50 protein-coding genes and 1 tRNA gene (1 of these 51 running past the window's edge) are annotated in these 57671 nt (G+C 45.7%); 48 read left to right on the plus strand and 3 right to left on the minus strand.

Annotated elements, in window-relative coordinates; translation table 11 throughout:
* Positions 1-276: 276 nt before the first annotated feature.
* The 10 genes from OCV96_RS16225 (at position 277) to OCV96_RS16270 (ending at position 11101) form a co-directional block, all read left to right on the plus strand.
* Positions 277-1188, plus strand: a complete 912-nt coding sequence (locus tag OCV96_RS16225; RefSeq protein ID WP_022312258.1) for a chemotaxis protein — start codon at positions 277-279, stop codon at positions 1186-1188.
* Between the two features lie 65 nt (positions 1189-1253).
* Complete coding sequence (locus OCV96_RS16230; RefSeq protein ID WP_262594949.1) at positions 1254-2021, plus strand: hypothetical protein; 768 nt, start codon at positions 1254-1256, stop codon at positions 2019-2021.
* 43 nt (positions 2022-2064) lie between these two features.
* Positions 2065-3900, plus strand: a complete 1836-nt coding sequence (locus tag OCV96_RS16235) for a hypothetical protein (RefSeq protein ID WP_262594950.1) — start codon at positions 2065-2067, stop codon at positions 3898-3900.
* Positions 3897-4541, plus strand: coding sequence for an imidazole glycerol phosphate synthase subunit HisH (gene hisH, locus OCV96_RS16240; protein ID WP_118731465.1), 645 nt, complete (start codon positions 3897-3899; stop codon positions 4539-4541). Before OCV96_RS16235 ends, hisH begins: the two co-directional genes overlap by 4 nt.
* 1 nt (position 4542) lies before the next feature.
* Positions 4543-5304: an imidazole glycerol phosphate synthase subunit HisF gene (gene hisF, locus OCV96_RS16245; RefSeq protein WP_118539962.1), complete on the plus strand. Its 762-nt coding sequence runs from the start codon at positions 4543-4545 to the stop codon at positions 5302-5304.
* A gap of 22 nt (positions 5305-5326) precedes the next feature.
* Positions 5327-6001 carry a uracil-DNA glycosylase gene (locus tag OCV96_RS16250; RefSeq protein WP_022312253.1) on the plus strand — a complete coding sequence of 225 codons (675 nt, stop codon included), beginning with the start codon at positions 5327-5329 and terminating at the stop codon, positions 5999-6001.
* A gap of 691 nt (positions 6002-6692) precedes the next feature.
* Positions 6693-7454: a TrmB family transcriptional regulator gene (locus tag OCV96_RS16255; RefSeq protein ID WP_262594951.1), complete on the plus strand. Its 762-nt coding sequence runs from the start codon at positions 6693-6695 to the stop codon at positions 7452-7454.
* A 79-nt stretch (positions 7455-7533) separates the two neighbouring features.
* Positions 7534-8517, plus strand: coding sequence for a diaminopimelate dehydrogenase (locus OCV96_RS16260; protein ID WP_118731463.1), 984 nt, complete (start codon positions 7534-7536; stop codon positions 8515-8517).
* Positions 8518-8543: 26 nt separating this feature from the next.
* Positions 8544-9821, plus strand: a complete 1278-nt coding sequence (locus tag OCV96_RS16265) for a diaminopimelate decarboxylase (protein WP_117467367.1) — start codon at positions 8544-8546, stop codon at positions 9819-9821.
* 236 nt (positions 9822-10057) lie between these two features.
* Positions 10058-11101 carry a S66 family peptidase gene (locus OCV96_RS16270; RefSeq protein WP_262594952.1) on the plus strand — a complete coding sequence of 348 codons (1044 nt, stop codon included), beginning with the start codon at positions 10058-10060 and terminating at the stop codon, positions 11099-11101.
* A 368-nt stretch (positions 11102-11469) separates the two neighbouring features.
* On the opposite strand, the gene OCV96_RS16275 is transcribed toward OCV96_RS16270, so the two are convergent.
* Positions 11470-11552: transfer RNA gene (locus OCV96_RS16275), tRNA-Leu, on the minus strand.
* Between the two features lie 175 nt (positions 11553-11727).
* On the opposite strand from OCV96_RS16275, the gene OCV96_RS16280 reads away from it, so the two are divergent.
* The 7 genes from OCV96_RS16280 (at position 11728) to OCV96_RS16310 (ending at position 20469) form a co-directional block, all read left to right on the plus strand.
* Positions 11728-12048: an anti-sigma factor family protein gene (locus OCV96_RS16280; protein ID WP_022311862.1), complete on the plus strand. Its 321-nt coding sequence runs from the start codon at positions 11728-11730 to the stop codon at positions 12046-12048.
* A 50-nt stretch (positions 12049-12098) separates the two neighbouring features.
* Entirely contained in the window at positions 12099-14816 is a 2718-nt protein-coding gene (gene polA / locus OCV96_RS16285; RefSeq protein WP_262594953.1) for a DNA polymerase I, read from the plus strand.
* The gene (coaE, locus tag OCV96_RS16290) at positions 14817-15422 is read left to right on the plus strand and encodes a dephospho-CoA kinase (RefSeq protein ID WP_227064550.1); all 606 of its coding nucleotides are present in this window, start codon (positions 14817-14819) and stop codon (positions 15420-15422) included.
* Complete coding sequence (locus tag OCV96_RS16295) at positions 15410-17650, plus strand: cell division protein FtsA (RefSeq protein WP_227064551.1); 2241 nt, start codon at positions 15410-15412, stop codon at positions 17648-17650. Before coaE ends, OCV96_RS16295 begins: the two co-directional genes overlap by 13 nt.
* A gap of 73 nt (positions 17651-17723) precedes the next feature.
* The gene (locus tag OCV96_RS16300) at positions 17724-18524 is read left to right on the plus strand and encodes an MBL fold metallo-hydrolase (protein WP_022311866.1); all 801 of its coding nucleotides are present in this window, start codon (positions 17724-17726) and stop codon (positions 18522-18524) included.
* A gap of 253 nt (positions 18525-18777) precedes the next feature.
* A complete protein-coding gene (locus tag OCV96_RS16305) occupies positions 18778-19050 on the plus strand; it encodes an ACT domain-containing protein (protein WP_022311867.1) in 273 nt (90 codons plus the stop codon).
* Positions 19051-19104: 54 nt separating this feature from the next.
* Positions 19105-20469 carry a PFL family protein gene (locus tag OCV96_RS16310; RefSeq protein ID WP_117467355.1) on the plus strand — a complete coding sequence of 455 codons (1365 nt, stop codon included), beginning with the start codon at positions 19105-19107 and terminating at the stop codon, positions 20467-20469.
* Positions 20470-21122: 653 nt separating this feature from the next.
* On the opposite strand, the gene OCV96_RS16315 is transcribed toward OCV96_RS16310, so the two are convergent.
* Both OCV96_RS16315 and OCV96_RS16320 read right to left on the minus strand, forming a co-directional pair.
* Entirely contained in the window at positions 21123-22361 is a 1239-nt protein-coding gene (locus OCV96_RS16315) for a hypothetical protein (protein ID WP_262594954.1), read from the minus strand.
* A gap of 155 nt (positions 22362-22516) precedes the next feature.
* Positions 22517-23752, minus strand: a complete 1236-nt coding sequence (locus OCV96_RS16320; RefSeq protein ID WP_022313151.1) for a nucleotidyltransferase — start codon at positions 23750-23752, stop codon at positions 22517-22519.
* Positions 23753-24049: 297 nt separating this feature from the next.
* Between OCV96_RS16320 and pta the strand changes: the two genes are divergently transcribed.
* From pta to ftsY, 31 genes are all read left to right on the plus strand, one after another.
* A complete protein-coding gene (gene pta / locus OCV96_RS16325; protein ID WP_117467447.1) occupies positions 24050-25051 on the plus strand; it encodes a phosphate acetyltransferase in 1002 nt (333 codons plus the stop codon).
* 116 nt (positions 25052-25167) lie between these two features.
* Positions 25168-26364, plus strand: a complete 1197-nt coding sequence (locus OCV96_RS16330) for an acetate kinase (RefSeq protein ID WP_117467445.1) — start codon at positions 25168-25170, stop codon at positions 26362-26364.
* A 132-nt stretch (positions 26365-26496) separates the two neighbouring features.
* Positions 26497-27726 (plus strand): 6-phosphofructokinase, encoded by a 1230-nt coding sequence (locus OCV96_RS16335; RefSeq protein WP_022312761.1) that lies wholly within the window; start codon positions 26497-26499, stop codon positions 27724-27726.
* Between the two features lie 53 nt (positions 27727-27779).
* Positions 27780-28928: an FG-GAP repeat protein gene (locus OCV96_RS16340; protein ID WP_022312760.1), complete on the plus strand. Its 1149-nt coding sequence runs from the start codon at positions 27780-27782 to the stop codon at positions 28926-28928.
* Complete coding sequence (locus tag OCV96_RS16345; protein ID WP_022312759.1) at positions 28928-29584, plus strand: response regulator transcription factor; 657 nt, start codon at positions 28928-28930, stop codon at positions 29582-29584. The genes OCV96_RS16340 and OCV96_RS16345 overlap by 1 nt, the downstream gene beginning before the upstream one ends.
* 43 nt (positions 29585-29627) lie before the next feature.
* Positions 29628-31058, plus strand: coding sequence for a sensor histidine kinase (locus OCV96_RS16350; RefSeq protein WP_262594955.1), 1431 nt, complete (start codon positions 29628-29630; stop codon positions 31056-31058).
* Positions 31051-31878, plus strand: coding sequence for a hypothetical protein (locus OCV96_RS16355; RefSeq protein ID WP_227733335.1), 828 nt, complete (start codon positions 31051-31053; stop codon positions 31876-31878). The genes OCV96_RS16350 and OCV96_RS16355 overlap by 8 nt, the downstream gene beginning before the upstream one ends.
* A 515-nt stretch (positions 31879-32393) precedes the next feature.
* Positions 32394-33872 (plus strand): anthranilate synthase component I, encoded by a 1479-nt coding sequence (gene trpE / locus OCV96_RS16360; protein ID WP_262594956.1) that lies wholly within the window; start codon positions 32394-32396, stop codon positions 33870-33872.
* Positions 33869-35461, plus strand: coding sequence for an anthranilate phosphoribosyltransferase (trpD, locus tag OCV96_RS16365; protein ID WP_227733337.1), 1593 nt, complete (start codon positions 33869-33871; stop codon positions 35459-35461). The genes trpE and trpD overlap by 4 nt, the downstream gene beginning before the upstream one ends.
* Positions 35462-35533: 72 nt before the next feature.
* Positions 35534-36322, plus strand: a complete 789-nt coding sequence (trpC, locus tag OCV96_RS16370) for an indole-3-glycerol phosphate synthase TrpC (protein ID WP_227733338.1) — start codon at positions 35534-35536, stop codon at positions 36320-36322.
* 66 nt (positions 36323-36388) lie between these two features.
* Positions 36389-37021, plus strand: a complete 633-nt coding sequence (locus OCV96_RS16375; RefSeq protein ID WP_227064560.1) for a phosphoribosylanthranilate isomerase — start codon at positions 36389-36391, stop codon at positions 37019-37021.
* A 104-nt stretch (positions 37022-37125) separates the two neighbouring features.
* A complete protein-coding gene (gene trpB, locus OCV96_RS16380; RefSeq protein WP_119623648.1) occupies positions 37126-38310 on the plus strand; it encodes a tryptophan synthase subunit beta in 1185 nt (394 codons plus the stop codon).
* 126 nt (positions 38311-38436) lie between these two features.
* Entirely contained in the window at positions 38437-39216 is a 780-nt protein-coding gene (trpA, locus tag OCV96_RS16385) for a tryptophan synthase subunit alpha (RefSeq protein WP_227733339.1), read from the plus strand.
* A gap of 232 nt (positions 39217-39448) precedes the next feature.
* Entirely contained in the window at positions 39449-40120 is a 672-nt protein-coding gene (locus OCV96_RS16390) for a helix-turn-helix domain-containing protein (RefSeq protein WP_118539988.1), read from the plus strand.
* A 16-nt stretch (positions 40121-40136) separates the two neighbouring features.
* Entirely contained in the window at positions 40137-40490 is a 354-nt protein-coding gene (locus tag OCV96_RS16395) for a hypothetical protein (RefSeq protein ID WP_262594957.1), read from the plus strand.
* Positions 40491-40977: 487 nt separating this feature from the next.
* Positions 40978-42273 (plus strand): hypothetical protein, encoded by a 1296-nt coding sequence (locus tag OCV96_RS16400; protein WP_262594958.1) that lies wholly within the window; start codon positions 40978-40980, stop codon positions 42271-42273.
* A gap of 13 nt (positions 42274-42286) precedes the next feature.
* A complete protein-coding gene (locus tag OCV96_RS16405) occupies positions 42287-44353 on the plus strand; it encodes a hypothetical protein (protein ID WP_262594959.1) in 2067 nt (688 codons plus the stop codon).
* A gap of 10 nt (positions 44354-44363) precedes the next feature.
* Positions 44364-45239, plus strand: coding sequence for an ATP-binding cassette domain-containing protein (locus OCV96_RS16410; RefSeq protein ID WP_227733341.1), 876 nt, complete (start codon positions 44364-44366; stop codon positions 45237-45239).
* 502 nt (positions 45240-45741) lie between these two features.
* On the plus strand, positions 45742-46584 hold the full coding sequence (locus OCV96_RS16415; RefSeq protein ID WP_262594960.1) for a hypothetical protein: 843 nt from the start codon (positions 45742-45744) through the stop codon (positions 46582-46584).
* 1 nt (position 46585) lies between these two features.
* The gene (locus OCV96_RS16420) at positions 46586-47410 is read left to right on the plus strand and encodes a hypothetical protein (protein ID WP_262594961.1); all 825 of its coding nucleotides are present in this window, start codon (positions 46586-46588) and stop codon (positions 47408-47410) included.
* Between the two features lies 1 nt (position 47411).
* Positions 47412-48056 (plus strand): ATP-binding cassette domain-containing protein, encoded by a 645-nt coding sequence (locus OCV96_RS16425; RefSeq protein WP_262594962.1) that lies wholly within the window; start codon positions 47412-47414, stop codon positions 48054-48056.
* Positions 48053-48718 carry a hypothetical protein gene (locus tag OCV96_RS16430; protein ID WP_262594963.1) on the plus strand — a complete coding sequence of 222 codons (666 nt, stop codon included), beginning with the start codon at positions 48053-48055 and terminating at the stop codon, positions 48716-48718. Before OCV96_RS16425 ends, OCV96_RS16430 begins: the two co-directional genes overlap by 4 nt.
* Entirely contained in the window at positions 48708-48992 is a 285-nt protein-coding gene (locus tag OCV96_RS16435) for a type II toxin-antitoxin system antitoxin SocA domain-containing protein (protein WP_118539885.1), read from the plus strand. Before OCV96_RS16430 ends, OCV96_RS16435 begins: the two co-directional genes overlap by 11 nt.
* A 73-nt stretch (positions 48993-49065) precedes the next feature.
* The gene (locus OCV96_RS16440) at positions 49066-50085 is read left to right on the plus strand and encodes a hypothetical protein (protein ID WP_262594964.1); all 1020 of its coding nucleotides are present in this window, start codon (positions 49066-49068) and stop codon (positions 50083-50085) included.
* Positions 50086-50231: 146 nt separating this feature from the next.
* Positions 50232-50756 (plus strand): YceD family protein, encoded by a 525-nt coding sequence (locus OCV96_RS16445; RefSeq protein WP_262594965.1) that lies wholly within the window; start codon positions 50232-50234, stop codon positions 50754-50756.
* A 2-nt stretch (positions 50757-50758) separates the two neighbouring features.
* Positions 50759-50938: a 50S ribosomal protein L32 gene (gene rpmF / locus OCV96_RS16450; RefSeq protein ID WP_022154380.1), complete on the plus strand. Its 180-nt coding sequence runs from the start codon at positions 50759-50761 to the stop codon at positions 50936-50938.
* A 208-nt stretch (positions 50939-51146) separates the two neighbouring features.
* Positions 51147-52175 (plus strand): phosphate acyltransferase PlsX, encoded by a 1029-nt coding sequence (gene plsX, locus OCV96_RS16455; protein ID WP_118539887.1) that lies wholly within the window; start codon positions 51147-51149, stop codon positions 52173-52175.
* A 34-nt stretch (positions 52176-52209) separates the two neighbouring features.
* Positions 52210-52440, plus strand: coding sequence for an acyl carrier protein (acpP, locus tag OCV96_RS16460; protein WP_022154378.1), 231 nt, complete (start codon positions 52210-52212; stop codon positions 52438-52440).
* A 308-nt stretch (positions 52441-52748) separates the two neighbouring features.
* Positions 52749-53444 (plus strand): ribonuclease III, encoded by a 696-nt coding sequence (rnc, locus tag OCV96_RS16465; protein WP_117466995.1) that lies wholly within the window; start codon positions 52749-52751, stop codon positions 53442-53444.
* Positions 53425-56985 (plus strand): chromosome segregation protein SMC, encoded by a 3561-nt coding sequence (gene smc, locus OCV96_RS16470; protein ID WP_118539888.1) that lies wholly within the window; start codon positions 53425-53427, stop codon positions 56983-56985. The genes rnc and smc overlap by 20 nt, the downstream gene beginning before the upstream one ends.
* Positions 56986-57103: 118 nt before the next feature.
* Positions 57104-57671, plus strand: the 5' portion of a protein-coding gene (gene ftsY / locus OCV96_RS16475; protein WP_118505322.1) for a signal recognition particle-docking protein FtsY. 425 nt of this gene lie beyond the right edge of the window; 568 of the gene's 993 nt are visible here — the first part of the coding sequence; it begins with the start codon at positions 57104-57106; the stop codon falls past the right edge of the window.

The raw sequence follows: 57671 nt of genomic DNA on the forward strand, positions 1-57671 counted from the left end.
GAGGGCTTGACCAAAGGTTTTGGATAGGAAAAGGATGTAAGTTAGGGTATAGAGATTAGATTTCAGTGTTCGGTTTTGAAGGAATAAATTAAAAACGATAGCTTTCTGCTATCGTTTTTTTATGCATTAATTTCAGATAATTGTTTCTTTTTTTAAAATATATGTTATAATTAATTGAGAAAGTAGTTAAAGGCTGCATTGCAGGCTTCTTAAAATATATGGCATAAAGAATATGGCATAAAGAACAAAAGCAGCGGGAAGGGCACAGGAGTAAGTATGGATACTAAGATATTACTTGAAAACGGAACAAATGAATTGGAGATTCTGGAGTTTACCCTGGCAGGTAATTCCTACGGAATTAATGTTGCCAAGATCAAAGAGATCATCACCTATCAGCCAGTAACACCGGTTCCGAATTCACATCCCAGTATTGAAGGTATTTTCATGCCGAGAGATACTATGATCACCGCCATTGATCTGAAGAATTGTCTGGGGCGTGGTGAATCTGAGAAAAAAGGATTATTTATCGTTACCAACTTTAATAAGCTGGATATTGCATTCCATGTAGAATCTGTATTAGGTATTCACAGAGTAAGCTGGAGAGATATTATTAAGCCGGATATCACCATTTCTGCAGCAGATGAGAGTGTTGCTACCGGCATTATCAAGAAAAATGACAAGCTGATCATTATTCTGGATTTCGAGAAGATCGTATCTGACATCAATCCGGAGACAGGACTGAAGATGTCCGAGCTGAATGAACTGGGAGAGCGTACAAGAAGCTCTGTTCCTATTCTGATTGCAGAGGATTCCCCTCTGCTTAACAAGCTGATTGTAGATTCCCTGAAGGCAGCCGGCTATGTAAATCTGATCCATACAGAGAACGGTCAGAAAGCATATGATGTTATTACGCAGTGCAAAGAGGATGGTACACTGGATCAGCATGTTCGTTGTATCATCACCGATATTGAGATGCCGGAAATGGATGGTCACAGACTGACCAAGCTTGTGAAGAGCGATGATGCGACCAAGGACATTCCTATTATCATTTTCTCATCACTGGTTAATGATGACATGAAGAGAAAGGGAGAGGCTTTGGGAGCAGATGCACAGCTTTCCAAACCCGAGATCGGTAATCTGGTAAGAATTGTGGACGAACTGGTAGCAGAGAAGCATTTAGACAGATAGTAAGTTTAGAGAAGCAAAAAGGCTGGGATAGTCCCAGCCTTTTGCTATAATATCAGGATACAGTTATGGATAAACAAACAGAAGAAATTCTTCAGAAAATTGAAGAAGCGGAATATGTGCTGGTGGGCCTGGGACAGGAGTTTGACATGGAATTTTTCCTGCAAAGCAGAGAAGATTACCGCAGAATCCGGGAACAGTTACAACAGCAGAATGTACTTTGGCTTTTGCCTTATGTGGAAGAACACTTCCGCAGACAGTATTTGCCGGAGATGGAAGCAGAGATCGAGAAGGGATTGCAGAAGCTGGCAAAAGTATTGGAAAAAAAGAGTTATTTTGTGGTTTCATCTTCTCTGAATCATAAATTGGCAGAGGTTCCCTGGAAAAAAATGTTATTGAAAAAAGAGCGATTCGTGGCACCCTGTGGAGACTGGACGAAAAAACAGTGCCCGGACGGGTGTGAGGAAGGCATCCAGACAGTGACAGAAGCAGATGAGGAACAATTGCAGGAGAGTTTTAAGAAGCTGCAGACTAACGGGTTTTCGGTTCCGGATTTGGGAAAATGTCCAAAGTGCGGGAAAAAGTTGGTACTCAACAATGTCTATGCCGGCCGATACGATGAAAAAGGATATTTGAAAACCTGGACAGAATATCAGAACTGGCTGCAAAATACCCTGAATCATAAAATGGTGTTGTTGGAGATTGGGGAGGGGAACCGTTTTCCTACGATTATACGTTCCCCTTTTGAGAGAATCGCTTTGTTTCAACAAAAAGCAGACCTTTATTGTATAGATGGAGAACAAAATCCCATTGCCTGGCTGCTCAGCCTGTGTTAAACTTAACATGCTAGTAACTTGTGAGAAAGCGGAGGAATGACATATGCCTTCACAGGAGGAATACCTGGATAATTTATTAAAAGGAATTGAAACAGAAAATACGGAAACAGAGGTTACAAAGGAGCCGAAAATGACCGGGATGGAGGAAGAAACTGCCAAAGCACCGGAAACGCCGGAGCCTGTGGAAGAGAGTGGAACTCAGGTCGATATGAGCGATATGGATGATCTGCTGCAGTCGGCGCTGGATGCTCAAAAAGCTGATTCATCAGAGCAGGAAACGGAAGCAAGTCAGCCTGTAGCGGAAAATACAGCCATTCTTCCAGAGGAGACAGCTTCTATGTCTGAGGATGAAATTAACAGGCTATTGCAGCAGAGCCAGGAGCAATCCGGGGATGCTCCGGCACAGGAGAGCAACGATGCTAATGACGATCTGATCAAAATGTTGGAGAATGCGGATGACGAGGGATTGTCAAATATTCTGGATCAGGTGACACCGGAGACTGCACAGCCGGAGGAAACAGCAGAGCGGGAAGAAGACAACGGCAAGCGCGGAAAAAAGAAAAAAGAAAATAAAAAGAAGGAAAAGAAGCTGGGATTTTTTGAACGGTTTAAGAAGAAATCCAAGGAAGAACCGGAAGCAGCACCGGATGAGACAGAATCAGCACATCCTGCGGGAGAGGAAGTCACATCGGATATCCCGGAAACTGTGCCGGATGATCTTGCGGATCTGTCTTCCCTGACGGATGGCATGGATGATGCAGACAAAACACCGATGGAGGCTTCTGACAACACGGAAAGTGTAGAAAGTACGGAAAATGCTGCGGAAAACGGAGATGCCGGCGGCCTGGATGACGATCTGGACGCTTTACTGGCGGGAGCATTTCCGGAGCAGTCGGAGAACAGCACGGATAATGCATCCGGAGAACCGGAATCTGCAGATGTGATGGATATTCTGAAGGCTGCAGGCGCAGACATCATGGATGAGCCGGAACAGAAGAAAGAGAAAAAAGGCTTTTTGGCCAAATTATTAGATCTGTTCACCGAGGAGGACGAGGAAGAAGAGGAAGCGGATCAGTTGCAGCTGTCCGATGAGAACAAGAAGATCCTGGAAGAGATGGACAAGGGCGGCAAGAACAAGAAGGGAAAAAAACAGAAAAAGCCTAAAAAAGAAAAGCAGCCCAAGCCCAAGAAACCGGCAAAAGAAAAAAAGAAAAAAGAAAAGCCGGAAAAGGAAGTTAAGCCGTCAGTATCGGAGAAAAAGCTTTCTCCGAAGAAAATCCTCCCGATTGTAGTGGTATGTATTTCTCTGGGGGCGGTGATTCTGTTGCTGGGTAACTTCCTGGCGGATTATACCGCGAAGCGCAGTGGTAGAGAAGCTTACTATGCCGGAGATTATCAGACCTGTTACCAGAATCTGATGGGCAAGGAACTGGATGAGACAGAACAGGTGATGTACAGTCAGTCCGAGAGTATTCTGACCATCCGTATGTGGCTGCGGGAGTACGAAGTATTCGTAAACGAAGGCTCTGAATTGGAGGCATTGGACAGCCTGCTTCAGGCAGTCAGGGATTATCCGACATTGTTAAATTATGCGACACAGTGGAATGCGCAGGATGAGGTAAGTCTGGCATTCCAGGATATTTTGAATATCCTTTCCCAGAAATATCAGTTAAGTCAGGAAGAGGCACAACAGATTGCGGATATTTCCGATAATGTAGAATATACGAAGAATGTAATGTTGGTTCTGCAAAAGCTGGGACTGGGATTCTGGGAGTTCCCGCAGGGAACGGTAACGGAGGAAACATCTGCACCTAATACGGAGGAGGCGCCCGCACAGCTGCCGGATCCTCTCCCCGAGGAAAAGGAGATACAGCAATGATCACAGTGCTCGACTATGATGCTGGCAACATAAAGAGTGTAGAAAAGGCATTGGATTTTCTGGGAGAAGAGGTGAAGATTACCAGAGACAGAGAGGAAATCCTGTCCGCAGACGGTGTGATCCTGCCGGGTGTGGGAGCGTTCGGTGATGCCATGGAAAAACTGCACCAGTACGGACTGGTGGATGTCATTCATGAAGTAGTGGACAGGCAGATCCCTTTTCTGGGAATCTGTCTGGGCTTACAGCTGATGTTTGAGAGTAGTGAGGAGACACCGGGAGTAGAGGGACTGCACCTGTTAGACGGTAAGATCCGAAGGATTCCTGCGGCAGAAGAACTGAAGATTCCGCATATTGGCTGGAATGACCTTACTTTTCCCAATGAAGGAAGACTTTTCCGGGGCGTGGAAGAGCATTCCTATGTATATTTTGTACATTCCTATTATCTGGAGGCAGCAGATCCTTCCATTGTTACTGCCACCACAGAATATGGAACTTTGATTCATGCTTCCGTGGAAAAGGGTAATATTTTTGCCTGTCAGTTCCATCCCGAGAAAAGTTCCCGGGTGGGAATGAAAATTCTGCAGAATTTCATAGAGATCACACAAGAGTTCCGGGAAAAAGATAAGCAGGGAGGAAGATGATATGCATACCAAAAGAGTAATTCCCTGTCTGGATGTGAAAGATGGCAGAGTAGTAAAAGGTGTGAATTTTGTGAATTTCCGGGATGCCGGAGATCCGTCGGAGGTAGCATCTGCTTATGATGCAGCCGGTGCGGACGAAGTGGTATTTTTGGACATTACGGCTTCTGCAGACAGTAGAGCAACGCAGTTAGAGTGGGTGCGGAAGGTAGCCAGCAAGGTATTTATTCCTTTCACTGTAGGTGGAGGAATCCGTACCGTGGATGATTTTAAGGCGATATTGAGAGAAGGAGCAGACAAGATTTCTGTGAATTCCGCAGCCATTATGAATCCGCAACTGATCAGTGATGCAGCAGAGAAGTTTGGCAGTCAGTGTGTGGTGGTCGCTATCGATGCCAAGAAGCGAGCAGACGGCGGTGGTTGGAATATTTATAAAAACGGTGGTCGTGTGGATATGGGCATGGACGCTGTGGAGTGGGCCAGAACCGCAGAGAAGATGGGAGCCGGAGAGATCCTGCTGACCAGCATGGACGGTGACGGCACGAAGGAAGGCTATGATCTGGAGCTGACCAGGGCTGTGGCAGAGAGTGTAAGCATTCCGGTCATTGCATCCGGCGGTGCTGGACAGCTGTCTCATTTCTATGATGCTCTGACAGAGGGAAAGGCAGAGGCAGTTCTGGCGGCATCTCTGTTCCATTACAAAGAATTAGAGATCAGGCAGGTGAAAGAATACCTGCGGGAAAAAGGAATCAGTGTCCGTCTCTAGGGACGACAGGGAGGATTTGACTATGGCAATGATCACGAATGACTGGCTGACGGCTTTGGGCGGAGAATTCCACAAGCCTTATTACAGACAGCTTTTTGAATTTGTCAAAAATGAATACAACACCACCGTGGTCTTCCCACCGGCAGATGATATTTTCAATGCATTTCATCTGACGCCGTTAAGCAAGGTAAAAGTGGTGATTTTAGGACAGGATCCTTATCATAATGTGGGACAGGCTCATGGACTGTGCTTCTCGGTGAAACCGGATGTAGAGATTCCCCCTTCTCTGGTGAATATTTATCAGGAACTTCACGATGATCTGGGATGCTATATCCCTAACAATGGTTATCTTGTAAAATGGGCCGAGCAGGGTGTCCTGATGCTCAATACGGTGCTTACCGTGCGGGCACACGTGGCCAATTCCCATCACGGGAAAGGTTGGGAAGAGTTTACAGATGCCGCCATCCGGGCACTGAATGCACAGGATCGTCCCATTGTGTTTATCCTGTGGGGCAGACCTGCCCAGATGAAGAAAGCTATGTTGAACAATCCCAATCATCTGATCTTAGAGGCCCCTCATCCCAGCCCCCTGTCTGCCTACCGCGGTTTCTTCGGCAGCAGACCTTTCAGCAAGACCAACAACTTCTTGAAAGAACACGGCGTGGAGCCCATCGACTGGCAGATTGAAAATGTGTAAATTGTGAGTTACGAGCCATGCAAAAATAGAGTGGAACACCTCGATGGGCGCTTGCGCACAAGCGAGGCTGGTTCACTCTATTTTTATACTGTGCGTCCAACGGACACACTCGACAGCCGTCAATGAAATAAATGTGGAGCGTTCTTTACGACACATTTATGAATAGGGTGCATGGCTCGTAACGTAGTGCTGCCATACCCTCCACGAACGTCCGCCTGTCGCGAACGTCCTGTTCGCACCACCCTGATTTTCAAAACTTTTCGAGAAAATGTCACCATCGTCCGACAAACATCCCCGGAAGGATATTCCATCCGCTGCGGACGTTCTGCTTTTTTCATAATATCTGTACACCATAGGCATTTCTGCTGCAGCCATTTCTATTGCTTTGGTGCAAATCGCATTAAAATAGCAAAATCAGTACAAAAAAACCTCTAAATCAAACATTTTTTGTACTGATTTTATTATTTTTCCTATTTTAGCGAAAATAAGCTCTTATAAAAGGCCAAAATCTCCTGTTTTTGTATTTTTTTAGCAAAAAAGGACGTTTTTAATACAAACAGAACTTCCGGAGGAGTGGCATCACTTTCCATTTCTTTTACTGACATCTTTTCTCAATAAGTATTTCCCCTATTGACAAAACAAGGAATCCTTACTATAGTGTTCCTGTAAAGAACCACTAAAAGGAGTACCTATGGAAGAAGCGGCAATCATAGAACAACTTATCCTGTTCGGACTGAGCAGGCAGGAGGCTGCCATTTACCTGTGTCTTCTTCAAAATGAAGAACTGACAGGCTATGAGGTGGCGAAGCTGACGGGGATTTCCAGATCCAATGTCTATAATGGACTGGCATCGTTGGTGGAGCATGGAGCTGCTTATGTGATCGAAGGAACCTCCTCAAAATATCTGGCTGTAGCATTATCCGAGTTCTGCGATAACCGGATCCGGTATCTGCGGAAAGCAAAAGAACGTCTGGTGGCGGATGGCCCCAGGAAAAATTTACCTAGAGAAGGCTATATCACCATCGAAGGCTATGACCACATCTGTGACAAGATCCGGCACATGCTTCTGGGTGCCGAGAAGCGTATTTATTTTTCCGCAACAGGTGGATTCCTGGAGCAATGGTCGGAGGAGATCAGGGAGCTGGTCCGGGCACAGAAAAAAGTGGTGCTGATTTCAGAAGACAACAGAGAACCTTTTCCGGAAGATGCGGAATTAAAGGCCGGGATCATAGAATACCTGGTGCCGGAGCATTTCAGAGAGCCTAAGGAAGAGGAACAGCAGATGGATCAGATCCGTCTCATCATGGATTCCGAGTACATTCTCACCGGTACGGTGACGGGAAAGAGCAGTGATACCTGCCTTTACAGTGGCCAGAAGAATTTTGTCAGAGTCTTCAAGGATGCCATGCGCAACGAGATCGCCCTCATTCGGTTGAAGCAGGGTGAGCAATAATTATGTAGAAAACGCTTTGGCCGGGTGGAAACGGCCGCAGCGTTCTCATAAATAGGATAAAATAGAAAGGGATAGAAAAATGAGTATCAGAGTCGCAATTTTAGGTTATGGTAACTTAGGAAAAGGAATGGAATGTGCAGTAAAGCAGAATGATGACATGGAGCTGGTAGCCGTATTTACCAGAAGAGATCCTGCTACAGTAAAGACTTTAACAGATGTGAAGGTTTATAATGTAGATCAGTTACTGTCCATGCAGGACAAGATCGATGTCCTGGTGCTGTGCGGAGGCTCCGCAACCGATCTGCCCAAACAGACCGCAGAGTATGCAAAATATTTCAACGTGGTAGACAGCTTTGATACCCATGCGAAGATCCCCGAGCATTTCGCACAGGTAGATGCTGCAGCAAAAGAGGGCGGCAAGGTAGCCATGATTTCCGTAGGCTGGGATCCCGGTATGTTCTCCCTGAACAGACTGTATGCCAATGCCATTTTAAGAGACGGCAGCGATTATACCTTCTGGGGTAAGGGTGTCAGCCAGGGACATTCCGATGCCATCCGTCGTATCCCCGGTGTCAAGGATGCCAAGCAGTATACCATTCCCGTAGAGTCCGCACTGGAAGCTGTCAGAAACTGTGAGAATCCGGTTCTGACCACCAGACAGAAGCATACCAGAGAGTGTTTTGTGGTAGCGGAAGAGGGCGCAGACAAGGCACAGATCGAAGAGCAGATCAAGACCATGCCCAACTATTTTGCAGATTATGATACTACTGTACATTTCATCACTGAGGAAGAACTGCAGAGAGATCACGCAGGTATCCCTCACGGCGGATTTGTACTGCGTACCGGCAAGACCGGCTTAAACGGTGAGCACAACCATGTGATCGAGTACAGCTTAAAGCTGGATTCCAACCCGGAGTTCACTTCCTGCGTACTGACCGCTTATGCAAGAGCTGCTTACCGCATGAATCAGGAAGGCCAGAAGGGCTGCAAGACCGTATTTGATGTGGCCCCTGCTTATCTGAGCACTCTGACTCCGGAAGAGATGAGAAGTGCGTTACTGTAAATAAGATAGATGCAGAGGAGATACTTATGGAAAAAAAGGCATTTGTTACCAAAGAAATGATCGAAAAGATCGCAGAAAAATATCCCACACCGTTTCATATCTATGATGAAAAGGGAATCCGGGAGAATGCGAAGGCGCTGAAGGAAGCTTTTGCGTGGAACAAGGGCTACAAGGAGTTCTTTGCGGTAAAGGCGACTCCCAACCCTTTTCTGATCAACATCTTAAGAGATTACGGCTGTGGATGTGACTGCTCCTCTTTGACAGAGCTGATGCTCAGCAATGCTATGGGGGTAAAGGGAGAGGACATTATGTTCTCCTCCAACGATACCCCGGCCCATGAATTCGAATATGCGGCAAAAATCGGTGCCACCATCAATCTGGATGACATCACCCATATCGATTTCCTGGAGAAGACCATCGGTTATCTGCCCAAGACCCTGAGCTGCCGTTACAATCCCGGCGGATATTTTTCCATCAGCAATAACATCATGGACAATCCGGGCGATGCTAAATACGGTTTCACCACGGAGCAGATGTTTGAGGGATATAAGATCCTGAAGGCAAAGGGTGTGGAGAATTTTGGTATCCATTCTTTTCTGGCCAGTAACACGGTAACGAATGACTATTATCCCACTCTGGCAAGAGAACTGTTCGAACTGGCAGTAAAGCTGAAAGAGGAGACCGGCGCACACATTACCTTCATCAATCTGTCCGGTGGTATCGGTATTCCTTACCGTCCGGATCAGGAACCCAACGACATCAGAGTCATCGGCGAAGGCGTGCGTAAGGTATATGAGGAAGTTCTGGTACCGGCAGGCATGGGTGATGTGGCAATCTACACAGAGCTTGGTCGTTATATGATGGCACCTTACGGACATCTGGTGACCCAGGTCATCCATGAGAAGCATACTCATAAGGAATACATCGGTGTGGATGCCTGTGCCGTGAACCTGATGCGTCCCGCCATGTACGGCGCTTACCATCACATTACTGTACTGGGCAAGGAAAACGAGCCCTGCGACCACAAGTACGATGTGACCGGTTCCCTGTGCGAGAACAACGACAAATTCGCCATCGACCGGATGCTGCCAAAAATCGATATCGGTGACTATATTGCCATCCACGATACCGGTGCACACGGTTTTGCCATGGGTTACAATTACAACGGTAAGCTGAAATCCGCAGAGCTTCTGCTGAAGGAGGACGGCAGCGTGGAACTGATCCGCCGTGCTGAGACACCAAAGGATTATTTTGCAACCTTTGACTGTTTCGATATTTATAATAAGATTAATTTTGACGCATAGCACTTACCCATAGGAGGTTGGCGTGACTGCTTGCAGGCAAAGCAGACCTCCTATGAGGGAAGTGAACGAACATGAGCAAGAAGGGCGATAGCCCGGAATGCGAATGGGAGTACCCATAGGAGGTTGGCGTGACTGCTTGCAGGCAAAGCAAACCTCCTATGAGGGAAGTGAACGAACATGAGCAAGAAGGGCGATAGCCCGGAATGCGAATGGGCGATATAGGAGGATACGAAGCAATGAAATATCCGAAACATATACAGCGGGGAGGGACCATTGGATTTGTGGCCCCTTCTTTTGGCTGTCAGATAGAACCTTATTACACTGCCTTTGGCAATGCCCAGAAGAAATTCCGGGAAATGGGCTATCAGTTACAATTAGGCCCCAACTGTTATGCCGGAGAGGGCATCGGTATCAGTAACACCCCCGAAAAATGCGGGCAGGAGCTGACGGATTACTATTGCAGCCCGGAAAATGACTGTCTGATCTCCTGCGGTGGCGGAGAACTGATGTGCGAGACCATGAGCCATGTGGATTTTGAGCGTCTGCAGGCAGCAGAGCCCAAGTGGTATCTGGGGTATTCTGACAATACCAACATGACCTATCTGCTGGCAACCATCTGTGATACCGCCTCCGTCTACGGCCCCTGCGCGGCCGCTTTTGGCATGGAGCCCTGGCATGCATCCCTGAAAGATGCCTTCGGAATATTGACCGGAGAGACCAAAGAGGTGCATGGATATGACAAGTGGGAAAAGGAGTCTCTGAAAAATGAAGAACAGCCTCTGTTGCCCTATAACACCACGGAATCCAGAGTGCTGAAAAAGTATCTTGGCAGACAGACAGCAGAAGAGGAACCGGAGATCCGCTTTTCAGGTCGGTTGCTGGGCGGCTGTATGGATTGTCTGGTGAATCTACTGGGAACCCGGTTTGATAAAACACAGGATTTTCTGGAAAAGTATAAAGAGGACGGAATCATCTGGTTCCTGGAAGCCTGTGACCTGAATGTTTTTGCCATCCGCAGAGCCATGTGGCAGATGGAGGAAGCCGGATGGTTTCAGTATGTCAAAGGTTTTCTCATCGGAAGACCGTTGTGTTTCGGACAGGAGATGATGGGACTGGATCAGTACCAGGCAGTTCTGGCCGTGGCGGGAGAGAAGAATGTTCCCGTGATCATGGATGTGGATCTGGGACATCTGGCACCCATGATGCCGATTGTCACCGGAAGCTGTGCGGAAGTACAGGTACAGGGCAATGATGTCACCCTCCGTTATGACTATCGGTAAAATGTATAAATTCATAGAAAAAGTGTAGAAATAAGAAAAGGCTCATCCCAAACGGGAGAGCCTTTTCGTGCGTCTATGGAACGCTCTATTCGTCGAAAACGATATTAGCAGCCAAAATTGAAGTAGCCGCAGAATGCATTCAACCACTGAGAACAGTTAATGAATTTGAAACACATACTTTCTTCCTCCTTTTCCTGTTGCCTGGTGTTCGGTTACGTCTGTGTTAGCTAAGCACAAATGAATTGTAACAATTTTGTAACAATTAATCCATAGGAGATGATTGGAAAAAAATTAGAAAAAGCAGGAAATGCGATGTGGTTATAAAAATACAAAAAGAAAGCGCAGAACCGATTTGATTCTGCACTAACTGCCGGCAATGGGACTTGAACCCATACGGTGTTGCCACCAACAGATTTTGAGTCTGCCTCGTCTGCCATTCCGACACGCCGGCATTCAAACACTCACAACAGAGATTATCTTATCATAGATTAAAAAAGTTGACAAGAGTTTTTTTCTGGAATCTTGCTACTATTTTTCTAGTCTTTTTACACAAGATGTTGTATAGTAGAAGTGTATAAGTATATGGGAACGCAATCTGTAGAACTGTTTTGGAATAGGGTGGAAGCATGAATTGCAAAGAATTTGAAAAGAATATTCCTGATTTCATTGCAGGAAAACTGGATTTTCAGACCTTGCAGGAATTCGGGGAGCATATGCGGGAATGCCCGGGCTGCAAGGAGGAATTGGTGATTCAGTTCCTTGTAACGGAAGGTATGCAGCGTCTGGAAGACGGCGATGCTTTTGACCTGCAGAGAGAACTGGAACTGAGACTTGCGGAAGCAAAGCGCAAGGTAAGATTTCATATGGCTTTTCTGAAGACAGGGGCTGTACTGGAAGTGCTGACGGTGATTTTTCTTATGGGATTTCTGGGATGGATCATCTCTTAGCGACACCTGATAGAATCAAGAGGATAGAATTAAGATAGGATAGACAGAGTATGAGTCAGAAACTGGTATTGATCGACGGACACAGTATATTGAACCGGGCATTCTACGGAGTGCCGGATCTGAGTAATGCAGAGGGACTGCACACAAATGCCATTTATGGTTTTTTGAATATTATGTTTAAAATTCTGGAGGAGGAAAAGCCGGAATATCTGGCAGTGGCTTTTGATGTTCATGCACCGACTTTCCGCCACAAGATGTATGAGGCTTACAAGGGAACGAGAAAGCCTATGCCGGAGGAATTGCGGGAGCAGGTGCCCGTCATGAAGGAAATCCTGAAGGCCATGCATATTACCATTATGGAGCAGGCGGGACTGGAAGCAGATGACATTCTTGGAACGCTGGCCAAAAAAGCAGAGCAGGCCGGATTGGAAGTATCACTGGTCTCCGGGGACAGAGATCTGCTGCAGATTGCCACGGATCATATCAAGATCCGGATTCCGAAGACGAAGCAGGGCAGAACGGAGATCGAGGATTATTATGCCGCAGATGTACTGGTTGCCTATCAGGTGACTCCGTTACAGTTTATCGAACTGAAAGCCCTGATGGGAGATACCGCCGATAATATTCCAGGAGTGCCGAAGGTGGGAGAGAAAACCGCACAGGCACTGATGGTGGAGTACGGTTCTCTGGATAATATTTATGCCCATGTGGAAGAAATCTCGAAAAAAAGTATCCGGGAATCCCTGATCGAGCATAAGGATCTGGCAGATCTGAGCAAGACGCTGGCAACGATCAAGACCGACTGCGAATTGCAGTTGGATTACGAACAGGCCAGAGCAGAGGGGTTCTATACCCCGGAAGCCTATACCTTGTGCAAACGTCTGGAATTCAAAAATCTGTTGGGAAGATTTGAAAAAGATGCCGCCGCCAATGACAGCAAGATCGCAGAAAGCTTCCGACAGATTGAAGATAAAAAAGAATTTTTACAATATCTGAAAAAAGCGCAGAAACAGAAGGAGATCGGCCTGTGGCTGATCACGGAACCAGTGGATGCTACTACGAAAAAAGAAGAATTGCTGGGGGTGGCATTGTCTGTGTCCGATGAGGAGACGGTATTTTATGCCCTGACCCATGAAAAGGAACCGGAAGGGCAGTTAAGTCTGTTTGCGGAAGAGGTGGAATCTGTGGATGACACCGCAGAGATCACGGAAGCTCTACAGGAACTTTCCGCAGGTACGGATACACAGATCGCTACCTTTGATGTGAAGCACCAGTATGACTATCTGGACCGCAGCAGTACAGAACAGTATTTTGACGTATTGATCGCGGCGTATCTGCTGAATCCTCTGAAGAATGATTATGACATGGAGGCCATTGCTTCGGAGCATCTGGGAATTCTGATCCCGGGCAGAGCGGAAGTATTCGGCAAGAGAGATTTCCGGACACTGCTTTCCGAGGACACCGGGAAAGCCATGGAGTATGCGTGCTACGGAGCCTATGTCTCCCGGAAAGGCAAAAAAGTCCTGAAGGACAAGCTGGAGGCAGCAGGCATGAAATGTCTCATGGAGGAGATGGAGATGCCTCTTTCACTGGTACTGTATGACATGCAGAAAGAAGGTGTGGCTGTAAAGCGGGAGGAACTGAAGGCTTATGGGGATGCACTGGTGGCCCGCATTGAGGAACTGGAACAGTCCATTCACACACAGGCAGGAACAGAGTTCAATATCAATTCCCCCAAGCAGCTGGGCGAGGTACTGTTTGAGACCATGCAGATCCCCGGCGGCAAGAAGACCAAGACCGGATATTCCACAGCTGCGGATGTGCTGGAAAAGCTGTCGGCGGATTACCCTATTGTAAGAGATATCCTGGAATACAGAGGTCTGACCAAGTTAAAGTCCACCTATGCAGACGGACTGGCAGCTTTTATTGAAGAGGACGGCAGGATCCATACGAATTTCAATCAGACCATTACTGCCACGGGGCGTATCAGCTCTACAGAGCCGAATCTGCAGAACATTCCCATGCGTATGGAACTGGGCAGACAGATCCGCAAGGTATTTATCCCCAGAGAAGGCTATGAATTCATGGATGCGGACTATTCCCAGATCGAACTGCGAGTGCTGGCTCATATGTCCGGAGACGAACAGCTGATTGATGCTTACAGACAGGAAGAGGATATTCACCGGATCACGGCATCCAAGGTATTCCATACTCCTTTCGAGAAAGTCACGGATCTGCAGCGCCGGAATGCCAAGGCAGTCAATTTCGGTATCGTCTACGGTATCAGTTCCTTTGGACTGAGTCAGGATCTGAGTATCAGCAAAAAGGAAGCGGCACAGTACATTGAACAGTATTTTGCCACTTACCCGAAGGTGAAGGAATTCATCGACAAACTGGTGGCGGATGCAAAGGAAAAGGGCTATACAGAGACCATGTTTGGCAGAAGACGCCCTATCCCGGAACTGTCATCCTCCAATTTCATGCAACGGTCCTTCGGCGAGCGAGTGGCCATGAATGCCCCTATTCAGGGAACGGCGGCGGATATTATCAAGATCGCCATGATCAAGGTATGGAAAGCATTGAAAGAGGAAGGGTTAAAATCCCGTCTGATCCTGCAGGTGCATGACGAACTGTTGGTTGAGACCGCACAGGAGGAAGAGGCAAGAGTCCGTGAGATTCTTACGGAAAATATGAAGTCCGCGGCAGATCTGGCGGTGACGCTGGAAATCGATCTGCACACGGGCAATAACTGGTATGAGGCGAAATAAATGCGTTTTATAGGTATTACCGGCGGTGTGGGTGCCGGGAAAACAGAGATTTTAAAATATATCGGACAGCATTATAAATGTGAGATCTATCTGGCGGATGAGATCGGGCATAAAGTCAAGGAACCGGGAACCGAAGGCTATCATGCGCTGGTAGCGCTGATGGGAGACGGAATCCTTGCGCCGGACGGACAGATCGATAAGCCGGCAATGGCGGCAAAGATTTTTGCAGATCCGACACTGTTGGAACAGGTGAATGCCATCATTCATCCTGCGGTAAAAAAATATCTGGCGGATCGTCTGGCAGAGGCAAAGAATAAGGGCGATGTGGAACTGTTTTTTGTGGAAGCGGCACTTTTGATCGAGAGCGGGTATGAACATATAGTGGATGAAATGTGGTATATCTACGCCAGAGAAGATGTACGCAGAAGAAGACTTTCGGAAAGCCGCAATTACACACCGGAGAAGATAGAAAAGATCATAGCATCACAGCTTTCGGAGGAAGAATTCCGGCAGCATTGTGATTTTGTCATTGATAACAGTGACAGTCTGGAAGACAGCTACAGACAGATCAGACAGAAACTGGAGGCATATTCATGGAAGGAGTAAAAGAAAAACAGGGACAGCTGGTATTCGGACTGGATATCGGTACGAGAAGCATCGTAGGTACGGTAGGATACTTAAATGGTGGGAAATTCCATGTGCTGGCACAGCGCTCCAAGGAGCATGAGACCAGAGCCATGCTGGACGGACAGATCCATGACATCGGCAAGGTGGGAGAGACTATTTCCCAGGTAAAGGAACAGCTGGAAGCGGATCTGGGCAGAGAACTTACGGAAGTATGTATCGCAGCTGCAGGCCGTGTGCTGCGTACCGTCACTACCTATGTGGAGCACAGCTTTGAGAGCGACCGGGAGATCACGCAGGAAGATGTGTATTCCTTGTGTACCATGGGCGTGGAGAAGGCTTACGAGGAATTCCAGAACAGCAATACGGATACAGATATGAAATTCTACTGTGTGGGTTATACGGCCATGCGGTATTACATGAATGGCTACCAGATGGGTAATCTGGAGGGACATAAGGCAAAAAACATTGCAGTGGATCTGATCGCCACGTTTCTGCCGGATGATGTAGTGGACGGTCTGTATAAGGCAGTAGAACTGGCGGGCCTGCATGTGGCGAATCTGACACTGGAGCCTATTGCTGCCATTCAGGTAGCAATTCCGGAGAAGTTCCGTATGTTAAATATGGCATTGGTGGACGTGGGTGCAGGCACCAGTGATATTTCCATTACCAAAGAGGGAACCATCACAGCCTATGGCATGATCCCCGTAGCAGGAGACAGCCTGACGGATATTCTGGTACAGCATTGTCTCGTGGAATTCGAGGTGGCCGAGCAGATCAAGAGAAAATGCAGAACCCAGGAGACTATCGAATACGAAGATATCATGGGACTGCCCCAGACCATCAAAGCCAGCGAAGTGCTGGAACTGCTGGATCCGGAGATCGAACGTATGACCCAGCTGGTATCCGATACCATCAAAGAACTGAACGGGGACAAACCGGTCAGTGCCGTGTTCGTGGTAGGAGGCGGTGGAATGGTGCCCGGTTACACGGAGAAGCTGGCAGAGAAGCTGGGCATCGTGAAGGAACGTGTGGCAATCCGGGGACAGGAAGTCATGCAGACCATTACATTTGAACTGGAAAATGCCAGAAAGGATGCCATGATGGTAACACCTATCGGTATCTGTTTAAGCTATTATGTACAGAGCAATAATTTTATTTTCGTGGAATTCAACGGAGAGCGGGTAAAGCTCTATGATAACGGCAAATTATCCGTGACAGATGCCGCTATGCAGATGCAGTTCCCAAATGACCAGCTGTTCCCCAGAAAAGGGGAAGCCCTTCTGTTTACTGTCAATGGTAAGACCCGTATGGTGCGGGGCGAACAGGGAGAGGCAGCAGTCATCCGGGTCAACGGAGACGAGGCGGATATGTATACCCAGGTACATAATGGGGACCGCATTGTGGTAACACCTTCCACGGAGGGCGAACCGGCGGTGCTGGAGCTGGGAAAACTCTCTGAACTGGGGGATGCACTGCAGGTCTATGTGAACGGTAAACAGATCAGTCTGCCGAAGACAGCGGAAGTCAACGGTCACAGAGAGAATGAATTCTACCGGATCGGCCAGAACGATGATATTCGGATTCGGAATTCTTATACTGTAAAGGAAATCGCAGAATTTCTGGATGTGCCTCTCGGTGCGGATATCAAGGTCAATGATACAGCGGCGCAGCCGGATACCAGAGTTTATGAGCATTTCACCGTAAGCTGGGATATGAAGAACCCGCTGCCGGAAGGGAGTTATGCAGACCTGCCGGATGCGGACACAGAAGAGGATGCCTATAGAGAAGAGCCTGTTTATGGAGAAGGGCCTGTGATGCAGAAGGCAGAGGCTGTGGCAGGAGAAGCGGCGATGACACAGGGGACAGAGACTGCGGCAGAAAACGGGACGGCTTCCGTGACAACGCAGGGGACTTCCGGGAAGCAGGACGAAAAGTACGAAAGCGTGGAACAGACGGCACAGAGCCAAAGCGTGTCACCACAGGGACCGCATCCATTAACAGTGATCGTGAACCATTCCCCCATCACCATGCAGGGTAAGGCTTCCTATGTATTTGTGGATGTGTTTGATTATATTGATTTTGATCTGGGATCCTCCGCATCCGCAGGCAGATCCATTGTGACGAACTTAAATGGACGCCCGGCACAGTTCATGGAACCTTTGAAAGAGGGAGATGTGATCGAGATCTACTGGAAAAGCATGCACTAGTATGCATTAATGCCGAAGATGGAAAACGGCAAAGAGTAAGACAGAAGTAAGATAGAAAAGAGATTAAGAAGTTATGAGATTATGTAGTATTGCCAGCGGCAGCAGCGGCAACTGTATTTATGTGGGATCAGAGGCCACGCATCTGCTGGTGGACGTGGGAATCAGCGGCAAAAAGGCGGAGGCCGGGCTGAACAGTCTGGGACTCACCGGAAGAGATCTGGATGGCATCCTGGTGACCCACGAACATATGGATCATGTGGCGGGACTGGGTGTCATGGCGAGAAAATATGAAGTGCCGATCTATGCCACAACGGGAACCCTGGAAGAAATCCAGAAGATGGGGAATCTGGGCAAGATCAATCCAGCCCTGTTTCGGGAAGTGAAGGAAGATGTGAAACTGACTATCAAGGATCTGACTGTCAATCCCATGAAAATCTCCCATGATGCGGCACAGCCGGTGGGCTATCGTATTGCTTACGGAGATAAAAAGGTAGGAATCTGTACGGATTTAGGAGTCTATAATGATTACACCGTGGAGTGCCTGAAGGGAATGGATGCCTTGCTGCTGGAAGCGAATCATGATGTGAAGATGTTGCAGGTAGGACCTTATCCCTATTATCTCAAACAGAGAATTCTGGGGGACAGAGGACACCTTTCCAATGAAAATTCCGGCAAGCTGCTCTGTCGAATCCTGCATGACAAGTTGCAGGCTATCGTGCTGGGACATCTCAGCAAGGAGAATAATCTTCCGGAGCTGGCCTATGAAGCGGTCCGGATGGAAATCACCATGGGAGAGAACCCTTACCGGGCGGAAGACTTCCGGATGATGGTGGCAGACAGGAGCAATGTATCTCCGGTGATCAATATTGCGTAGCGGATGCGCAGCGCATCAGCCAGCATTATTCGTTGGAGCCGCATCATAGCACGCTTTTGCGTCATTTCATGACTAGCTTTGCTCCATAGTTTGGCGCTCGGTGCCTGAAACATATTCGCTCACAAAATGATGCAAGTATGATTTCTGTGTCTGAATATGTTCATAGGCTGAACTTGAGGTTGCAAATTGTAGTAAAGTGTAGTTTAATAGATAAAAATAATAGCATGATTTCATGCAGAAAATGAGGGCGATTATGAAAAGAACAATTATTACGGTAGTTGGTAAGGACACAGTAGGCATTATCGCAAAGGTATGTACCTATCTTGCGGAAAACGGCATCAATATCCTGGATATTTCCCAGACCATCGTACAGGGATATTTTAACATGATGATGATCGTTGACACCAATCAGATGCAGAAAACTTTTGGTGATATGGCAGATGAACTGGCTGCTCTCGGAGAAGAAATTGGCGTAGTGATCAAGTGCCAGAAGGAAGAGATCTTTGACAAGATGCACCGCATCTGATAAGCCCCACGATTTCGAAATAAATAAGACCCGAAGGGGCAGATAGGAGCCGTAATGATCAATTTATATGAAGTAACAGAGACCAACAAAATGATCGAGGAAGAGAACCTGGACGTGCGTACCATCACACTGGGTATCAGCCTGTTAGACTGTATCGATTCCGATCTGGACAGATTAAATGAGAAGATTTATAACAAAATCTACGAAGCAGCCAAGGATCTGGTGAAGACCGGAGAGGAGATCTCCAGAGAATTTGGCATCCCCATTGTAAATAAGAGAATTTCCGTAACTCCCATTGCACTGATCGGTGGTGCGGCATGTCATACGATAGAAGACTTTGCAAGTATTGCAAAGACATTGGATAAGGTAGCACATGAGGTTGGTGTGAACTTCCTGGGCGGTTATTCCGCATTGGTCAGCAAGGGAATGACCCCGGCGGACGAACTGCTGATTCGTTCCATTCCTCTGGCGCTGTCTACCACAGAGCGTGTGTGCAGCTCTGTGAACCTGGGCTCCACCAAGACCGGTATCAACATGGATGCCGTAAAGCTGATGGGTGAGATGGTCAGGGAGACTGCAGAGTATACCAAGGAAGATGATTCCCTGGGCTGTGCAAAGCTGGTAGTATTCTGTAATGCACCGGATGATAATCCTTTCATGGCAGGTGCCTTTCATGGTGTGACCGAAGCAGACAAGATCATCAATGTCGGTGTCAGCGGCCCCGGCGTTGTAAAGACCGCACTGGAAAAGGTGCGCGGCGAGAACTTCGAGGTTCTCTGTGAGACTATCAAGAAGACTGCTTTTAAGGTAACCCGTGTAGGTCAGCTGGTAGCACAGGAGGCATCCCGGATGCTAAATGTTCCCTTTGGCATCGTGGATCTGTCTCTGGCACCGACCCCGGCCATCGGCGACAGCGTAGCGGATATCCTGTGTGAGATCGGTCTGGAACATGCCGGAGCTCCCGGAACCACTGCAGCCCTGGCGTTGTTGAATGATCAGGTGAAAAAGGGCGGTGTTATGGCATCTTCCTACGTCGGCGGTTTAAGTGGTGCATTCATTCCTGTCAGTGAAGATCAGGGAATGATCGATGCCGTGAATGCCGGAGCCCTCACCATCGAGAAGCTGGAAGCCATGACTTGTGTCTGCTCCGTAGGTCTGGATATGATCGCCATTCCCGGAGACACCAAGGCAACCACCATTTCCGGTATCATTGCGGATGAAATGGCCATCGGTATGGTGAACCAGAAGACCACCGCAGTCAGAATCATCCCCGTAATCGGAAAAGGCGTGGGAGAGACCGTGGAGTTCGGCGGCCTGTTAGGTTATGCACCCATCATGCCCGTGAATACCTTCTCCTGTGATGCTTTCGTCAACCGCGGCGGCCGCATCCCCGCACCTATTCATAGCTTTAAGAACTAACTGGAAAGTTAGTTTGGTGTAAATAGTCCAAAAACGATGAATTCCGTACAAAAAAAGTTCCTAAATCAGGAATTTTTGTACGGAATTTCTTTATTTTGCTTATGCAGCGAAAATAGAGACTTTTTACATATCAAAATTTCATATTTTTGTATTTTTTTCGCAGAAATTGGCGTTTTAAATACAAACAGAACTCCCGGAGTAGCAGAAGGTCCTCAGGCAGATGTCTGTCGGAGCGTGTTGATATTTTCTTAAGCAGTGGTGAGCCATCAGGGTGAAGCAAACACGATGTTTGCGACAGGCGGCCGGCGACATGGATGTCGCCTAGAGCCGTGCCCGTTCGGATGAGATACACTTTATCCACTGCTTTAGAAAATTCACACTCGGAGACCGATATCTGCCTGAGGACCTTCTGCCGCTTCGGGAGTTCGTCTGGTTTGCCAATATTTATTCTCCCTTTTCGGAAAAGTGTTTCTGATATTACTTAGCCCAAACTATCCTGTTATTTATACATTTTAAGAAGTTAATGCAATTTGAGCTATTGATTTGCTTGGATATAATAAAGATTAGTTTTGCTGACTGGATTGAAATTGAGTTTAGGTTTAAAACATAATAAAAGCTATCCAATCTTTTTGACCGGGTAGCCTTTGTAAAATTTATTCTGCTGGAACTTCTGTGGTTGTGAGTGATATATACTCTGAAAAAATGGCATTTACCACAGCTTTCCTTTCGTCATCCAGTGATAAATAGTTCTGATTTACATTATCGTTGAATGTACCACAATCGGAATGATATTTGTATGTTTCTTCGTTGATTGTAATTTCAATGTTGCTTAAACAATCAGTTGTACCTTCTGTATTCCATGCATCACCACATAATATATTAGATATAGTTCTGATATCCTCATTTTCAGTGATGTTCGCATTTTCTCCTGTGAAAACATTATGAATACTTACTACTGCAACTGGGTCTATCATAAGTTCACTACTGGCCAGGACTTTTTCTGTTGCAAAAACCCACCATTTTTCATTCATATTAATCTCGATTATGCCTTCTTGTGAACCATATTGATATCCATAGCCTGTACCAAAGTTAGATTGATTGTCTTTTGTTGGCTTTTCACTTCCGTCTACTTCTGACGTAATCTCTCCATCCATAACACCACAACGGGCTTCTACTGTACTTTCATGACCTGTGTCAATATATAACTCGCCATTTACCATGACCATAGGAATTAAATCCCATTGTTCTGCTTCTTTGACAACTTTGATACCGTAAACCTCTGTTATCTGTGCTGGATAACTTTCTGCAATTTCTCCGTTATATGCTATTTCAATAATGTCACCAACATTTGGTTGTGGAGCAGTACCTATGTTTTTCATTGGTACTGTAATCAGATCTGCATTGTTTAATTCTTGACTACCCTCTACTGGTTCTACTAAAAAATAATTATCACGAATTTCAAGAATGGTTGCTTCAAAAATAGTGTTATTTTCTTCACCTATTCCACTTGGTCTGAGCCATTGACCTGTTTCTTCATCTTTCACTAAAATCAACTCGTAACCTCCCTCCGGTCTGTTAAAATAAATTTCTGTATCATCCGAAGTAAGCTCTAATTGGAAGCTATGCTCTGCTCCAATCGGACTGTTTATTCCACCAAATGTCGAAAAAAATGTAAGATAATGTGGTTTTACTCCACCGCCATTGTCTTTAAATCCTCTGATATATCCTGTAGATGTTGGAATTCCTACATCAAGCGTGATCTCCGTTCCATCCTCTGATACAGAGTAATCAACTAATACGACATCCATTCTTTTTTGAAAACCTGTGCCAATAAAGAATAGAGCTACTAATACAGCTAAAATTACAATTACTGCAATTATTCTTTTTTTCATAATCAAACACCTCTATTGATTTGGTGAAACTTCAAACAAATTCGTTTTTAAATTAACCTTAATGTAGATTTATACATCAAAAATGTAGAATTATACATGTTTTCATTCAGACACACAATTCCGAAAAGGGAGTATTTATTTCATTAACTTTCTATTTATACAATCACAATCGGCGTCCGATATTCATTCACCATTTCCGTCTGGTTCTTTAAAGCCAGATTCCCCAGATAGATCTGATTGCGGAGGATATCCAGATCCAGCATCCGCAGAGATTCGGGAGAAAGCGTCTGTCTGGCGTCAGCCAGGCTGGTGACGAGAGGAATGGAACTGTTCTTTTTGATCTCGGTAAGCAGTGGCGTCGCATTCTTGCGGAAACCCAACACTCTGGCGTAAGAGATATAGTCTTTCGACTTGCAGGTCTCGAATTCTTCCTTGGTCATATTCAGCAAAATATGGAGCAGACATCTGCTGATGCGGGTGTAGGTCATATCCTTACTCTTGAGCAGATCACAGAAAGAAGTGTAACCTGCGAAGGAAGGCAGGGTATTGCGGATCCGGTCGGACAGATCCGAAGAAATATCCTGATACTTGTCGTAGCCCACAGAGTATTCCGTCAGCAGCTTGTATTGCAGTGCTGCGGAAAAATCATCGGCAAACAGAGGCTTTTTGTGAGACAGAAAATCCATCATCAATGCATAGGCACTTTCTGGCATCTGGGCAGCCAGATAGGATAGATCATGCCCGGCGGCCACCGACTGGCGGATAGCAATGGCGGAACACTGATTGGTGCCGAGACGTTTGTCGTGATAATCCGCACCGACTCTGGTGGTAGTGAACGGTGAGATCTTGCTGCTTCTGGACATCAGAGCTTTGAGATATTCAATTCCCAATATATTATTAGGAGAGGAAAGAACGTCCTTATCATTGCTTAAGGAAGGCGCGTATTGCAATAACGCCCAGGTTCTGGCGATGGGGAAGGACATTCCCTTACGCATATTGCAGCGCAAGGATTCCACGTAAGGTTCCGGTTCCGTATAGAAAATCTCAGCGATCCGTGACAAGACTTCAATGTTGCCGCACTCACTGCCAAAGCACAGATTTGTGGTCACTCCCAGTTTGTCGAACAAGGCAACCGAGCCCTTGGCAAAAAATTCCGCACTGGAGGCAGCATAGCAGGTGGGCAGTTCCAGCACCAGATCTGCACCGTTCACCAGAGCCATTTTTGTACGGGTGAACTTATCTAAGAGGGCAGGAGCACCCCGCTGCATGAAATTACCGCTCATGACAATGATCGTATAATCGGCATCATTGGCCTCTTTGGCATGCTGTAACTGGTAAGCATGACCATTATGGAAGGGATTATATTCTGCGACAATACCATTGACCTTCATAATGTGGCTCCTTTCGTGAAAAGAAATATACGTTATAACGAACACAAACTCTGACAAGGAATGTGAAAAAAATAACATACACTGAAAGCGTTTACATATGCATGGTTATCAGCTTATTTTATTCTGAAAAAATAGTGGTTGTATCTGAAAATATACAATTTTGCGAACATTATGCCCTTGTGTACTCCAGATGTATTTAGTATAATATAAATACATCGGTTTGTTAAGATAAAACCAAAACTTTACAGAAGTTATTTGGGAGGAAGCGGGTATCCCCCGCCGGAAAGGAGAATGGATATGTCATACATTGACATGATTAAAGAGAGAGCAAGACTCGACAAAAAGACTATTGTATTACCGGAATCTAATGATAAGAGAACATTACTGGCTGCTGCCCGTATCGTGGAAGAGGGCATCGCAGACATCATTATGATCGGTGATGAAGAGAAGATCATGGATGGTGCAGGCTGGCTGGAAGTTGACCTGTCCAAAGTTAAGGTAGTTAACCCTAAAACAACTCCCAAGTTGGATGACTATGTGAATTTATTATATGAAACCAGAAAAGCAAAGGGAATGACCCCCGAGAAGGCAAGAGAGATCCTGCTGAATGATTACCTGACCTTCGGTATCGTAATGGTTAAGGCTAATGATGCAGACGGTATGGTAGCAGGTGCATGCCACTCTACCGCAGATACTTTAAGACCTGCACTGCAGATCCTGAAGACTGCACCCGGCGTTAAACTGGTATCCGCATTCTTCGTTATGGATACCGTATTCAAGGATCAGGGTGAGAACGGAACCTTCCTGTTCGCTGACTGTGGTCTGAACCAGGATCCTACTCCCGAAGAACTGGCTGCTATCGCAGATACTTCTTCCAGAAGCTTCAAGTCTCTGATCGGACCTAAGCCCGTGATCGCCATGCTGAGCCACTCCACCAAGGGAAGTGCAAAGCACGCACTGGTTGACAAAGTAGTAGAAGCTACCCGTATCGCACATGAGGAGTATCCTCATCTGACTCTGGACGGCGAACTGCAGTTGGATGCAGCTCTGGTTCCCAGCGTTGCCAAGTCCAAGGCTCCCGGAAGCCCTGTAAACGGACATGCCAATGTCCTGATCTTCCCGAACCTGGATGCAGGTAACATCGGTTACAAGCTAGTACAGAGACTGGGTGGAGCAGAAGCTTACGGCCCTATGTTACAGGGTATCGCAAAGCCTGTTAACGATCTGTCCAGAGGATGTTCCTGGCAGGATATCGTCGGTGTCGTAGCACTGACCGCTGTACAGGCACAGTTAGTATAATCACTGGTAACGAACATAAACGTGTGCGGGATATCTGTCCCGCACCGTATTCATGTATTGCCCGCACGGGTAACATGACCTCATAGAGTAACAGATTTGAAAGAAAGGAATTCATCATGAATATTTTAGTTATTAACTGCGGAAGCTCTTCCCTGAAGTTCCAGCTCATTGATTCCGAGACCGAGAAATGCATCGCAAAGGGTCTTTGTGAGAGAATCGGTATCGAAGGAAGCCAGATCACCTATACCCCCGATGGTGGTGAGAAAGAGCAGACTGTAACTCCCATGCCGGATCATACCGAAGCTATCCGTCTGGTGCTGGAAGCTCTGACCAATGAAAAGACAGGTGTGGTAAAGAGTCTGGATGAGATCGGTGCCGTAGGACATCGTATCGTACACGGCGGCGAGAAGTTCGCAGCATCCACCATTATCACCGATGAAGTTATGAAAGCCATCGAGGAATGCAACGACCTGGCTCCTTTACATAACCCTGCTAACCTGATCGGTATCAATGCATGCAAGAAGCTGATGCCCACCACTCCCATGGTAGCTGTATTTGACACCGCTTTCCATCAGACCATGCCTGAGGAAGCTTATATGTACGGTCTGCCTTACGAGTATTATGAGAAATACAAGATCAGACGTTACGGCTTCCACGGAACCAGCCACTCTTATGTATCCAAGAAGGCTGCTGAGGTTCTGGGCAAAAAGTACGAAGATCTGAAGATCATCGTTTGCCACCTGGGCAATGGTGCCAGCGTATCCGCTGTTAAGAACGGCAAGTGTGTAGACACCTCCATGGGTCTGACACCTCTGGAAGGTCTGATCATGGGAACCCGTTCCGGTGATATCGATCCTGCCATCATGGAGTTCATCGCTCACAAAGAGGGCAAGAACATCGACGAGATCATGACCGTTCTGAACAAGAAGTCCGGTGTATATGGTCTGTCCAACAATCTGTCTTCCGATTTCCGTGATCTGGAAGCAGGTTACAACAACGGCGATGCACACTGCATCCGTACCATGAACACTTACTGCTACCGTGTGGCAAAATATATCGGCTCTTATGTAGCAGCCATGAACGGTGTAGATGTGATCTGCTTTACCGCAGGTATCGGCGAGAACGCACCTTTAGTTCGTTCCCTGGTATGCGAGCATCTAGGCTTCTTGGGAGTATCCATCGATGAGGAGGCAAACCACAAGCGTGGCGAGGAGATCGCTATTTCCACTCCTGACAGCAAGACCACTGTTATGGTAATTCCTACGAATGAGGAACTTGCTATTGCCAGAGAGACTGTAAGTTTGGTAAAATAGGTTCGACGGAACCTTAAGAATGAGAACACCCATCAACCGGAGGATCCGATTGGTGGGTGTTTTACGTATGCAAATCGAGCATGAGAAATCCCCGTCGATGTATGGTAACGAATCAACAGAGGGAGAAAAATTATGAAAAAAAATGTGATCGTAGGACAGTCCGGAGGCCCCACAGCGGTGATCAATGCCAGTCTGGCAGGTGTCTACAAGACAGCAAAGGATATGGGAGCGGATACCATATACGGTATGCGCTATGGCATTCAGGGTTTGTTGGAGAAAAAGATCGTGGATCTGGGGGAAAAGATCCGCAACGACATGGATGTGGAACTTTTGAAGAGAACACCGGCTTCCTTTCTGGGATCCTGCCGCTATAAGCTGCCGGAGATCAGTGAAGATAAAGCTATTTACGAGAAAATATTTGCAATTCTGGAAGAACTGGGGATCATGGCATTTTTCTATATCGGCGGCAATGACTCCATGGATACCATCAAAAAGCTTTCCGATTATGCAGAGACAGTGGGCAACCCGATCCGTTTTATCGGCGTACCCAAGACCATTGATAACGACTTAGAGGGTACGGATCATACGCCTGGTTACGGAAGTGCGGCAAAATATATTGCTACCGTTACCAAGGAGCTGGTACGTGACGGCCTGATCTATGAGATGCAGAGTGTGACTGTCATCGAGATCATGGGAAGAAATGCCGGATGGCTCACCGGAGCAGCAGTACTGGCCAAGAGTGAAGACTGTGAAGGTCCGGATCTGATCTACCTGCCGGAAGTAGCCTTTGATGTGGATGATTTTCTGAAAAAGGTCAAGAAACTGGTCAGCGAGAAACAGTCCATTGTCATTGCAGTGTCCGAAGGAATCAAGACGGCAGACGGAAGATATGTCTGCGAATTGTCTGCACCTTCCGACAAGACGGATTCTTTCGGCCATGTACAGTTATCCGGTACGGGCAAATATTTGTCTGACCTGATTATTGAAAAGCTGGGCTGCAAATCCAGAGCTATTGAACTGTCTACTCTGCAGCGCTGTGCCGGACATCTGACCTCCCGCGTGGATATCACCGAGGCTTATCAGGTAGGTGGAACTGCGGTAAAGGCAGCTTTTGAAGGCAAGACCGGTCAGATGGTGATCTTAAAGAGAGTATCTCAGGATCCCTATATTTGCACTACGGATCTCTATGATGTGCATAAGGTGGCAAATCTGGAGAAAAAGGTTCCCCGTTCCTGGATCACGGAAGAGGGAGATTATGTGACCGCAGAGATGAAGAACTATATCGAGCCTCTGATCCAGGCGGAACTGACTCCGATCATGATCACAGGCCAGCCCAGACACATTATTATTGACGATCTGTAAAAGAAAATGGAATAAAACAACAAATCAAATAACGATACAAAGGAGGTGGAAAGATGCCGAAACACAGGAAGAGAAGAATCATGCTCAGCATAGTGAGTATTGTGCTTTTTGTAGTTTTATCTGCGCAGCTTTCCACCGTTTCTTTTTCTGTGACTGCGGCCGGGGAACACGGAGAACTGGTGGCGGAGGAGTACGAACGATACCGGGAACGCTTTGACAGGATAGAAAAGATTGGAGATTTGGAGAACCAGGGATTCCGCCTGCTGGAGGATCAGATCTTTGCGATGCCGTTGCAAAAACTTCCGGAGGAAGCCGTAGATACGACAGAGGAACCCGGGAATGAAGTCTGGTTCTATGCGGCACTGGATACAAGGTACCACAGACTGGCGGTATTTATCGCGGATGCTTCCGGGCAGATTCTGTACAAGACGGACCAGCTGGAAGCAAATTACTGCTATCCGGGAGAAATGCGGCAGCCGGTGAAAAAACTGGCTTCGGTTTCTTTTCAGGATGTAGACAATGACAGAGATACGGATATCATCCTGATCGTCCAGTGCCATAATGACAGGGGGGATTATCAGGAAGAATCCTACAAAGTAGGAGATGTTCTGTTCCAGGACGATGGAAACTTTTACCGTGATTATCGGATCTCAGACAAGATCAACCGCTTTGATATGAACAAGAACCCTGCCTGTATTTTAAATTTTGTAAGAGACGGGCGTTCTACGGAATTCCTCTATACGGCGGAGACACTGGCAGATCTTCTGAACCACAATTTCAATGTCATCGAGGAACAGTCTTATACCCGTAATTTTGAAAAGCTGGGAAAATTAAAGGTGGTTCCGGGCACCTACCGGATGGCGGAATATGACGTGTTCATGATCTATCTGATCGATGAACAGGGAAATATTGTGTGGAGTTTTCAACCCATGGAGGATTACGACAATCTCTATGCGCTGAAGGGAATCCAGGGAAAGGACCTGGACGGTGACGGCCTGAAGGATCTGGTGGTGTTTGCAAAATACAGCTATGAAGGAGAAAACGGGGAATTGCTGGTGGACACCGTGTGCACCATTTATTACCAACGGACGGCCGGATTTGAGAAGGATACTGATTTTACAGAAAATTATGAATGTACGGAGGAGGATACTCTGGAGGCACTGGTGACGAAGATCCGTGCCTATTGGGGGTGGCAGACATAATGATAAAAATATTGATCGTGGATGATGAAAAGCCAATCTGTGACCTGATCGACCTGAATCTGTCGGCAGCAGGATATTTTTGCAAAAGTGTACAGGATGGCATGAAAGCCATTGAACTGATCGAGAAGGAAACCTTTGATCTGATCTTACTGGATATTATGCTTCCGGGAGTGGACGGTTTTGATATTATGGAATATATCAGACCTTTAAAGATCCCGGTGATCTTCATTACCGCCAAGGGAGATGTAAAGGACCGGGTAAAAGGCTTGCGTCTGGGGGCGGAGGATTATCTGGTGAAGCCCTTTGATGTGGTGGAACTGCTGGCAAGGGTAGAAGTGGTACTGCGCAGATTCCACAAACGGGGAGCGCAGCTGTCCGCAGGAGATGTAGTGGTGGATATGGAAGCCAGAATGGTGACGAAAGCGGGCGTACCTGTGGTACTTACCAACAAGGAATACGGACTTCTGGTGTTATTTATTCAGAATAAAAATATTGCCTTATTCAAGGAAAGCCTGTACGAAAAGGTATGGGGAGAAGAATATGGCGGGGACAGCAGGACTCTGGAGCTGCATGTGCAGCGCCTGCGCAAAAAAATGGGATGGGAGAATCAGCTGGTAGCGGTATATAAGGTAGGATACCGGCTGGAGATTGCCTGAGAACGAGGAATTCTTGTAGGAAAGTGGACAAGAGGAGAAAAGAATGAAATTTTCCTGGAAAATTCTGCTGTGCACCATGCTGATCATGGCAGCGGCATGCGGAGCAAGCGGTTATTTTTTTGTAAATTATGTGTTTCAGACCTCCATGGAGCGTGAGACCAGACAGGCACTGGATGAAAGTAGTATTTTGAGGTTCGCTTTTGAGACGGCAGCTTTAAATATTCCGTCCAAATATGATGTACTTCCGGACGGAACGGTGGAACAGATCGGAGTATACCTGGAGAACAGTGGACAGCACGGCAACAGATTGCTGCGGATCAGCGATGAGAACGGTAAGGTGCTGTATGTCAGCGAAGGGTTTACCGGGGATACTTCTCTGTGGGAAGAACGCAGAGAAAATACGAGAGTGTACCGGGTAGTGCAGTCGGGGGATTCCTATTATATCCAGACACAGACAAGAATCAATGTGTCCGACCGTCTGCTGACGTTAGAGACCATGAAAAATGTAACTGCGGTATATACGGAGAGGACGGAAGGATTTCGGATGTATCGTCAGGTGACGGTGATCGTACTGTTGTGCAGTGGCGCTGTGATGACGCTGATCGCCTGCTGGCTGACCCGACCGATCCGGCTTCTGACGCAGGCTACCGGCAAAATGGCGGAGGGAGAATACAGCTATCGCGCGGAGCAGATCAGTAATGATGAAATGGGACAGCTGACTGCGGATTTCAACCATATGGCAGAAGCACTGGAGCAGAATATTCAGAATTTGGAAAATGAAGTCAGAGCCAGAGAAGATTTTATTGCCGCATTTTCCCATGAACTGAAGACACCGCTGACAGCTATAATCGGTTACGCGGATATGCTGCGTTCCCGCAAACTGGACGAGGAGAAGCATTTTCTCTGTGCCAATTATATTTATACAGAGGGAAAACGCCTGGAGACTATGGCACTCAGACTGCTGGACATCATTGTGACCAGGCGGGAAGAGATTGAACGGAAGAATACCAATGCCACCGGTATTTTTGCGTATCTGCAGGAAATCTATGTGGATAAGGAAAAACCGGAGGACAGCAGGGTAAAAGTTGACATTCGTTGGGAAAAAGGAGAACTCTATGCCGATGAGAATCTGCTGAAGACCGTATTGATCAATCTGATCGACAATGCCATCAAGGCCTCGGAGGCTGGACAGACGGTGGAGGTCACGGGAAGCCGTCGGGAGAACGGGTATTATTTTCAGGTACGGGATGAAGGTATCGGTATTCCTGAGGAGGAATGTCATAAGATCACCGAGGCCTTTTACATGGTGGACAAATCCAGATCCAGAGCCCATAACGGAGCGGGGCTGGGGCTGGCACTCTGTACCGGCATACTGGAATTGCATCACAGCAGCCTGAAGATCGAGAGTACACAGGGTTTTGGAAGCTGCATGAGTTTTCTGATTCCGGATGAGGGGGTGAAGTCGGATGAATAGATGGAAGAGCTGTTCTTTGGGCTTTGCGGTATCAGTTGTGGTCATTCTTGCGGCTCTGTGGGGACCGGAATGGATCGCGGCCAAAAGTGATGAGAGACTCTTAAACAGTATTACCACAGAGGCGGTGGAAGGTGCGGAAGGATACCGTTACCGCATGAGCAGCAATCAGAAACTATATCTTTTGGGGAGATGTCTGAGCAGTCAGACCCTGCCGGAGAGTGAACTGCGTTTTTTGACCAGAGTGGACAGTGAGGCAGGAAACTACGGAGAAATGACGGGTACCTATGCGTTTGTAGAGAATCGTCAGCAACCGGGAGAGGGACAGATTCAGGAGGAAGCGGTATATGAGGCATGTAACAGAGAGATTCAGATCCTGAAGGAGCAGGGAATTCTTCCCGGCGAAGTAAAGGAAGTTTCGGAAGACTCTTACGAAGCGGTGATCTGTTCTGCTATCGATGTTTTGGAGCCGAGAAATAATCTCTCCGTATGGAAAATCAGCCTGTCTACGGATGTAAGGAATGCGGATAAGAGTAACCGTTTTCTGGATATTTATCTGGATGCGGATACCGGCAAAATTTATGAATTCTATGTCCGGATCGGACAGCAATGGGAAGACATCGATACGGATGCCATGATTGGCCGGTATGCGGAATATCTGGAACTGACTGGTCTTGAAAAATATGAGGATCAAAATCCGCTGTTGGAGACGACGCCGTATTTTGCCAAGTATACTTTCCCGGGGGAGGAGGAAGACAGTACCACGGTGACCATTGGTTACTATGAAGGAATTCGTGAGCTTTTCCTCAAAGTAGGAAGATAGAAAAATAAAATACGCAAAGATTTTTTACAAAAAAGATTAAAATCACTACTTGACGTTACCACACTAAAGCAGTAATATAAATAAAAATTAAATACAGCGGTAAGAAAACCATTGATGTGGAGATAAAAACAGTTCGTGCACTTACAGAGAGACCGGATGCTGAGAAAGGTTGGAACGCAGGTTGTTAAATGGACCACGGAGGGCGCAGTCAAAGAGGATACACAGAATTTTAAGACCTCAAGTATTCTGCGACGTGAGGGCATACGTCAGTTGCCGGGGATATGTTGGTATCCTGTAAGAGCACAAGCAATTGTGAAGCAAGGTGGCACCGCGGGAAATGTATATGACCCGTCCTTGACAGAAGAAGATTCTGTCATGGGCGGTTTTTTTGTAACCTTTTCAGAGCCTATGGCGAGATAGCCTCAATGAGTAAAAGGAAGCCTCAAAGAGGCGATTTTACGAATGGAGGCGCTGAAAAGGTGTGGAAAGAAATAATTTTAAGGAGGAGTACCGGAATGAAGATCACACCCACACTGGAAGAATGTAAAAAGATCGCAGCGGAAGAAAGCTACGGAGTGATTCCCATCAGCACAGAGATGTATGCAGATATGACCACACCCATCGAAGTGCTGCGCATCTTAAAAAAGGTCAGCGGTCATGTCTATCTGCTGGAAAGCGCGGAGGCGGATAAGCGATGGGGACGATATTCCTTTTTAGGCTATGATCCATTGCTTGAGATCACCTGTTATAACGGTATGACTACAATAAAATCGGAACTGACCAGCCGAACGGATTCCGGAGATGTCAGAGGGATCATCCGCAACGTCATGGAAGAGAATAAAAGTCCCAAGCTTCCGGGACTGCCTTCCTTTACCGGAGGTCTGGTAGGATATTTTTCCTATGACTATATCAAATACAGCGAACCGACCCTGCGGCTGGATGCGAAGGACGAGGAAGGCTTCCAGGATGTGAACCTGATGCTGTTCCACAAAGTCATCGCTTTTGACAATTACAGACAGAAGCTGATCCTGATCCTGAATATCAAGACCGATGATCTGGAGATCAATTATCATAGAGCGGAGCGGGAGCTGAACAACATGAAGGAGCTCTTGCTGAATGGAGAAAAGGCAGAGCATATTCCCTGTAAGCTCCGGACAGATTTTCAACCACTGTTCAACGAAGCAGCCTATTGCAACATGGTGGAGAAAGCCAAGCATTACATCAGAGAGGGAGATATCTTCCAGGTGGTATTATCCAATCGCCTGGAGGCGGAGATGGAAGGAAGCCTCTTAGATGCTTACCGGGTACTCCGAACAACAAATCCTTCTCCGTACATGTTCTATTTCTCTGGAAGTGATGGTGAGATCGTGGGAGCCAGCCCGGAGACATTAGTAAAGTTAGAGGACGGCGTATTACATACCTTCCCCCTGGCAGGAACGAGACCCAGAGGAGCTACCGAGGAAGCGGACAAGGCGCTGGAGGCAGAGCTTTTAGCAGATGAGAAGGAACGCTCCGAACACAATATGTTAGTGGATCTGGGACGGAATGATATCGGCAAGATCAGCCGGATTGGCACCGTGGAAGTGGAAAAGTATATGTCCATTGAGAGATATTCTCATGTCATGCACATCGGATCCACGGTAAGAGGAGTGATCAGAGAGGATGCGGATGCTCTGGATGCGGTGGATGCCATCCTGCCTGCAGGAACCCTGTCGGGAGCACCGAAGCTTCGGGCCTGTGAGATCATCAACGAACTGGAAGACAATAAGAGAGGCATCTATGGAGGAGCCATCGGCTATATCTCCTTTACCGGAAACCTGGATACCTGTATCGCTATAAGACTTGCTTTTTCCAAGAACGGAAAAGTATTCGTAAGATCCGGTGCCGGTATTGTGGCGGACAGTGTACCGGAGAAGGAATACAGGGAATGCATTCAGAAGGCAGCAGCTGTAAGACAGGCACTACAGAAAGCGCAGGAGGGAATGGAAGCATGATATTACTGATCGACAATTATGACAGTTTTTCCTATAACGTATATCAGCTGGTAGGAAGCGTAAATCCGGATATTCGGGTGATCCGCAATGATGAATGCAGTGTGGATGAGATCCGCGCCATGAATCCCTCCCACATCATTTTATCGCCGGGACCCGGCAGACCGGACAAAGCGGGCGTCTGTGAAAATGTGATCAGGGCACTGGGCGGAAAAATCCCCATTCTTGGTATCTGCCTGGGACATCAGGCCATCTGCGAGGTGGCGGGAGCCACTGTGACTTATGCATCCCATCTGATGCACGGTAAACAGTCCCTGGCGACTTTGGATACAGACAGTGTATTGTTCCGGGGTATGAAAAAAGTGATCACTGTGGCAAGATATCATTCTCTGGTGGCAGATCCACAGACGATTCCCGCAGAATTGAAAGTTACCGCGGTCACCGAAGACGGAGAGGTCATGGCGGTAGAACAGACAGAAAAGCAGATCTACGGAGTACAGTTCCATCCGGAATCGGTACTGACACCGGATGGACGACAGATCATTGTTAATTTTTTACAGACACAGAAAGGAGCAGGCAGAAACATGATTAAAGAAGCGGTTGCTAAGTTGGTAAAGAATGAGGACATCGGATACGATATGGCAAAAACCGTTATGGATGAGATCATGAGCGGTGAGGCCAGCGATATTTTAAAGAGTGCTTATCTGACAGCATTAAGCCAGAAGGGTGAGACCATCGAAGAGATCACAGGCTCCGCAGAAGAAATGCGAAAGTTCGGCAGAAAACTTGGAGCGGACGTGGAAGCTTTAGAGATTGTGGGAACCGGCGGTGACGGATCTAATTCTTTCAATATCTCCACTACGGCATCTATCGTGATCTCTGCGGCAGGCGTACCGGTAGCCAAGCACGGCAACCGCGCAGCCAGCTCCAAATCCGGTGCAGCAGACTGTCTGGAAGCTCTGGGCGTAAATATCACCATAGAGCCGGAACAGAGCAAGACGTTGTTGGAAGAGATCGGCATCTGCTTTCTTTTCGCACAGAAATATCACACCGCCATGAAATATGTGGGACCCATCCGCAAGGAGTTGGGCATCCGTACTATTTTCAATATTTTAGGACCTCTGGCAAACCCCGCAGGACCGGTATATCAGATCATGGGTGCGTACGATGAAAGCCTGCTGCCCTCTATGGCAAAGGTATTGTCCAATCTGGGTGTAAAACGTGGCATGGTAGTCTATGGACAGGACAGACTGGACGAGATCTCCGCCAGTGCACCCACTACAGTCTGCGAGATTGATAACGGTACCTTTAAAAATTATGTGATCACACCGGAAGAATTTGGCATGGAAAGATGCACGAAGGAAGATCTGGTGGGCGGAACTCCCCAGGAGAACGCAGAGATCACCAGAGCTATCTTAAATGGCGAAAAGGGTCCCAAGCGCAATGCGGTACTGCTGAATGCAGCAGCAGCCCTATATGTGGCAGGCAAGGCAGACAGTATGGCAGACGGTGTGAAGCTGGCAGAGAAGGTCATCGACACAGGCCATGCAAAGGCACAGCTGGAGCGTTTTATCAAGCTGAGCAATGCATGATAAAGTGTTACGAGTGATTTTGACCTGCGGTGCAAGTATTACGATTATGAAACGGAAAGGCAGGATGAATGGATGATACTGGATACTATAGCAGCCTCTGCAAAGGAGCGGGTGGCAGCAGCAAAAGAAGCACTGCCTCTTGCAGAACAGATCGCCAGAGCAAGAGAGTCAGACTGCAATACGGGATTTCCTTTTGAACAGGCACTGGCAAAGAAGAGGATGAGCTTTATCTGCGAGGTGAAAAAGGCGTCGCCCTCCAAGGGACTGATCGCACCGGAATTCCCATATGTGCAGATCGCAAAGGAATACGAAGCGGCAGGAGCGGATGCTATCTCGGTGCTGACGGAATCGGCATATTTTCAAGGGAAGAATGAATATCTGACGAAGATCCGGCAGACGGTACAGATCCCTCTGCTGCGAAAAGATTTCACGGTAGACGAATACATGATCTATGAGGCGAAAAATATCGGAGCGGATGCAGTGCTCCTGATCTGTGCGATTCTCTCTCCCATGCAGTTGTCGGAATACGCGGGGATTGCAAGAGAACTTGGCCTGTCGGCACTGGTGGAAGCTCATGACGAGAGAGAAGTCAAGATGGCGCTTGCAGCAGATGCAAGGATCGTCGGTGTCAATAACCGGAATCTGAAAGACTTTACGGTGGATATCAATAACTCCGTGCGGTTGAGGGAAATGGTGCCGGAGAATATTCTCTTCGTATCCGAAAGTGGTATGAAGACGAGACAGGATATCGAGCGGTTGGAGCAGAACGGTACCAATGCCGTACTCATCGGAGAGACATTGATGCGTAGTGCAGATAAGAAAGCGGCTTTGCAGGAACTCCGCGGACAGTGTGAAAAATAAATTTTTCACGCGCAACTTTGTGCCTAAGGCCCAAAGTTTGCAGGTTATAGAAAGGTAGAAGATTTTATGAAAGTAAAAATGTGTGGTCTCTATCGTCCGGAGGACATTGATTATGCCAATGAGGTGCAGCCGGATTACGTGGGATTTGTATTTTACCCGAAGAGCCACAGGGTGGTTACGAAGGAGCAGGCAGCCAAATATCGCAAAAAGCTTCTGCCGGGGATTCGGACGGTGGGTGTGTTTGTAAATGAGGATCCGAAGAACATTATAGAACTGCTGGAGGAAGATATTTTGGATGTGGCACAGCTTCACGGGGATGAGACAGAAGAGGATATCCAGTATCTGCAGGCGGTCTGCGGTAAACCGGTGATCAAAGCAGTTAAAGTCAGAGACCGGTATGATGTGGAAGCCTGGCTGGACAGCAGTGCAGACTATCTGTTATTCGATAACGGAATGGGGACGGGACAGGCGTTTGACTGGAGTGTCCTTGGCGGAATCGACAGAGAATTTTTCCTGGCGGGTGGACTGCATCCGGACAATCTGGCGGAAGCCATGGAAGCGGTAAGACCTTACGCGGTAGATATTAGCTCCGGCATCGAGAGCGACCGGAAAAAAGATCCGGAGAAGATGCACCGGATCATGGAACTGGTAGAACGGTATCGGAACAAGCCGCAGGCATCAAAGTCGGGGGGCTTTTGAGCCCAACATCAATAGATAGAAGAATTATAAATCAGAAATCAAAATGAAAATCAGGAATAAAAATCAGGAATAAAAATCAGGATGAAAGAAAAGAGGAGGAACACATGAGCAAAGGACGTTACGGAATCCACGGAGGACAATATATCTCTGAGACATTGATGAATGAACTGATCCATCTGGAAGAGTGCTATGAGCATTATAAGAAGGATCCGGAATTCAATGCGGAGCTGAACAAGCTGTTGAATGAATACGCGGGGCGCCCCTCTCTGCTGTACTATGCAGGGAAAATGACGAAGGATCTGGGCGGCGCGAAGATCTATCTCAAGAGAGAGGATCTGAACCATACCGGTTCCCATAAGATCAATAATGCCCTGGGACAGGCACTGCTTGCCAAGAAGATGGGCAAGACCCGCCTGATCGCAGAGACCGGTGCCGGACAGCACGGTGTGGCTACCGCAACGGCAGCAGCCTTCCTGGGGATGGAATGCGAAATCTTCATGGGAAAAGAAGATACCAACAGACAGGCATTGAATGTCTACCGTATGGAACTTCTGGGAGCCAAGGTACATCCCGTAACTTCCGGTACCATGACCTTAAAGGATGCTGTCAATGAGACCATGAGAGAATGGTCCAATCGTGTGGAGGATACCCATTATGTGCTGGGATCCGTTATGGGACCGCATCCCTTCCCAATGATCGTAAGAGATTTTCAGAGTGTGATCAGCCAGGAAGCAAAGGAACAGATTCTGAAGAAGGAAGGAAAGCTTCCGGCAGCCGTGGTAGCCTGCGTAGGCGGCGGCAGCAATGCCATGGGTGCGTTCTATAACTTTATTGAGGACAAGGATGTGGAACTCATCGGTTGTGAGGCAGCAGGCAAGGGTGTGGATACGGCACTGACCGCAGCTACCATTGCTACCGGCTCTCTGGGAATTTTCCATGGAATGAAATCTTATTTCTGCCAGGATGAATATGGACAGATTGCTCCTGTATATTCCATTTCTGCGGGACTGGATTATCCCGGCATCGGACCGGAGCATGCTTATCTGCATGACATCGGCAGAGCACAGTATGTGCCCATCACGGATGACGAGGCAGTGGATGCTTTTGAATATCTGGCAAGAACTGAAGGAATCATCTGCGCTATTGAGAGTGCCCATGCGGTAGCACAGGTACGTAAGATCGCGAAGAACTACAGCCCGGACCAGAGCATTATCATATGTCTGTCCGGCAGAGGCGACAAGGATGTGGCCGCTATTGCGAGATACCGCGGTGTGGATATTCATGACTGATGACCGACCTACGTGCAGGGGCTGTGAAATGCTTTGGGCAGTCCGTTCTCCTGCAGACAGAAGATGAAAACAGGAAAGATAGAAGAAATTAGAATAGAAGAGATAGAAGAAATGGAGACAGATACGATGAGTAAATTAGAAAAAGTATTTGATACACCGAATAAAAAAGCATTCATCGGCTTCCTTACCGCAGGAGACCCGGATGCGGACAGCACTGTACAATTCATCCTGGAGATGGAGAAAGCAGGAGCGGATCTCATAGAGATTGGTATTCCCTTTTCCGATCCTACAGCAGAAGGTGTGGTGATCCAGGAAGCAAATATCCGCTCTCTTGGTAACGGCATGACAACGGACGGCGTGTTCGAAATTGTGAAGAGAGTACGGGAGCAGTCACAGATTCCGCTGGCATTTATGACGTATGTGAATCCGGTATTCCATTACGGATATGAGAAATTTTTTACCAAATGTGAAGAACTGGGTATCAGCGCCATCATTATTCCCGATGTACCTTATGAAGAGAAGGCAGAGGTGGAAGCTCCCGCCAAAACCCATGGCGTGAAGGTAATCTCCATGATCGCTCCTACCTCCGAGAGCCGTATCCGCCAGATTGCATCGGAAGCAGAAGGTTTTATCTATGTGGTAAGTTCCATGGGGGTCACCGGTGTGCGCAGCGAGATCAAGACCAATCTGCCTGCTATCGTGGAAAGCATCCGCACCGTGACCGACGTTCCCTGTGCTATCGGCTTCGGCATCAGCACCCCCGAGCAGGCGAAAGCTATGGCATCTATATCCGACGGAGCCATTGTCGGAAGCGCCATCGTGAAGATCATTGCAAAGTATGGCAAAGATGCAGCTCCTTATATCGGAGAATATGTGAAGAGCATGAAAGAGGCTGTAGCAGAGTAGACAACGATAGGGAGGTATGACACAATAATCTAGGAAACGGTTATTGCTGTAACTACTTGAGCAAAAGGAAATTCATAAGATTAAAATGGAAAGTTTCCAAATGCTCAATTGATTTAGACGTATCATTGTGGTAAATGTGAATTGTCAAGTATGTTCATTCTTGCTTCATTGCTTTTTAGATAACTTAATCGTATAATTGTATCATTGCTAGTACAATTAAAGGGGTAAAGTTATGCAAAAGGAAGCATTTGGTAAACTACTGGTAATTTTAAGGAAGAAGAATGGATTAAGTCAGAAGGAACTGGCAGAGAGGTTATCGGTTTCTACGTCTGCGGTAAGCAAATGGGAGAATGGAAAGAACCTTCCGGATATGATGATGCTTAGTCGTATAGCAGATATACTTCAGGTATCGTGTGACGAATTACATAATCCGGAAAAGACATTGGAGAAGCTGGACAATCCTGAATTTCAAAAAAGGAATGTGGAGGAGGGAGATAAGGAGAATACGGATAACACAGGGGAAAATGAGGAATCAGAACCTGAACCCCAAAAGAAAAACTATGGACGAATTGTAAGAATGTCCTTTTTGATTGGAATATTGGCGATAGCTGCAGGAATGTTTCTGATATATATGGCAGGACATAGAAAACCTGCTTTTCAGCAGATAGGAACAAGGTATATTGATGATCCGTTATGGGGAAGGGTATATGAAATTGCGTATGTAGTAGATGGTGAAATGACGAATGATAGTATTAATGTGCATTTGGATGAAGTGAGAGCTACATTGAATCAAGAAGTAATAGATACCAATATTGTAAAGACAACTTATTATGATAATAAGGAAGACGCTACAGCATGGAAGGAAACAGATGTAGGAGGATATGTATTTCTGAGTGGAGAATGAAAGTTGAGGATAGGATATGAACAAAGGTATATTTGCCATATTTTTTGTAGTAGCTGTTTTAAGTATTTCATTCCCGGTTAATGCGCAGAAAACTGCACAGCGGGTAGGAGGGGGATATACATCAGAAGGTATATATTATGAAGTATATGTTGCAGAAGATTTGGCGGAAAACGACATTGTCCTTTGCGGAGCAAGTGTTAGTGTGACGATGGAAGTGATATATTCAGGGGTTGTAAAACCACAGAAAGAAATTTCATGGAGAGAAAAAATTAATGGAAGCTATTACTCAGGGGTTCTTACAATAAGTAAATATTCATATACTACAAGTCAAACAGTAGCTACGTATACTGGTGTACTTTATAAAGAATAGTTTAAGTTAAAGAGTAGGTTGCATCTATAGAAAAATTACGGATGCAACCTACTCTTTTTGCTATGAAATCTTTTATTAAGGGACTTGAGCAAAAGGAAATTAATACGATTAATGGGAAGTTTCCATCTGCTCAATTGAGTTAGAGAGATAATTTGTGGTAAATATGAATTATCAAGCATGTTTGATTGACAAGTAAAAGAAATATTTTAGAAAATGGAGGAAGGTAAGAAAAAACAAGTACAATAGAGCAGACGGATGTGCAGATATTAAGAATATGGTTTATAATACACATTTAGCAAATTAGGAGGCGGAGCAACTGCAAGGGTAGACATCTCTGTAATCGAACAGCCAACGGCGGCATTTTTGGATGTAAGAGGTGTACACGAGGTTTCTGTGACACAATTCCCTTCTGGATACTGGATGGATATTACAAGATGGACCAGATAATCAATTGATGACCAACGGAATGGACAAAACAGGAGATGCTATGCGGAGAATAAAAACCTATCTTATAATAGTAAACTTGATCTTTCTGACAGGCTGTGCCAACAAGGCAATGCCGGACACTTATGTAGAAAACTATGACTATCAATACAGACAATGGTCGGATAGCATAGCATTTCCTAAAGTCCAGCAGGGAAGCGATAACATCGTATATATATACAAGAATGGTTTTATCTATTACATGGAAGAAGGTAATGATGTTTTAGTTCCGCTGTGTAATAAGGTGGACTGCTTACATGACAGAGAGACGGATCAGCAGAAAATAAAAGAGTGTAATGCCTCTGTCGATTTGGAGGAACTGGCAAATATTAATCCGGATAAAGATATCGCAATTGCAAAATGCGGAGATTATCTTTATTGTATTCCGTTGAGCTGTTACGAAACGGATGAAAGGATATTATACCGCTATGCTCTGGACGGAACAGCGAAAGATGTTGTGTACAAATGGGATGGAAAATCCAGCATTATTGTGAACTGGATCATACATAGGAACAACTTATATTATGCGGAAAAAAGGTATTATGAGGAAGATGAAGAGATAAAGGTTGAATGTACGATAAAACGGTTATCATTAAATACCTTTTTTCATAGACCGGAGACCGTCTATACTGCGGAGGAGAATCTGAGAGTGCTTACTTGGGGAAATCTTCAGGCTTATGGAAATTATGTGTATTTTGAAATTATTTCTATGCTGCCCAAAGAGGGAGATTCCCAGAAGGAAGAAAATAATGGTTACGATTACGACAGGTTATATAATAAAACCTTTGTATATGATATACAGGCGGACAAAATTGAGGAATTACAGATTCCGGATATGCCGAAATCGGTGCATATTTTAGGGGTACAATTCTGGCAGGATCAGATCATTCTGGATCCCTATGATGATGAAAAAAGAGGTGATGAACCGATGCCGGTATATATTGCTGATCTGGATGGATCCAATCTGAAGGTGTTATTGGAAGATGTACCTCAGGCAGGTTATTTTTTGAGTGATGGCGAATATTTATATTTTTTTGATGACTGGATGGAGGACATTGATGATTGGCTTCGGAATCCGGGAAAATATGTTGTGTATGACAAGGACATGCAGATCGTAGATACCTTTATGACACCATTAAATGAAAACGGGAGAGCACAGAGATTTCCGGTAGGTGACAGAAACAGGATGTACTTTACTTATGAGAAAGAAGACGGTACATGGGGAGTAAAGTGCTGGGAGAAAAAAATTGGAGAGTACCGGGGGAAAACGATTACACTGACGGAGATCATGGATCGTTAAAGGGGCAATTTGCATGAGGTTGACAGGATATGAAATAAAAAAGCTGATGACGCAGATTCCGCTATGGATTGCATTTATTGGACTTTTTGTGGGGAATCTATTCCTGCTTTTTATGATTCAGAAAAAAGAAGCGGCCTATGTCTATGTATATCAGCAAAAAGATCAATATATTGCGTTTTGTGAAGGAAATGAACAGGCGGACGAGTTAGGCTTCTATGAGGCTGATCTGGAGGAACAGAAACGGTATCTGGACTCTTATCGGGAATTTATTTCACAGATGCAGGACAGGTCAAAGGCCATGGAAAATGTGATCTCCGAAGGAAATCATTATCTGACGGATAATATCCGCAAGACTTGTCACGATTTTTCGACAGTTGCGAAAGCTTCTGTGACAGTGGACAACTGTTTTGGAATAAAGGCATTGGCGGAGTATCAGTACGGTATTTTCTTTGCTATTTCTTTTCAGGGAGTATTGACGTGGTATTTATTATTTTATGAGAGAAATAGAAAGCTTTTTATTCTTATTAAAGGATGTAAAAACGGACATCATGTAACGGCGTATTCCAAGTTGTTTCTGCTATTATCGGGGGGAGTACTGTATACCTTGTTACAGGAAACCAGTGTTGTTTTGTTCCTGAAATGGATGTATGGATATGGCAATATGAACAGACACGTACAGTCGGTTTCTCTTTTCCGCAACTGCCCGTATGTATTAAGCGTAGGGCAGGCCATAGGACTGCTTATTTTTCTTCGTGTGGGACTGTCCCTGCTGACAGGGTCTGTTCTTTTTATGGCGGGCATGCTGGTGAAATCGGAAACGGGAGCTTTCATTGTCATGATGCTTCCTATGATATGCGAATATGCAGCGTACCATTTCATTGCTGTCACGGGAACCCTGCGGGTATGTAAGATTATAAATCCTTTTTTCTATTGGGATATGAGACAGGCGCTGGGAAGCTATGTTAATTTCAATTTTGGGGGACATGCCATAGGAAAAAATGAAGTTGCGGTCAGTGTCTTCCTGATTATTTATGTGGTATGCTGTGCCAGCGGAATAAACCTTTTCCATAGAACCTGCCAGATCAGTGACAGTGACCGGCTGGAAACGCTGATTATCAGGTTACGAAAAAAATGGAGCGTACTAGGGCATAGAAGGAATCTTGTATATTATGAATTTTATAAACTATTGATCCAGCAGAAAAAAGGAATTGTGATCATAATTGCCCTGTGGCTTATGATGCAGAATGTTTTTGCTGTATATGCGCCACAATACTATGCGACGGCGAAAGATGCCGCCTACCATATGTACCTGAAAAATCTTTCCGGACAGCTGACGGAGGAGACCCTGGAGCAGGTGGAAAACGAAAAAAGGCGGTTGGAGCAGTTACAGGAGCCCAGTCGGGAATCAGCTGAAATGTCAGGGACGGATGAAATAGATCGGTTACTGATGCAGTTGGAATGGCAGCGTTTGCATGAGGGCTTTCAGGAGCTGACAGATCAGATCCGGGGACTATCAGAAAAAGAGGGTAAACTTTCGGAAAAATATTTACTGGATGAAAAAGCTTACCTGGATATATGGGGAAATGTTACCCATGAAGTGCTTACCTGGTACGTAGGTGCGGTTCTGTTGCTGTTTTTACTGGGAGGGATTTACGGAGCAGGAGAGGAGAGCAACCTGATACCGCTGATCCGTTCTACCCGGAGAGGAAGAGAAGTTCTGGAGAGAAGTAAGGATCTGGCAGCGATCATATGCGTAGTATTTGTCTATCTGGTAATGGCTGCACCATTGTTTTTAAAGCTGCAGAATATTGATGGATTTGCCACAGCAGGGCAGAAAATGTGTAATCTGGTAAATTGGAACTGCGAAAGCAGCATAACACTGGGATGGTATGAGACTTTCGTATTTGTCCTGAAATTCGGAAGCTTTCTGGCAGTAGGAATCCTGGGGCGGACATTGTACAAAAAGTTGAAACAGAGAATTCCGGCACTGCTGATGGGAAGCGGCATATTGATTATTGTTGTATTGCTGCTTTTGTATTTTAAACGAAGCAGCCACATGATTCTGTTGAATATGATATAAAGGGTACATTATGGAATTAAAAATAAAAGATCTATACAAAAGCTATGATCATGGGAAAACGTATGCAATAAATGACGTATCTGCAGATTTTACACCGGGGATATATGGGATTCTGGGTCCCAACGGCGCAGGGAAAAGTACAATGTTTGGTATGCTGACGGATAATTTGCGCCCGGATAAGGGAAGCATAACGGCAGACGGAGAAGATATTTATAAGATGGGAGCGGATTACCGGGCGAAGATCGGGTATATGCCACAGCAGCAGAGTCTTTATGAAGCATTTACTGCAGAAAAGTTCCTTTGGTATATGGCTGCTTTAAAAGGAATGAACAGAAAAGATGCCAGAGAACAGATTGAAAATTTGTTAGAGGTCGTCAATCTGAAAGAGGAACGGTATAAAAAGCTGAAATACTTTTCAGGTGGTATGAAACAGAGAATCCTGCTGGCACAGGCGCTATTAAATGATCCGGAGATATTGATTCTGGATGAACCAACGGCTGGGATGGATCCGGAGGAAAGAATCCGGATACGAAATTTTATCAGTGGCTGTGCAAAGGATAAGATTGTCCTTTTAGCCACACATGTAGTAGCGGATGTGGAAAACATGGCCAGAGAGATACTGCTGATAAAGAATGGGAAGATTGTCCGGAGGGATACTCCGCAGAAATTTTTGGCTGAATTGGAACATAAAGTTTATAATGTGTTGGTTACAGAGAGGGAAGGGGAAGAATACCAGAACAGTGGAGCCAGGATCATAAGTGTTACATTAACAGAAAAAGGACATCGACTGAGGATCATCAGTGCCGATGCCTTGAAAACAGGTAATGTGGAAGAAGTTTATCCCTGCTTGGAAGATGTATATTTATATTGGATAGATAGAGAATGATCTACGGTAGTTGTAAAACAACTGATACATTTCCTTTAAGGAGAAGTTCTAAAATTCAATAGCAGACAGACTTGTCTTAAAACTGCCAGAAAATGGAATGATGCTGCGATAATAAAAATTGTATGAAAATCTAGTACTCAGCGGTCAGTCAGCATGGTAAACTCAAAGATATTTTCAATCTCTTTTTCTGTCAGGTACAGCGCATCCAGATAAGATTGGTGACAACGAAAGACATGGAGAAAATGGAAACGGTTATTGCTGTAACTACTTGAGCAAAAGGAAATTAATACGATTAATGGGAAGTTTCCAAATGCTCAATTGTATTTCTAAAGAAAATCTGTTATATGTTAAGGCATCAAACATATTTGTGGGTTTTGAATTTAGAGGTAACTCAAGTGCAGCCGCATATGCAACTGTTTCTTACGATGGAAGATAAGTTGTAAAAATTTGGGATTAAGTGCATAATAAAGCATTTAATCTCAAGTTATATGAGGAAAATTGTATGTTAATAAAAGTGATTAAGAAGCAAACCATTTTTTTATTAAAACAAAAAGAAGCAAGTCTGACATTTATATTACTTCTAGCTGTAGTGCTGGGGAATTATATAACGAATGTTCTCACATTTAGAGGTACTGATGTTTCACAAATGTATCAGCCAATGAAGTTATTAGCGCTCAGCCTGAATAAAGTATATTTTAGTGCAAACATTCAGTTATTAATTGTGATGATTTACCCTATCTTGGTTGCTGTACCTGCTGGTTTTTCTTATACCAAAGAACAGCAGACAAAAGAAGAAGTATACATGATTTATCGTTTAGGGAAAAATCGTTATTTACAAAGTAAATTGTGGGCATCTTTTTTTACAACAACAATAGTCTTTACGGTTCCATTTATGCTGGAAATACTAATGAATATGCTATCTTTTCCCATGAATGCAATAAGAGATTTATCAAATTTAAGCATTTACAATACAGATTATGCCACAATGGTTCATAATTACATAGGCAGCGCAATCTATATAGCATCCCCTGGTTTGTATGCAATTCTTACAACACTGTTTTTTGGTGTCGTATCAGGAATCCTTGGTACGCTTCCCGTAGCAATATCATTTGTTTTGACGGTTAAATATCGCATGTTGCTGATCTTACCGACTTTTGTTCTATTGAATGCGTCTACATATCTTAATATTCTGGATAGAAATAAGAGTTCATTAAGCTGGTATAAGTATTTGCTTCTTTTTGATGATACCCCTAAAAATATTATCGTTCCACTGATGGGGGTAGGAATTATAATAATAACAATATTCGGTTTTTACCTTTATGAAAGGAATAAGGATAAATGGTAATATGTATCATGAAAAAAGAGTAGTAATTTTAATTGGAATACTTTCCGGAATTTGCATATCACTTGGTTTTATCAGACCGTTTGACGGAGTAATAACGCTGCCAGAGCTGGTATTACAATTAAGTGGATCCAGAGGTGAACTCAGCATGAGTTGTAATTTAGTGGAGTTAATTGGATTTATGCTTCGTATGATGCCAAACTATATTATGATATTGGTTTTTGGAAATAAACTGTATGGTCATTTCTGCACAGCCAGTATCTATGTGTTTAGTCGGTGCCCGAATCGAATGAAATGGTATGGAAAGGAAATGTTACAGGTAATTAATTTAATATGCATATTTGAACTGGTATTTCTAAGCACAACCGCTATTGCTTCTGTATTGCGATATCAGGTGATTTTTAGCGTAGGTGGATTTATTTTATTGGGATGCCATGCTCTGATTTTTATGTTATGGAATTTTACCCTGGTGCTGTTAGTTAATTTACTTGCAATCAATATTGGAAGCAGTGCTGCATTCACATTGGTTATGGTTGTGCAAATGACTTGTACCGCAGCACTCAGTATCATAAATATATTGACGAAAATGCAAATCAAACAAGACATCATAGATGTTTTTTTGTGGTTGAATCCAGTAGCACATACCGTTTTAGGATGGCATCGCAGCACATTGTTAGAAGTTGAGTTAGCCAACAGCCGATATTCTTTGAATTTAGTTACTTCGATATTGATTCCGGCTCTATTCTGTATAGTTACTGTAGTGATGGGAGGACTATTGATACAGAAGAAGGATTTACTGGCAGAGAACATGGAAATGGAGACAATTTGATATGAAATTAATTGCAAACAATATTTATAAAAAAATAAAGGGTAAGACAATACTCAATGACATCAGTCTGGAAATGGAAACAGGAAATATATATGGATTTTGGGGTAGAAATGGATCTGGAAAAACCATGTTGTTTCGGGCATTATCGGGTCTGATGAAGATTGATTCAGGTAATATTTATTGGAATGAAAAAGAACTGCACAAAGACTTTGATGTTTTACCAAGTCAAGGGATTGTTTTGGAGCATGCCGGCTTGTATCCCAATAAGACAGGAGTAGATAATTTATTATATCTTGCGCAGTTAAAGGGAGTGATTGGTAAGCGGGAAGTAGAAGAAGCAATACAACGGGTTGGACTTGACCCGGCTGACAAAAGGGTATTTGGTAAATACTCAATGGGAATGAAGCAGAGACTGGTGATTGCACAGGCCATCATGGAGAAACCAGATGTTATCATGCTGGATGAGCCTACAAACGGACTGGATGAAGCAGGAATAAAGGAAATCAGACAATTAATTGAACAGGAAAAAGAAAGAGGAGCCTTAATTCTTTTAGCCAGTCATAATCAGGATGATATGAAGATATTGGCAGACCAGGTATATAAAATTGCAGATGGCCGCATTGAAAGAAAGGGGACAGAACTGTGAAATTCAAATGGGGTTCATGCTTTATCTTATTCATTGTTATAGCTATAACTGTATTTGGTATATTTGAAAAAAGAACGTATACTAATATAGCAGAAGATAAGTCATATTTAGATGAGCTTTACGTAGCACAGCTTCCAGAAAATATATGTCTTGAAGAGACAGAGAATTTATCGGTAAATTTACCGCAGGTCCCAGTTATTATACGGGTATCTGTACTGGGAGATGTGGAGCATATAGGAGGAACAAGCAGGCAACTGGTCAAAGTGGAAGATGTTTATAAGGGAACAGAGCCTGCGGTGGGACAAGATATATATCTTACTTGCAGCCGTTGGTCACTTAGTTTATATTCAGAGCCATATTCCATCGAAAGAGGATTTGTTAATATAATGGAAGTGGGAGGGGAATATTTAGTTTTTATCGAAAATCAGGCAGATGGTCTTGGAGAGAAGATTCCTGTATATCAGGTGTATGTGGAAAATGCATTCACACCAATATTTTCATATCAAGAGCATGAAAATAATATTTGTGAAACAGGTGGTGAATCCACATATGTAAAATATAATCAAGTTTGTGAAAATGAATTTTTTGCTACAACCCAGAAAGGAATGGATGCGTTAGTTGGCCTAAAAAAAGAAATGATAGAAAAATATAATGAAAAGTGAAAACTATAGTTTGATGAATCTGGAGAAACTGAATATTCAGGAAGAAATGAACTATAGCTGTGATACCATGCTTCATATCTATCCGACTGCCAATATGGACTATTCCGTATTGACTGACAGAGAAAAGAGCATTCTTGACAAGGTGATTACGAAGTTTAGTGCTTACAGAGCAAAAGATATTGTAGAGTATATGCATAAGGAAAAGGCATATACTGAGACAAGACCGGGAGAAATCATTCTGTTTAGTCTGGCAAAAGAAATAAGAAAATTTTAATTGATTCCCATGTGCATTTGTTCATGGAAATTTTATGCAGCAGTATGATCATTACAGGTTGGGGGATTGTAATATGAAGACAAGCAAAAAATATTGGCAGATGAAAAGTCTGACCGGAGTGATTTTAGTATGTATATTTCTTACAGCCTGCGGCGGAGAAACGCAGGAAGCTGAGAGGAAAAGCAATGTGCAGGAAAATGAAACGGTAAGTATCACTACCATTGAACAAACAGCCGAACAGTCGCAGGAGACAACGCAGGAAGCGGAAGAGTTTGTGCAGACAGATACTATCCTGGAAAATTTGAAGGGGAATAGAGAACCACAGACGATTTTGCAGGAACTGTCTGAACTTCCATTAAGTATAGAAGAGCTGAGGGCTTATCCGGTATATGTGTTAAGTACTCAATTCGAGGAGTGTAGTGGGGTAGAACTGCTGGATGAATTCTATGAGCAGTCCACACAGGGGAATCCGGCACAATTGTTGATGGCAAATTACCTCTATAATGAAAAATGGATCCTTTCTTATATTGAATTTGACGGAAGTACATATTATATGCTTAGGGGTGATGTGGATGCCGGGACTGCAGAGGAAGACTATACGGAAATGTATTTTCGTTCCCTGAATATTATCGAAAAGAAAGATATAGAACCGGACATGGCACTCATCATGATCGTATTTACCAATCAGGAAAATGTATCCGACGAACAGGCGGAGCAGTATGTGAAATGGTCGGAAGAGGGAAAACGGCCTGATGACATAGAAATATATTATTTCTTAAACCTGAGATACGGTCTTATGAGCGGTGATGATGAACTGAAAATATTGGATGAAGTGGAGAGAACAGCAGACAGAATGGCTGTGTACCGGATCGCAAAGGATTTCACAAATACATATTTTCAGGAGGAATACACAGGCGAAGTTGAGATCATGGGCATCAAGGGACTCTCCGGGGTGGATACGGACAGCAAGGGTAACTGTACGGTGGAAGTAGAGTTCCGGCCGGCACAGGAGGACTCATTATCTTATCTGTTTATGACATTTGGATATGATGAGATGGGATGGACGATCCGCAGTTACGGACTGGAAAAGTAGGCGGACATAGGATACAAAAATTGTATGAAAATCCTACAAAATTTTGTTGACAAAACAGTATTGCCTATGTATAATAAGTCAGTGTGTGAATCAACACATCGTAGGAGACTTGTGTTTTCTACGCAACATATTGCATAGGAGTCGCTATGTTAGTAAGTTTATCTGATGTATTAACATCCGAAGGCAAGGTAGAGACTGTTGCCATTCCGCTTGAGATGACAAGCTTTAAGAGCCGCCAGGGAGAATTCCCCATTACGGAGAAGACACCCATTAATCTTACTTTTACCAACATCGGTGTGAACAAGGCAAAAGTAACCGGCACTGCAGAGCTTACCTTTGACACGAAATGTGACAGGTGCCTTACTGAAGTACCTACAGCAATGAAGCTTAAGTTTGACAGAATCGTTTATTCTCCGGAAGCGGAAGTAAGTGAGGAAGAAGATACCGAGCAGAGCTTTATGGATGGATGGCAGCTGGATGTAGAGGCTTTTGTGTACGATGAAATTCTGGTGAATTGGCCGGCAAAGATCCTGTGTAAGGAAGACTGCAAGGGTATTTGCCCTGTATGTGGTCAGAACAGGAATCTGAAGGAATGTGGTTGCGATACTTTCGTACCGGATCCTCGTATGGCAGCAATCCAAGATATCTTCAACGCGAATAAGGAGGTGTAACGATGTCTATTTGTCCTAAGAATAAATCTTCCAAAGGTAGAAGAGATAAGAGAAGAGCAAACTGGAAAATGAGCGCTCCTACATTGGTAAAGTGCAGCAAATGTGGTGCACTGATGATGCCTCACAGAGTTTGCAAGGCTTGCGGTTCTTACAATAAGAAGCAGGTCGTAAGCGTTGATTAATTTATAAATCAATGAAGCGAAATTAAGTGAAAAGAAAAGAGGAGATTCCGAAAGGAGTCTCCTTTTGCTTTCACAAAAAAATCACTTGCTTTTTATATACGCCTTTAGTATAGTAAGAATGAATCTGCCATCATCAAACTGTTTGGTGCGATCCACGGAGCGGTTTGATGATGAGCGGATAAACATAAACAGGTAAAGGAACGACGAAATGGCAGAATATGTAAATGTTGCTGTAGACGCAATGGGTGGCGATAATGCTCCAGCAGAGATCGTAAAAGGTGCTGTGGAAGCTGTCAATGCGGACAAACGTGTCAAAGTATTCCTGGTAGGCAAAGAGCCTGTGATCCGTGAGGAATTAAAGGCATATACCTATGATGCAGAGCAGCTGGAAGTTGTACATGCTGAAGAAGTCATTGAGACGGCAGAACCTCCGGTCATGGCAATCCGTCGGAAGAAGGATTCCTCCATTGTCAAAGCCATGTATATGGTGAAGAACGGCGAATGCGATGCATTTGTATCTGCGGGAAGTACCGGTGCGGTACTGGTAGGCGGACAGGTGATCGTAGGTCGTATCCGCGGTGTGGAGAGACCTCCTTTAGCGCCTCTGATCCCTACGGAGAAGGGCGTAAGCCTTTTGTTAGACTGTGGAGCCAACGTAGATGCGAGACCTTCCATGTTAGTCCAGTTTGCCAAGATGGGCAGTGTCTATATGGAAAGCGTTATGGGAGTAAAGAATCCGAGAGTCGGTATTGTGAATATCGGCGCCGAGGAGGAGAAGGGCAACGCGCTGGTAAAAGAAACCTTCCCGCTTCTTAAGAATTGCCCGGAGATCAATTTCATCGGCAGCGTGGAAGCAAGAGACATTCCGGCAGGTGCGGCAGATGTCATTGTCTGTGAAGCGTTTGTGGGCAATGTGATCTTGAAGATGTATGAGGGTGTAAGCTCCGCACTTCTGCATCAGGTGAAGCAGGGGATGATGTCCACACTTCGCAGTAAAATGGGTGCACTGCTTGTGAAGCCGGCACTCAAGACTACATTAAAGAGTTTTGATACTTCCCAGTACGGTGGCGCTCCGTTACTTGGACTGAACGGTCTGGTAGTGAAGACTCACGGAAGCAGCAAGGCAGTGGAAGTGAAGAATTCTATTTTGCAGTGTATTGCTTTTAAGGAAGAGAAGATCAACGAGAAGATCAAAGAACAGATCAGCCCGGAAGATAAGGCTGCAGAGAATAATTAATCAAGAGAAATATTTTGAGAAAGAAGGAACTGTTATGGAATTTGAAAAGTTGAAGAAAATCATTGCTGAGGTATTAAACGTAGATCCCGATGAGATCACCATGGAGACCACATTCCAGGATGACCTGGGTGCTGATTCCCTCGATGTATACCAGATCATCATGGGCATCGAGGAAGAGTTCGATATCGAGATCCCTGCTGAGACCGCAGAGCAGGTTACTACAGTAGAAGACGCTGTAGAGATGATCAAGAACGCAGTGAACTAGTAAAGCTACGAGCCATGCAAAGACAAAACAGGAACTGTGACCGAGAGCTTGCTCACAAGGCACTGTTCCTGTTTTTCAGTTTATACAATCGCAATTTGATGTAGTCCAGTAGGCACGGCTATGGTAAGAATAAGCGCGCCGTAAGCAGACGTCGGTACCATAGCGCGTCCCAAGGGACGCATTGCGTGGGTATTTTCCACGCCTATGTACCGTTACGCTCTGCGACAGAGTGCAAACGTGCCGCGTTTCTTACCATAGCCGGGACTACGGAATATAGTGAGGACAAGAAAATGTTGGATGGTTATACAATGGACGTGCTGGAGCAGCGCATCGGCTATTGCTTTCACAATAAAGCATTGCTGAAGCAGGCTCTGACCCACAGCTCCTATACCAATGAACAAAAGATCAACAAAACAGAGAACTACGAGCGTATCGAATTCCTGGGAGATGCCGTACTGGAACTGGTATCCAGTGACTTCTTATTTCGGGAACACCCGGATGTTCCGGAGGGCGAGCTGACCAAGATGCGTGCCTCCATGGTGTGCGAGCCTTCCCTGGCATTCTGTGCCAGAGACCTGGAACTGGGACAGTTTATGCTTTTGGGAAAGGGCGAAGAGAATACCGGCGGCAGACGCAGAGACAGCATCACCTCTGACGGTATGGAAGCCATGATTGGTGCCATTTATCTGGACGGTGGCATGCAGCCTGCCAAGGCTTTTATTGACCGCTTCATTCTGTCGGATTTAGAGGACAAGCGTCTCTTCTACGACAGCAAGAGTAATCTCCAGGAACTGATTCAGGGGAAACTCAAAAAAGAGTTCGAGTACCGGCTGTTAGAGGAGAGCGGACCGGAACACGACAAGACTTTCGTGGTAGAGATCGACATGGAGGGAGAATGCCTTGGCCGTGGGCAGGGAAGAACAAAAAAAGCGGCAGAACAGCAGGCAGCTTATGAGGCGCTTCTGCTATTGAGGGATAGAGGATATGTATTTAAAAAGTATTGAGATCCACGGGTTCAAATCATTTGCCAATAAGATCGTATTTCAGTTCCACAACGGAATCACCGGTATCGTAGGACCTAACGGCAGCGGTAAGAGTAACGTTGCGGACGCGGTAAGATGGGTGCTGGGAGAACAACGCATCAAGCAGTTGCGTGGTGCCAGCATGCAGGATGTTATTTTCTCGGGAACAGAGACCAGAAAACCGTTGAGCTACGCCTATGTTGCCATTACTCTGGACAACAGCGATCACCAGCTGGCGATCGACTATGACGAAGTTACAGTGGCGAGACGGATCTACCGTTCCGGAGAAAGTGAATATCTGATCAATGGTACTCCCTGCAGATTAAAGGATGTCAATGAGCTGTTCTATGATACCGGTATCGGTAAGGAGGGCTATTCCATTATCGGACAGGGCCAGATCGACAAGATCTTAAGCGGTAAACCCGAGGAACGGCGTGAACTGTTCGACGAGGCTGCTGGAATCGTGAAATTCAAGCGCAGAAAAGCAGCAGCCCAGACAAAGCTGGAGAACGAAAAACAGAATCTGGTGCGTGTGAATGATATTCTGTCCGAACTGGAAAAGCAGGTAGGCCCTCTGGAGAAGCAATCCGAGGTGGCTAGGGTCTATCTGAGGAAAAAGGAAGAATTAAAGACTCTGGATATCAATGTCTTCTTATTGGAAAATAAGAAACTCAGAGAACAGCTGTCTTCCATGGAAGAAAAATATAATCTGGCCAGCAATGAACTGAACGAGACCAGTGAAAAGTACGAAGGTATCAAGGAAGAATACGAGCGGATCCAGCAGGAGATCGAAAGCCTGGATGCAGCCATTGAAGTCGCCAGAGAGCAACTGACGGATACCGGCCTGATGCGGGGCAAACTGGAAGGTGAGATCAATGTCTTAAAAGAGCAGATCAATTCCGCTCACGGCAGTGAGAACCATCTGAACAATCGTAAGGCAGCCCTGGAAGAAGAAATCGCCGGCAAAGAAAAAGAAAAACAGGATATTTTAACCGATAAAAAGGATACGGATACTCAGGTACAGGAGATCGCAGAGGCGGCAGCCATGGCAAAGGCCGACCTGGAAGCTATCCAGAACAAGATCACCGAACTCAATAATAATATTGAGGCCGGGAAAAATACCATCATCGGCGAGCTGAACCAGCGGGCTACCATCAAGTCCAAGATGGGACGTTTCGATACTATGATGGAGCAGATCAATATCCGCAAGGCAGAGTTGAATTCCAGACTGCTTCGTGCCAAATCCGATGAGGCTGCCAGAGAAGAGACAATCAAGAAGTTGGAAGAGACCTTCGAGACTGTGACCGAAGAACTGCGGCAGATGACAGAACAGGAAGCAGCATCCGAACTGGAGCTGGGCAATATCCGTGAGAATCTCACAGGCTTAGATGCGAAGCTGCGGGAGACACAGAACCGTTTCCATCAGGAGCAGTCCAAACTGGAAGCCCTGACCAATATCACCGAGCGGTATGACGGCTACGGTGGCAGCGTCAAGAAGGTCATGGAGCAGAAGGAAAAAGAAAAAGGTATCATCGGTGTTGTAGCGGATATTATTCAGGTAGAAGCCAAATATGAGACCGCTATCGAGACCGCTCTGGGTGGTAATATTCAGAATATCGTAACGGATAACGAAGAGACCGCCAAGCATATGATCGGATTCTTAAAGCAGAACCGCCTCGGAAGAGCCACATTCCTTCCCCTGACCAGTATTACCAAACCTCAGGAATTCAAAAATCCCGAGGCCCTGAAGGAAAAAGGTGTCATCGGTATGGCGGATGAACTGGTAAATACGGAAAAAGAATACCGCAATGTGGCCAAGGCCATGCTGGGACGTATCGTGGTCGTAGACAACGTGGACAATGCCGTGAAGATCGCAAGAAAATTCGATTACGGCATCCGTATGGTCACATTGGAAGGCGAACTCTTAGTTCCCGGCGGTGCCATCAGCGGTGGTGCATTTAAGAATAACAGTAATCTTCTGGGAAGACGTCGTGAGATGGATGAACTGGAGAAAAAGGTGAAAAAACTCTCCGATGACATCAAGACCTATAACCAGAAGATTGAAGGCGCCAAGAGCAAACGAAATAAGCTGCGTATGGATCTGGAAGCATTGAAGACCGAGATGCAGCGCAAGTCCATTGAGCAGAATACCGCAAGATTAAATATTTCCCAGGCCAGAGAACGTATGGAAGAAGAGGCAGAGAGTGCACAGTCCCTGAAGCTGGAGGAACAGGAGATCGAGACCAAGATCTTCGAGATCCGTTCCAGCAAGGAAACAATCGTACAGGAACTGGCTGCAAGTGAAGAACTGGAGAAAACCACTCAGGAACAGATTCTTGTCTTCCAGAAGGAACTGGAAGGCTGCAGACTGGAAGAGAGTGAAGCTTCCGCCCATGCCGGAGAATGGGAAGTAAAAGTCGAGAAGATGCGTCAGGCTCTGGATTACAAACAGGCCAATGTAGACCGTATAGGCGGCGAACTGGAGCGTGCACAGGCAGAACTGAATGAGATCTTACAGGCACTGACTGAAAACGCACAGGAAGTGGAACGCAAGAAAAACAACATTCTGGAGATTGAGAAGACCATCGCGGCTTCCCATGAGAATCAGGATGCTTCCAAGAAAAAGCTGGACGAGGATATTGCAAAGAAAGAAGAACTGTCTGCAAAGCAGAAAGGCTTCTTCCAGAGCAGAGAAGAAATGTCAGAGCGCATGAATGCTCTGGACAAAGAAGTCTATCGTCTGAGTGAACAGAAGAAAAAGCTGGAAGACAATATCGAAGGCCAGATCAATTACATGTGGGATGAGTATGAGATTACCCTGAGTGATGCGGCAGGCCTTCGCAATGAAGAGATGAATGATCTGCCCGCCATGAAGCGTGAGATCAGCGGTCTGAAAGATGAGATCCGGAAGTTAGGTAATGTCAATGTCAACGCCATTGAGGATTACAGGAATCTGATGGAGCGTTATACCTTTATGAAGACCCAGCATGACGATCTGGTAGAGGCGGAGAAGACCCTGGAAGGCATTATCGAGGAACTGGATACCGCCATGCGCAAACAGTTCACGGAGAAATTTGCGGAGATCAGCAGAGAGTTCGATAAAGTATTCAAAGAACTCTTTGGTGGTGGTAAGGGAACCCTGGAACTGATGGAGGATGAGGATATTCTGGAAGCAGGCATCCGCATCATCGCACAGCCCCCCGGAAAGAAGCTTCAGAACATGATGCAGCTGTCCGGTGGAGAAAAGGCATTGTCCGCTATTTCCCTGTTGTTTGCCATCCAGAACTTAAAGCCCTCTCCGTTCTGTCTGTTGGACGAGATCGAGGCGGCGTTGGATGACTCCAACGTAGGCCGTTTCGCTAAGTATTTACATAAGCTGACCAAGAACACCCAGTTCATTGTCATTACCCACAGACGAGGCACTATGGAACAGGTGGACAGACTGTATGGTATCACCATGCAGGAGAAGGGTGTATCTACTTTAGTCAGTGTTAACCTCATTGATAAAGATCTGGATGATTAGAGTATGAAAAGAACTTCTAATCACTCAGAGCAAAGGCTCTTTCGTGAAGAAGTTCTAAGTTTCATACAAGAAAAACGCAAGCGCTTTTCTGGATAGAATGCTGATTGGAGGAAATCGGATGAGTGAGGAAAAGAAAGGCTTTTTTGCCCGGTTAAAAGAAGGACTGACCAAGACCCGTGATAACATTGTCCGGGGAATCGATTCGGTCTTCAGCGGTTTTTCCGCCATTGATGATGATTTCTACGAAGAACTGGAAGAAATCCTGATTATGGGAGATATCGGTGTGAATGCCACCACCGCTATCGTGGAGAGACTGAAACAGCAGGTGAAGGAAAAACATATCAAGGAACCTTCCGAATGCAAACAGCTTCTGATTGAAAGTATCAAGGAGCAGATGCAGGTGGATGAGACTGCCTATAATTTTGAGAAGGAACAGTCCGTGATCATGGTCATCGGTGTCAACGGTGTGGGGAAGACCACTTCCGTCGGCAAGCTGGCCGGTAAATTAAAGGATGAGGGCAGGAAAGTCCTTATTGCCGCAGCGGATACTTTCCGTGCCGCAGCAGGAGACCAGCTGGCAGAGTGGGCATCCCGGGCGGATGTTCCCATGATCGGCGGAAAAGAAGGTGCGGATCCCGCCAGCGTGGTGTTTGATGCCGTGAATGCGGCGAAGGCACGAGGCGTGG

It is taken from the genome of Waltera acetigignens (assembly GCF_025567015.1).
GTDB classification, from domain to species: domain Bacteria; phylum Bacillota; class Clostridia; order Lachnospirales; family Lachnospiraceae; genus Acetatifactor; species Acetatifactor acetigignens.

Coding starts and splice junctions, on each gene's coding strand:
- OCV96_RS16225 (WP_022312258.1), top strand. CDS start 277: ATGGATACTAAGATATTACTTGAAAACGGAACAAATGAATTGGAGATT.
- OCV96_RS16230 (WP_262594949.1), top strand. CDS start 1,254: ATGGATAAACAAACAGAAGAAATTCTTCAGAAAATTGAAGAAGCGGAA.
- OCV96_RS16235 (WP_262594950.1), top strand. CDS start 2,065: ATGCCTTCACAGGAGGAATACCTGGATAATTTATTAAAAGGAATTGAA.
- hisH (WP_118731465.1), top strand. CDS start 3,897: ATGATCACAGTGCTCGACTATGATGCTGGCAACATAAAGAGTGTAGAA.
- hisF (WP_118539962.1), top strand. CDS start 4,543: ATGCATACCAAAAGAGTAATTCCCTGTCTGGATGTGAAAGATGGCAGA.
- OCV96_RS16250 (WP_022312253.1), top strand. CDS start 5,327: ATGGCAATGATCACGAATGACTGGCTGACGGCTTTGGGCGGAGAATTC.
- OCV96_RS16255 (WP_262594951.1), top strand. CDS start 6,693: ATGGAAGAAGCGGCAATCATAGAACAACTTATCCTGTTCGGACTGAGC.
- OCV96_RS16260 (WP_118731463.1), top strand. CDS start 7,534: ATGAGTATCAGAGTCGCAATTTTAGGTTATGGTAACTTAGGAAAAGGA.
- OCV96_RS16265 (WP_117467367.1), top strand. CDS start 8,544: ATGGAAAAAAAGGCATTTGTTACCAAAGAAATGATCGAAAAGATCGCA.
- OCV96_RS16270 (WP_262594952.1), top strand. CDS start 10,058: ATGAAATATCCGAAACATATACAGCGGGGAGGGACCATTGGATTTGTG.
- OCV96_RS16280 (WP_022311862.1), top strand. CDS start 11,728: ATGAATTGCAAAGAATTTGAAAAGAATATTCCTGATTTCATTGCAGGA.
- polA (WP_262594953.1), top strand. CDS start 12,099: ATGAGTCAGAAACTGGTATTGATCGACGGACACAGTATATTGAACCGG.
- coaE (WP_227064550.1), top strand. CDS start 14,817: ATGCGTTTTATAGGTATTACCGGCGGTGTGGGTGCCGGGAAAACAGAG.
- OCV96_RS16295 (WP_227064551.1), top strand. CDS start 15,410: ATGGAAGGAGTAAAAGAAAAACAGGGACAGCTGGTATTCGGACTGGAT.
- OCV96_RS16300 (WP_022311866.1), top strand. CDS start 17,724: ATGAGATTATGTAGTATTGCCAGCGGCAGCAGCGGCAACTGTATTTAT.
- OCV96_RS16305 (WP_022311867.1), top strand. CDS start 18,778: ATGAAAAGAACAATTATTACGGTAGTTGGTAAGGACACAGTAGGCATT.
- OCV96_RS16310 (WP_117467355.1), top strand. CDS start 19,105: ATGATCAATTTATATGAAGTAACAGAGACCAACAAAATGATCGAGGAA.
- OCV96_RS16315 (WP_262594954.1), bottom strand. CDS start 22,361: ATGAAAAAAAGAATAATTGCAGTAATTGTAATTTTAGCTGTATTAGTA.
- OCV96_RS16320 (WP_022313151.1), bottom strand. CDS start 23,752: ATGAAGGTCAATGGTATTGTCGCAGAATATAATCCCTTCCATAATGGT.
- pta (WP_117467447.1), top strand. CDS start 24,050: ATGTCATACATTGACATGATTAAAGAGAGAGCAAGACTCGACAAAAAG.
- OCV96_RS16330 (WP_117467445.1), top strand. CDS start 25,168: ATGAATATTTTAGTTATTAACTGCGGAAGCTCTTCCCTGAAGTTCCAG.
- OCV96_RS16335 (WP_022312761.1), top strand. CDS start 26,497: ATGAAAAAAAATGTGATCGTAGGACAGTCCGGAGGCCCCACAGCGGTG.
- OCV96_RS16340 (WP_022312760.1), top strand. CDS start 27,780: ATGCCGAAACACAGGAAGAGAAGAATCATGCTCAGCATAGTGAGTATT.
- OCV96_RS16345 (WP_022312759.1), top strand. CDS start 28,928: ATGATAAAAATATTGATCGTGGATGATGAAAAGCCAATCTGTGACCTG.
- OCV96_RS16350 (WP_262594955.1), top strand. CDS start 29,628: ATGAAATTTTCCTGGAAAATTCTGCTGTGCACCATGCTGATCATGGCA.
- OCV96_RS16355 (WP_227733335.1), top strand. CDS start 31,051: ATGAATAGATGGAAGAGCTGTTCTTTGGGCTTTGCGGTATCAGTTGTG.
- trpE (WP_262594956.1), top strand. CDS start 32,394: ATGAAGATCACACCCACACTGGAAGAATGTAAAAAGATCGCAGCGGAA.
- trpD (WP_227733337.1), top strand. CDS start 33,869: ATGATATTACTGATCGACAATTATGACAGTTTTTCCTATAACGTATAT.
- trpC (WP_227733338.1), top strand. CDS start 35,534: ATGATACTGGATACTATAGCAGCCTCTGCAAAGGAGCGGGTGGCAGCA.
- OCV96_RS16375 (WP_227064560.1), top strand. CDS start 36,389: ATGAAAGTAAAAATGTGTGGTCTCTATCGTCCGGAGGACATTGATTAT.
- trpB (WP_119623648.1), top strand. CDS start 37,126: ATGAGCAAAGGACGTTACGGAATCCACGGAGGACAATATATCTCTGAG.
- trpA (WP_227733339.1), top strand. CDS start 38,437: ATGAGTAAATTAGAAAAAGTATTTGATACACCGAATAAAAAAGCATTC.
- OCV96_RS16390 (WP_118539988.1), top strand. CDS start 39,449: ATGCAAAAGGAAGCATTTGGTAAACTACTGGTAATTTTAAGGAAGAAG.
- OCV96_RS16395 (WP_262594957.1), top strand. CDS start 40,137: ATGAACAAAGGTATATTTGCCATATTTTTTGTAGTAGCTGTTTTAAGT.
- OCV96_RS16400 (WP_262594958.1), top strand. CDS start 40,978: ATGCGGAGAATAAAAACCTATCTTATAATAGTAAACTTGATCTTTCTG.
- OCV96_RS16405 (WP_262594959.1), top strand. CDS start 42,287: ATGAGGTTGACAGGATATGAAATAAAAAAGCTGATGACGCAGATTCCG.
- OCV96_RS16410 (WP_227733341.1), top strand. CDS start 44,364: ATGGAATTAAAAATAAAAGATCTATACAAAAGCTATGATCATGGGAAA.
- OCV96_RS16415 (WP_262594960.1), top strand. CDS start 45,742: ATGTTAATAAAAGTGATTAAGAAGCAAACCATTTTTTTATTAAAACAA.
- OCV96_RS16420 (WP_262594961.1), top strand. CDS start 46,586: ATGTATCATGAAAAAAGAGTAGTAATTTTAATTGGAATACTTTCCGGA.
- OCV96_RS16425 (WP_262594962.1), top strand. CDS start 47,412: ATGAAATTAATTGCAAACAATATTTATAAAAAAATAAAGGGTAAGACA.
- OCV96_RS16435 (WP_118539885.1), top strand. CDS start 48,708: ATGAAAAGTGAAAACTATAGTTTGATGAATCTGGAGAAACTGAATATT.
- OCV96_RS16440 (WP_262594964.1), top strand. CDS start 49,066: ATGAAGACAAGCAAAAAATATTGGCAGATGAAAAGTCTGACCGGAGTG.
- OCV96_RS16445 (WP_262594965.1), top strand. CDS start 50,232: ATGTTAGTAAGTTTATCTGATGTATTAACATCCGAAGGCAAGGTAGAG.
- rpmF (WP_022154380.1), top strand. CDS start 50,759: ATGTCTATTTGTCCTAAGAATAAATCTTCCAAAGGTAGAAGAGATAAG.
- plsX (WP_118539887.1), top strand. CDS start 51,147: ATGGCAGAATATGTAAATGTTGCTGTAGACGCAATGGGTGGCGATAAT.
- acpP (WP_022154378.1), top strand. CDS start 52,210: ATGGAATTTGAAAAGTTGAAGAAAATCATTGCTGAGGTATTAAACGTA.
- rnc (WP_117466995.1), top strand. CDS start 52,749: ATGGACGTGCTGGAGCAGCGCATCGGCTATTGCTTTCACAATAAAGCA.
- smc (WP_118539888.1), top strand. CDS start 53,425: ATGTATTTAAAAAGTATTGAGATCCACGGGTTCAAATCATTTGCCAAT.